This window comes from Bradyrhizobium sp. CCBAU 45321, from assembly GCF_028128975.1.
Classification (GTDB): Bacteria; Pseudomonadota; Alphaproteobacteria; order Rhizobiales; family Xanthobacteraceae; genus Bradyrhizobium; species Bradyrhizobium yuanmingense.
Genome location: NZ_LFKZ01000015.1, coordinates 1 through 57,377, shown reverse-complemented (window position 1 = coordinate 57,377; position 57,377 = coordinate 1). Strand labels below are relative to the sequence as shown.

Genomic DNA, 57,377 nt, shown 5'->3' with positions numbered 1-57,377 from the left:
TGACCAACCCAATCGCGCGTGCGTCCGCCGTGATGGCGGAATGCTCGCGCCTCGCCTCCGGGCAGATGCTGACCGCAGCGGAGTGAGCGTGATCTGATGGAATTCTTCGAAAGCGCATTCTGGACCGGGTTCCTCTGGCCGCTGATCATCATGGTCGCGCAGAGCGTTCTCGTGCTCGTCGTCCTGCTGGTCGCGATCGCCTACATCCTGCTCGCCGACCGCAAGATCTGGGCGGCGGTGCAGATCCGGCGCGGCCCGAACGTGGTCGGCCCGTGGGGCCTGCTGCAGTCCTTCGCCGACCTGCTGAAGTTCGTGCTGAAGGAGCCGATCATCCCGGCCGGCGCCAACAAGGGCGTGTTTCTTCTTGCTCCCTTGGTCTCATGCGTGCTCGCGCTCGCCGCCTGGGCCGTGATCCCGACCAATCTCGGCTGGGTGATCGCCGACATCAATGTCGGCGTCCTCTTCATCTTCGCGATCTCGTCGCTGTCGATCTACGGCATCATCATGGCCGGCTGGTCGTCGAACTCGAAATACCCCTTCCTCGCCGCGCTGCGCTCGGCCGCGCAGATGGTGTCCTACGAAGTCTCGATCGGCTTCGTCATCATCACCGTGCTGCTCTGCGCCGGCACGCTGAACCTGACGGCGGTGGTCGAGGCCCAGCACGCGCGTGGCCTCGCCAGCCTGATCGGGCTGCCGCAGCTGACGATCCTGAATTGGTACGTCTGGCCGCTGTTCCCGATGTTCGTGGTGTTCTACGTCTCGGCGCTGGCGGAAACCAACCGTCCGCCATTCGACCTCGTCGAAGCCGAATCCGAGCTCGTCGCCGGCTTCATGGTCGAGTACGGCTCGACGCCGTACCTCTTGTTCATGCTCGGCGAGTATGTCGCAATCGTCACGATGTGTGCGCTGGCGACCATCCTGTTCCTCGGAGGCTGGCTGCCGCCGGTGGACCTGCCGCCCTTCAACTGGGTGCCGGGGATCATCTGGTTCTCGCTGAAATTGTTCTTCATGTTCTTCCTGTTCGCGATGGCGAAGGCGATCGTGCCGCGCTACCGCTACGATCAATTGATGCGCCTCGGCTGGAAGGTGTTCCTGCCGCTGTCGCTGGCGATGGTGATCGTGGTGGCCGGCGTGCTGCATTTCGCCGGCATCGCGCCGAAGTGAGGGCCGTCATGGGTATCAACGTCAACGCCACTGCACGCTCGCTTCTGCTGTCGGAATTCGTCTCGGCGTTCTTCCTCGCCATGCGTTATTTCTTCCAGCCGAAGCCGACGCTGAACTATCCGTTCGAGAAGGGCCCGATCTCGCCCCGCTTCCGCGGCGAGCACGCGCTGCGGCGCTATCCGAACGGCGAAGAGCGCTGCATCGCCTGCAAGCTGTGCGAGGCGGTCTGCCCGGCGCAGGCCATCACCATCGAGGCCGGCCCGCGCCGCAACGACGGCACCCGCCGCACCGTGCGCTACGACATCGACATGGTGAAGTGCATCTATTGCGGCCTCTGCCAGGAGGCCTGTCCGGTCGATGCCATCGTCGAGGGCCCGAACTTCGAGTTCGCGACCGAGACCCGCGAGGAACTCTATTATGACAAGGCCAAGCTGCTCGCCAACGGCGACCGCTGGGAACGCGAGATCGCCAAGGCGATCGAGCTCGACGCGCCGTACCGGTGAGGTGAGGGCATGATCCTTCCCGCGCTGTTCTTTTATCTCTTCGCCGGCGTCTGCGTCGCCTCGGCCGTGATGGTGATTGTCTCGCGCAATCCCGTGCACTCCGTGCTGTACCTGATCCTGGCCTTCGTCAACGCCTCTGGCCTGTTCGTGCTGATGGGCGCCGAGTTCCTCGGCATGATGCTGATCGTCGTCTATGTCGGCGCGGTCGCGGTGCTGTTCCTGTTCGTGATCATGATGCTCGACGTCGACTTCCTCGAGCTGCGCGAGGGCTTCATCGAGTACCTGCCAGTCGGCCTCGTGATCGGCGGCATCTTCATGTTCGAGTTGCTGCTCACCGTCGGCTTCTGGGTCATCAATCCCGGCGTCTCCAAGACGATCACGGCGGCGATCCCGGCCAACGTCAGCAACACCGAGGCGCTCGGTCTCGTGCTCTATACGAAGTACATCCACTACTTCCAGCTCTCGGGCATGGTGCTCCTGGTCGCCATGATCGGCGCCATCGTGCTGACGCTGCGCCACAAGGAGAAGGTCAAGCGGCAGGACATCAACGTTCAGAACGCGCGCACGCCCGACATCGCGATGGCGGTGCGCAAGGTGGCGCCGGGGCAGGGGCTCTCGGACGCGGATGCGGCGGAGTGGGTGAAATGACGATCGGGCTCGGACATTATCTGGCGGTCGGCGCGATCCTGTTCACGCTCGGCATCCTCGGCATCTTCCTGAACCGCAAGAACATCATCGTCATCCTGATGTCGATCGAGCTGATCCTGCTCTCGGTCAACATCAACCTCGTGGCGTTCTCGAGCTTCCTCGGCGACATCGTCGGCCAGGTCTTCGCGCTGCTGGTGCTGACGGTCGCGGCTGCCGAAGCTGCGATCGGTCTCGCCATCCTGGTGGTCTATTTCCGCAACCGCGGCTCGATCGCGGTTGAGGACGTCAATCTGATGAAGGGCTGAGCGCATGATCCGGAAAAGTGGACGCCGGTTTTCCGATCAGATCATGCGGAAAGAGTAAGTCATGGTTCAGGCAATTGTCTTTCTGCCTCTGCTGGGCGCCATTCTGGCTGGCCTGATCGCGCTGTTCGGCGCGCATGCCCGCAACCCCTCGGGCGACGAGCTCGAGCATCACGGCGACCACGGCCATGGCGCTCATGCCCATGCGTCCGACAAGATCAACGAGGATGCCTCCGTCATCCACGAGAGCCATCACGACGACGCTCACGACGATCACGGCCATGCCCCGACCGAGCCGCCGGCAGCGGGCTCGCGCGCAGCCGAGCTGATCACCACCGGGCTGCTGTTCGTCTCGGCGGCCTTGTCCTGGATGACGCTGGTCGACGTCGGCTTCATGCATCACGACTACAGGATCCAGCTGCTGCCCTGGATCTTCTCCGGCGATCTCCAGGTCTGGTGGACGCTGCGCGTCGATACGCTCACGGCCGTGATGCTGGTAGTGGTGACGACCGTCTCCTCGCTCGTGCACCTCTATTCCATCGGCTACATGGACGAGGACCCGAACCGGCCGCGTTTCTTCGGCTATCTCTCGCTGTTCACCTTCGCCATGCTGATGCTGGTGACGGCGGACAATTTGGTGCAGCTGTTCTTCGGCTGGGAAGGCGTGGGTCTCGCCAGCTATCTCTTGATCGGCTTCTGGTACCAGAAGCCGTCGGCGAACGCCGCCGCCATCAAGGCCTTCGTGGTCAACCGCGTCGGCGACTTCGGCTTCGCGCTCGGCATCTTCGCGGTCTTCATGCTGGTCGGCTCGACCGACTTCGAGACCATCTTCCACGCCGCGCCCGGCCTCACCGGCAAGACCATCAACTTCCTCGGCTGGCACGCCGACGCGCTGACCCTGACCTGCCTGTTGCTGTTCATGGGCGCGATGGGCAAGTCCGCCCAGTTCCTGCTGCACACCTGGTTGCCGGACGCGATGGAAGGCCCGACCCCGGTGTCGGCGCTGATCCACGCCGCGACCATGGTTACCGCCGGCGTCTTCATGGTGGCGCGCCTGTCGCCGCTGTTCGAGCTCGCTCCGAATGCCCAGGCCGTCGTGATGTTCTTCGGCGCGACCACGGCGTTCTTTGCCGCGACCATCGGCCTCGTCCAGAACGACATCAAGCGCATCGTCGCCTATTCGACCTGTTCGCAGCTCGGCTACATGTTCGTGGCGATGGGGGCGGGGGCCTATTCGGTCGGCATGTTCCACCTGTTCACCCACGCCTTCTTCAAGGCGCTGCTGTTCCTAGGCTCCGGCTCGGTGATCTACGCGATGCACCACGAGCAGGACATCCGCAACATGGGCGGCCTCTGGAAGAAGATTCCCTACACCTATGCGGTGATGGTGGTCGGCACGCTGGCGCTGACCGGCTTCCCGCTCACCGCCGGCTACTTCTCCAAGGACGCGATCATCGAGTCCGCCTACGCCTCGCACAATCCGTTCGCGGTGTACGGCTTCCTGATGACGATCATCGCCGCCGGCCTGACCTCGTTCTACTCCTGGCGCCTGATCTTCAAGACCTTCCACGGCGAGCCGCATGACGAGCATCATTACGAGGCCGCGCATGAGGCTCCGCTCTGGATCCTGATCCCGATCGGCGTGCTCGCAGTCGGCTCGTTCGTCGCCGGCCTGCCGTTCAAGGAGCTGTTCGCCGGTCACGGGGTCGAGGAGTTCTTCCGCGAGTCCGTGAAGATGAACCCGCACATCATCGAGGAGATGCATCACATCCCGCAGACCATCGCCTTCCTGCCGACGGTGATGATGGTGCTGGGCTTCCTCGTCTCCTACCTGTTCTACATCCGCCGGCCCTATCTGCCGGTCGAGCTCGCGAACACCCAGCCGATGCTGTACCAGTTCCTGCTCAACAAATGGTACTTCGACGAGCTCTACGACATCATCTTCGTCCGTCCGGCGAAGTGGATCGGCTACCAGCTCTGGAAGAAGGGCGACGGCTTCATCATCGACGGCTTCGGCCCCGACGGCGTCTCGGCCCGCGTGCTGGACGTCACCCGCAACGTCGTCAAGATCCAGACCGGCTATCTCTATCACTATGCATTCGCCATGCTGATCGGCGCCGCCGGCCTGATCACCTGGTTCATGTTCGGCTTTGGAGGCCAGTAAATGACAACCTGGCCCATTCTTTCGGTCACGACGTTCCTGCCCCTGGTCGGCGCGCTGATCGTCTATCTGAGCCGCGGTGACGACGAGGCGGCGCGGCGCAATTCGCGCTGGATCGCGCTCTGGACCACGCTGATCACCTTCGCGGTGTCGGTGATCCTGGTCATGCGCTTCGACCCCAGCAACCCCGACTTCCAGTTCGTCGAGAAGGCGAACTGGCTCGCCACCGGCATCACCTACCACATGGGCGTCGACGGCATCTCGCTGCCGCTCGTGATCCTCACCACCGCCGTGATGCCGTTCTGCATCGTCGCGAGCTGGAAGGCGATCACCAACCGCGTCCGCGAATACATGATGGCGTTCCTGATCCTGGAAACGCTGATGATCGGCACCTTCTCGGCGCTCGATCTCGTGCTGTTCTACCTGTTCTTCGAGGGCGGCCTGATCCCGATGTTCCTGATCATCGGCGTCTGGGGCGGTCCGCGCCGGGTCTATGCCTCGTTCAAGTTCTTTCTCTACACGCTGCTCGGCTCGGTCCTGATGCTGCTCGCCATCATGGCGCTGTACTGGAACGGCGGCACCACTGATATCCCGACCCTGATGCACACCGCGGTGCCGCGGTCGTTGCAGACCTGGGCGTGGCTCGCCTTCTTCGCGTCCTTTGCGGTGAAGATGCCGATGTGGCCGGTGCACACCTGGCTTCCCGATGCGCACGTCGAAGCACCGACCGCAGGCTCCGTGGTCCTCGCCGCGATCCTCCTGAAGATGGGCGGCTACGGCTTCCTGCGCTTCTCGCTGCCGATGTTCCCGCTGGCCTCGCACGACTTCGCGCCGCTGGTCTTCACGCTTTCGGCCATCGCCATCATCTACACCTCGCTGGTCGCCCTGATGCAGGAGGACATGAAGAAGCTGATCGCGTACTCCTCGGTCGCGCATATGGGCTTTGTCACCATGGGCATCTTCGCCGGCACCATGCAGGGCGTCGCCGGCGGCGTGTTCCAGATGATCTCGCACGGCATCGTCTCCGGCGCGCTGTTCCTCTGCGTCGGCGTCGTCTACGACCGCCTGCACACCCGCGAGATCGCGGCCTATGGCGGCCTCGTCAACCGGATGCCGCTCTATGCGATGACCTTCATGGTGTTCACCATGGCCAATGTCGGTCTGCCCGGCACCAGCGGCTTCGTCGGCGAGTTCATGACGCTGCTCGGCACCTTCAAGGTCTCGATCCCGACCGCGTTCTTCGCCAGCTTCGGCGTGATCCTCTCGGCGGCCTACGCACTATGGCTCTATCGCAAGGTCGTGTTCGGGGCGCTGGTTAAGCCGCAGCTGGCGAGCATGAAGGATCTCACCTTGCGGGAGTGCGTCATTCTATTCCCGATGATCGCGCTGACGATCCTGTTCGGCGTCTATCCGAAGCCGGTGCTCGACATGTCGGCCGCCTCGGTCCAGCAACTCGTCAACAATTACAACACCGCCGTGACGGCCGTGAAGGCCGCCGCACTGCTCCAGTGATCGGGCAGGTCAGGATATCGCCATGAGCTTTTCGACTGCAGGTTATCAACTGGCGCCGGTGCTGCCCGAGCTCGTGCTCGCGGTCGGCGCGATGGCGCTTCTGATGCTCGGCGCCTATCGCGGGCAGGAGACGACCAGGACCGTGACGTCGCTGGCGGTGGTGCTCCTGATCGTGGTCGGCGCGCTCGTCTACATGCAGCCCGCGGGAAAGCAGGTAACATTCGGTGGCAGCTTCATCGTCGACGACTTCGCCCGCTTCATGAAGATCCTGGCCCTGATCGGCTCGGCCGTGACGCTCGTCCTGTCGACCGAGTTCCTGTCAGACCCGTCGCGCCGGATTTTCGAATACGCCATCCTCGTGCTGCTCTCGACGCTCGGCATGATGGTGCTGATCTCGGCCGGCGACCTGATCTCGCTCTATCTCGGCCTCGAATTGATGTCGCTGGCGCTCTATGTCGTCGCGGCCTCGAACCGCGACAACGCCAAGTCGACCGAAGCCGGCCTGAAGTACTTCGTGCTCGGCGCGCTGTCCTCGGGCATGCTGCTGTACGGGGCGTCGCTGGTCTATGGCTTCACCGGCACGGTGAGCTTCACCGGCATTGCCGCGGCCGCGACGGTCTCGAATGTCGGCCTCGTCTTCGGCCTGGTCTTCCTGCTCGTCGGCCTCTGCTTCAAGGTCTCGGCCGTGCCGTTCCACATGTGGACGCCTGACGTCTACGAGGGTGCGCCGACCCCGGTCACCGCCTTCTTCGCGTCCGCGCCGAAGGTCGCCGCGCTCGCCGTCTTCACCCGCGTGACGCTCACCGCATTCCCCGGCATCGTCTCGCAATGGCAGCAGATCCTGGTCTTCGTGTCGATCGCCTCGATGGCGCTCGGCTCCTTCGCCGCGATCGGCCAGAGCAACATCAAGCGCCTGATGGCCTATTCGTCGATCGGCCACATGGGCTTTGCGCTGGTCGGCCTTGCCTCCGGCACGGTGGAAGGCGCACAGGGCGTGTTGATGTACATCGTGATCTATGTCGCGATGACGCTCGGCTCGTTCTCGATCATTCTCGCCATGAAGCGCAACGGTCAGGCCGTGGAGCAGATCAGCGATTTCGCCGGCCTGTCGCGCACCAATCCGCTGCTCGCCTTCATGTTCGCGATGCTGCTGTTCTCGCTCGCCGGCATTCCGCCGCTCGCCGGCTTCTTCGCCAAATGGTACGTCTTCGTCGCCGCCATCAAGGCGAACCTGTTCACGCTTGCCGTCATCGGCGTGCTGACCAGCGTTGTCGGCGCCTACTATTATCTCGCGATCGTCAAGACGATGTATTTCGACGAGCCGGCGGGCCGGGTCGATCCGGTCCGCATCGAAGTGCGGACGGTGCTGGCGGTCGCTGGCCTGTTCAACCTGCTGTTTGCGCTGTTCGCGGGGCCCGTGGTGAGCGTCGCCTCCGCCGCGGCAAAGTCGTTGTTCTAGGATGGCCTTCGCGCTCGGTCCTCGCGCATCGGCTGCGGGCTACAGGCTCGCGGCGTTCGAACGGACCGGCTCGACCAATACCGAGGCGATCGAACACGCCAGGGCCGGCGAGCGCGGCCCGATGTGGTTCGTCACGTCCGAGCAGACCGCCGGCCGCGGCCGGCGCCAGCGCGCCTGGATCGCGCCGCGCGGCAATCTCGCTGCCAGCATCCTCGAAGTCATGGACGTTGCCCCCGCCGTCGCCGCCACGCTCGGCTTTGCCGCGGGGCTGGCCGAGGAGGCGGCGCTGGAGAAGGTGAGCCTCGAGGCCGCGCTCCGTCTCGGCGAAGGCCGGCCCCGCTACGCGCTGAAATGGCCGAATGACGTGCTCGCCGGCGGCAAGAAGCTGGTCGGCATTGGCCTCGAGGCCGAGGCCGTCGGTGGCGGCCTTGCCGTCGTGGTCGGTATCGGGACCAATGTGGTCGCCGCGCCCGAGGGCACCCCGACGCCCGCGGTGTCGCTGGCCGCCCTCGGCGTCCAGATCAGCGCCGAGGAGCTATTCATGGCGCTGTCGGATGCCTGGGTCGAGTTCCGCGGCATCTGGGACAATGGCCGCGGCTTTGCCGAGATCCGCAGGCTCTGGCTGGAGCGCGCCGCCGGCCTCGGCGAAAAGGTTGCCATCCACACGGGAACCATGACGCTGGAAGGTGTTTTTGACACGATCGACGACACCGGCTGCCTGATCGTCCGCACCGCGGAGGGCCGCCTCGTGCCGGTGGCGGCCGGCGAGGTGTTCTTCGGCCCCGTCGCCTCGGTGGGAGCAGCGTGATGGCAAGGCCGGACGAATTGGTGTTTGCGCCGCTCGGCGGCGTCGGCGAGATCGGCATGAACCTGTCGATCTACGGCCTCGGCAACCGTCACCAGCGCGCCTGGCTTGCAGTCGATCTCGGCGTCTCCTTCGGCGATGAGGAGCATCTGCCCGGCATCGATCTGATCATGCCCGACATCTCCTTCCTGGAGAAGGAGCGCAAGAACCTGATGGGCCTCGTGCTGACCCACGCCCATGAGGATCATTTCGGCGCCATCATCGACCTCTGGCCGAAGCTGAAATGCCCGATCTACGCCACCAGGTTCAGCGCCGCGCTGTTCGAGGCCAAATGCGCCGCCGAGCGCAACGCGCCCGAGATTCCGGTCACCGTGGTGCCCTCAGGCGGCCGTGTCGATATCGGTCCGTTCAACGTCGAGTTCATTCCGGTCGCGCATTCGATTCCGGAAGCGCATGCGCTGGCGATCCACACCGACGCCGGCATCGTGCTGCACACCGGCGACTGGAAGATCGACCCGACCCCGACGCTTGGAGCCGCGACCGACGAGAAGCGGCTGCGGGAATTGGGCGAGCAGGGCGTGCTCGCCTTGATCGGCGATTCCACCAATGCCGTGCGCGACGGCCGTTCGCCCTCCGAGGCCGAGGTCGCCCGAACCATCATCGACCTCGTCAAATCCGCCAAGGGCCGCGTCGCGGTGACGACGTTCGCCTCCAACGTCGCCCGCGTCAAAGCGGTGGCTGACGCCGCGAGGGCCGCGGACCGCGAGGTCGTCGTGGTCGGCCGCGCCATGGAGCGCGTGGTGCAGGTCGCGCGCGAGACCGGTTATCTCGAGGGCGTGCAGAATTTCCGCTCGCCCGAGGTCTATGGCCACCTGCCGCAGGACAAGGTGCTGGCGCTGTGCACGGGAAGCCAGGGCGAGCCGCGCGCCGCGCTGGCCCGCATCGCCAATGACGACCATCCTGAAATCACGCTGAACCGCGGCGACAGCGTCATCTTCTCCTCGCGCACCATTCCCGGCAACGAGAAGGCGGTCGGCTCGATCATCAACAATCTGGTGCTGCAGGGCGTCGAGGTCATCACCGACCGCGATGCGCTGGTCCACGTCTCCGGCCATCCCCGTCGCGACGAGCTGCGCGATATGATCTCCTGGGTGAAGCCGCAGATCCTGATCCCGGTCCACGGCGAGGCCCTGCACTTGCATGAGCACGCCAAGCTCGCCCGCGCCGCCGGCGTGCCGCGCGTGCTGGTCTGCCGCAACGGTGACCTCGTCAAGCTCGGCCCGGGCGATCCCGGCATCGTCGGCGAGGTGCCGTCGGGACGTCTGTACAAGGACGGCACGATCCTGGAAGACTCCAAGTCCCGTGCCGTCGTGGAGCGGCGCCGCATGGGCTTTTCTGGCTGCGCCTTCGTCGCCATCGCCATGAACGCGCAGGGTGAGCTCGCCGGTGATCCCGAGCTCGATTTGGTCGGCATCCCCGAGAAGAACAGGGCCGGCGAGACCTTCGACGACATCGTCTTCGATGCCGTGATGTCGACCATCGAAGGCCTGCCGAGGGCGCGCCGGCGCGATCCGGACGCCTTGGCCGAGTCGGTGCGACGCGCTGTCCGGGCCGTGATCAACGAACATTGGGGCAAAAAGCCCCCCTGTCTGGTACATGTACTGACGGTATAGGGAGGGGAACATGTTGGGCCGGCTCAACCATGTCGCGATCGCGACCAGGGACGCGGTCAAGGCCGCGAAGATCTACGGTGCGGCCTTCGGCGCCCAGATTTCCGAGGCCGTGCCGCTGCCCGAGCACGGCGTCACCACCGTGTTCGCGACCCTGCCCAACACCAAGATCGAGTTCATCGAGCCGCTCGGCGAGGCCTCGCCGATCGCAAAGTTCATCGAGCGCAATCCCGACGGTGGCATCCATCACGTCTGCTACGAGGTCGTCGACATCATCGCCTCGCGCGACACGTTGGTGAAGGAGGGCGCGAGGGTGCTCGGCGACGGCGTGCCGAAGATCGGCGCCCACGGCAAGCCGGTGCTGTTCCTGCACCCGAAGGATTTCTCCGGCGCCCTCGTCGAGATCGAGCAGGCATAGGGCCGCGTCATGGCCATCCAGATTTCAACCTGGCTCGCGATCTATTTCGTACTCTGGTGGGTCATGCTGTTCGTGACGCTGCCGTTCGGCGTGCGCAGCCAGCACGAGGACGGTGTTGGCGCGCCCGGCACCGATCCCGGTGCTCCCATCCTCACCCGTATGGGGCACAAGCTGATCTGGACCACGATCATCTCGGCAATCGTGTTCGGCATTGGCCTTGCGGCCTATCATGCCGGCTATCTCTCGATCGAGCGCCTGTCGAAGATGATGGGAATGCCATTTTAAGTTTTGATTGGCGTTGTTATGGGGTCAAAAATGACATTTCAGCGTATCGTCATTGCGCTTCTGGTGCTGATCGTCGCAGGGCTCGGTGCCATCGGCTATTTCGAATGGCGGATGGCGGTGCAGGTGCGCACCCTGAAGGCGTTCGTTGAGGGCTATGTCTTCAACGAGGCCGTGCTGGCCTGCGAGCAGGCCAAAAGCTCGACGCCGTTCAAATGGAACGGCGGCAAGAGCACCTCGGTGATCGGCCTGAACTCGGTCAAGACGGACAAATACACGGTTAGCGCCAGCTACACGCTGGTCGCGGACAGCGTCTATTGCGACTACGATCCGATCAAGAGAAAGGCCGACATCGGCTCCAGCTTCCTGGAGCGGGAGACTTTCTAGCTAGATCGCGCGGCGCTGCCGGCCGGCGAAGAGACCGTAAACAAACAGCACGATGATCGCGCCGACCACGGCACCGATCAGGCCCGCACCCTCGCCAGGGCGATACCAGCCCAGCGCTTGCCCAAGATACGAAGCGACGAAGGCGCCGACGATGCCGAGGATGGTCGTCAGGATGAACCCGGACGGTTCATTGTCGCCCGGCATGATGAACTTGGCGATCACGCCGGCGAGAAAGCCAATGATGATGGTCCAGAGAATGCTCATGAGTACACCTTTTCGAGTTGAGCCGCTGCTTCTATGCGTCGGGCAGGCGTCCATCCGGCGTGTATTTGTCGATGGCGGAAGGAAGCTCGCGGGTTAGCCGTGAGACGATCTCCTCCTGGGAAAGCCCGGTCTGCTGCGCGAGCTTCTCAAGGACGTCGCTGCCGATGGCTTGCTTGAGCTCCGGCGGGGAGATCTCCTTGTTGGGGCCTGGCTTCACCCATGAATCGGCGATCTCGCCCTGCCCATTCTGGTTGAACCTCTCCAGGAGCTCGCCAATCCCGCCATTGAGCAGGCCCCCGATTCCGCCAGCGCCGAGCATGCCGCCGAGATTGCCGAGCATGCCTCCGAGCGGCTGCTGGCCGCCCGTGGACGAGCCGGCGCCGGCGCCTTTCAGCAGCTCCGCCAGCTTGTCGCGATTTTGATACCCGGCGATGGCCAGCATCGCCAGCAGGGCAGTCATGGAAGGCATTCCGCGGCTCATCGCTAGCTCCTTTTAGAAGGTCAGAAACCCAAAACCGTCTCAGCCTGCTTGGGTTCCTCAATCGACCAATAGGAGCTCGCGACCAAGCGTCCCAGCTTGGCCGCCACCAAAGCAGCGGGTGGCAGACAGCGTACATTGTGGCTACGATCCGATGAAAAGAATGGCCGGATCGGCTCGAGCTTGCCAGCATCGGGAGTAGCGATCCGGCCCAGACATGGGATGGGATCGCAATGACCGGGGACCGGGCAGGGGACTATCGGATTTTGCACGAGGCGGACTTGCGGGACTATCTCGCAGGCTTGCCTGATATCTCCGCGCTCCTTGGCGGCGAACCGGCGTCTTGGGCGATCACCGAGGTGGGCGACGGCAACCTCAACCTCGTCTTCATCGTCAAGGGCGCACGCGGCGGCATCGCCGTGAAGCAGGCGCTGCCTTACGTCCGCCTCGTCGGCGAGAGCTGGCCCTTGCCGTTGTCGCGCGCCCATTACGAGTATCTGGCGCTGTCGCGCCAGGCCCAGCTCGCGCCTAGCCTGGTGCCGGCCGTGCTGCATCACAACGAGACCCTGGCGCTGACCGTGATGGAGCTGCTCGAGCCCCACATCATCATGCGCAAGGGCCTGGTCGCGGCAACGCGCTATCCACGCTTCGTGGACGACATCACCACCTTCATGGCGCGGACGCTGTTCTTCACCTCCGACCTCGCGCTGTCAGCGGCCGAGAAGAAGGAGGCCATCGCGGCCTTTGCCGGCAACCATGCGCTCTGCAAGATCACCGAGGACCTGATCTTCACCGATCCCTACCGCATCGCCGAGCAGAACCGCTGGACCGCGCCCCATCTCGACGGCCTCGCCGCGCGCTTGCGCGAGGACCTGGAGCTGCATGTCGCTGTCTCCCGGCTGAAGCTGAAATTCATGGCGGGTCCGGAAGCGCTGATCCATGGCGACCTCCACACCGGCTCGATCATGGTCACGGATAGCCAGACCCGCGTGATCGACCCGGAATTCGCGTTCTACGGTCCGATGGGCTTCGACGTCGGCGCGGTGCTGGCCAATCTCCTGATGGCCTATTTCGCTTCCGCCGGCCACGAGCGCGCGCCGGGCGAACGGGCGGCATTCGAGGCCTGGGTGCTGGAGACGGTCGAGCAGGTCTGGACCGAGTTTACCCGAAAGTTCCTCGATCTCTGGCGGGCGGGAGGCACCGGCGATGCCTATCCAGTCTCGCTTTTCGCCGGCGAACAGGGTGCCGCGCGGTTGGAAGCCGAGCGACAAAGCTACATGCAACGCTTGTTCGCCGACGCTGTCGGCTTCGCAGCCGCAAAAATCATCCGCCGCATCTTCGGCCTCGCCCACAACATCGATTTCGAGCTGATCGAGGACCCGCGCACGCGGGCGGTCAGCGAAGCCCGTGCCGTGCGGCTGGCGAGGGCGATGATGGTGGAGACGGCGTCGTTCCGGACCATCGCGGATGTGACGAATGCCGCGCGAAAACTGCGGGACTGGATGCCGGAATTGTCGGGCTGAACCAGCCACATGATGACGCGCCCGCCCCACGCTCCGTCATTACGAGATGAGAGATCGTCCCCGGAACGTTAGTAAAGCCGCATCGGCAGCAGGACGCCGTCCGCGCCGGCCAGCAAACCCCAGGTCTCGTTGGCCGCGACCTCGAACTCCCGGCTCACTGCCGCTCCGCCATCCACCTTGAGGGTGACCTTGTACCTGCCGGGCGGCAGATCGAGCTTCTGGCTGTCCGGCAATTTGCCTGCGGCACCGTCGGAGTTCGCCAGTTCTTCGCCGGCGTGCGCCGCCAGATGGACGGCCTGGTCGGCGACGGTGATCACCGCCGCTTCATCCGTCTTGTTGCCGAGCATCAGCCTCACTTGCCCCGGCTTCGGCAGCAGGCCGATGGTCGCCGGAGCGAATTTGCGCCTCGACAGCTCGGCAATTGTCTTGCCGTCCTGACGTGAGAGCCGGAGCAGGAGCGGTCCCTCTCTCGTCAGGAACGTGATCACGGCCCGGTCCGGCTCTTCGAGCGCACCGTCTTTCTCCGTCCAGCCACGCTTGCCGAGTGCGTCGCGATAGAAGCCGATCACAGAAGCGAAATCGCGCGGCGTCTCGGCGTAGATCGACTGGATCTGCGGCGAATCCTTCGCCGTCGTGAGGGCCCAGCCTTCGGGCAGCGGCAGGCCGGTATGCTCGGAGAGCTTGGCTTCGAAACGCGCTCCCGCACCGCGTGCCATCATCCCGACGGGGATGCTGAGCAGTCGCTCGACGAAATTGTCCAGAGTGTCACGACTCCGGACCGCCCACCAGGTCTGGTCGACATTGTCGTTCAAGCCGGAGGTGCTACTCCAGCCGAACTGGATAGTGTCTGTCGCGCTCTCGCCACCGAGGCTGGCCCCGACCGGGCGCACCAACACGGCCGTCGCGGCGACCAGACCGGTGGCGAGCAGGGCAGCTAGCGTTCGGCGTTTCATTTTTGCGCCATCCCTTGGGGCTCAGATAATGATTCTGAGCTTGGTCGCGTCGATCACGAAAAATGTTCACCGATCCCGGTGGCCGCATGACGCACCGCGTCAATGCCCCTGCGGACTGCCTCAGGAACCGGCATCATTTGCCGTCAAAACGAAGCTTGCTTTCGGCAGGCGACGAATGATCAAATCACTCATCGGAATACGCCTGCGTCGGGGGGACACATGATGTTCAAGACCATCGCGATCGTTGCCGGTTTGGGACTGGCGCTCGCCGCCACAGCCGAGGCGCAGACACCGCGCAAGGGCGGAACCATCCGCATGACGGCGCCCTACGGCTCGAGCTTCACCAGCCTCGACATTCACACCACGCAGCGGGCCCAGGACGAGATCTACGCCAAGGCCCTGCACCGTTCGCTCTACATCTGGAATTCGGCGGAGGGCAAGCCGGTGCTTGAGCTCGCCAAGGAGAGCGTGGTCTCGGGCGGAGGCCTCGTTCACACCTTCAAGCTGCGCGACGACGCCTATTTCCATAGCGGCCGCAAGATGACCGCCGACGACATCATCTGGTCCTACAACCGCATCATGGACGGCAGCAAAGCCTATCCCGGCGCGCGTTACGTTCGCGTCATCGAGGGCGCGGCCGCAGTCGAGAAGGGCCAGGCCAAGGAGATCTCCGGCCTGAAGAAGATCGACGACTTCACCATCGAGATGAAGCTGACCGAGAAGGTCGATCCGGGCTTCTACTTCTTCACCGCGCTGACCTCGATCTATCCCGCCGACGAGGCCGCCAAGGAAAGCTTCATCCAGAAGCCGATCGGACTGGGTCCGTTCAAGTTCGTCGAGCATGTGCCGGGATCGCGCATCGTCCTGGAACGCTGGGACCGGTTCTACAAGCCAGGCAAGCCCTATGCCGACAAGATCGTCGTGTCGGTCATGGGCGAGGCCGCGGCGCGCGACGTCGCCTTCCGCAACAAGGAGATCGACACCTCGGTGCTGGGACCTGCGCAGTACGTCGCCTACCAGTCCGACGCCGACCTCAAGGGCACCATCGTCGAGGTCGCCGAGGTGTTCACGCGCTACATGGGGATGAATCCCGCGGTCAAGCCGTTCTCCGACAAGCGCGTGAGGCAGGCGATCAATTACGCCATCGATACCGATTTGATCATCAACAAGCTGGTCAAGGGCAAGGCCTACCGCGCCACCAGCTGGCTGCCGCTGACCTCGCCGGCCTACGACAAGGCGATGAAGCCTTACCCCTTCGATCCCGCCAAGGCCAAGCAATTGCTCACCGAGGCGGGCTACGCATCCGGCTTCGAGTTCGAATGGACCACCAGCCAGAATGAAAGCTGGGGCCTGCCGATCGTCTCGGCCGTCATCCCGATGCTGGACAAGGTCGGGATCAAGGCCAAGGTCAAGCAGGTCGAAACCGCGGTGCTGGCGGAGGTGGTCCGCACCGGCGACTATCAGGCCTTCATCTATTCTCAGGCGAGCGGCCCCGATCCTCAGGCCGCGCTCAAATGCTTCCATTCGGCGACGCCGCAGGCGGCCTGCAACTACACGACCTACAAAAATCCCGACTTCGACAAGATCCTCGATGAAGCCGGACAGGCCGACGATCCCACAAAGCGCATCCAGCTGATGCAGAAGGCCAATGCGCTGCTCTACGAGGAGGCGCCGGTCTGGTTCTTCAACTACAACAAGGCTGTCATGGCGGTGCAGCCCTGGCTCAAGGGAATTCAGCTCAACGCGACGGAGCTGACCCACCAGAACGTCGAGGACCTCTGGGTCGACGAGACCTCGCCCGCGAAGTGACACGCGCGCTCCCTCCGGCGCGACCCGGCGAGGGAGGGAGCGGGGAAAAGTTGAGATGCTCGCGTTCCTGATCCGCCGCGTCCTGCAGACCATTCCGACCGTGCTCGCCGTGGTGCTGCTGGTGTTCGTGCTGTTCAGCGTCGTTCCCGGCAGCATCGTCTCGAGCATGAGCGACGACAGCGATCCGCAGGTCGAGCTGCGCATGAAGAAGCAGCTCGGCCTCGATCAGCCCGTCTATATGCGTTTCGGCACCTATATCGCCGGGCTCGCGACCGGCGATTTCGGAACCTCGTTCCGGACCCGTGAGCCTGTCACGACCATGATCGCCAAGCGGGCTTGGCCGACGCTGCAGCTGATCTTGGCGTCCATGGCGTTTGCGATTCTGCTCGGCGTGCCGCTCGGCTTCGTCGCGGCCTTGCGGCCGGGCAGCCTCGTCGACACCGTCTCGATGATGCTGGCGGTGTCGGGCCTGTCATTGGCCAAGTTCTGGCTCGGACTGCTCTTGATGTACCTGTTCGCGCTCAAGCTCGGCTGGCTGCCGAGTTTCGGCTATGGCGACGGCGGCCTCAAATATCTGATCCTGCCCGCCGTGACGCTCGGTGTCTCGCCGATGGCGCTGCTGGCGCGGACGACGCGCGCCGCGGTGCTCGAGATCATGACCGCGGATTTCGTCCGCACCGCGCGCTCGAAGGGCATGAGCGAGACCAGGGTCGTCAAGTGGCACGTCATGCGCAACGCGCTCGTCCTCATCCTCACGACCATGGGCCTGCAATTCGGCGCGCTGATGGGACAGGCGGTCGTGGTCGAGAAACTGTTCTCCTGGCCGGGCATCGGCTCGCTGCTGGTCGACAGCGTGCTCCAGCGCGACATTCCCGCCGTCCAGGGCTCCATCCTCGTCGTGGTGCTGTTCTTTCTCGCGATCAATCTGTTGATCGACATGCTCTACGGCGTGATCGATCCCAGGATCAGATACGCATGAAGCTGCGCGCCAATCTCGTCATCGGGGGAGCGTTGTTCGCGCTGGCGATTGTCGTCGGCCTGCTCGCGCCATGGCTGGCACATACCGATCCCGTGATGGACGCCAACCTCATGAATGCGGAGGAGCCCCCGAGCTGGACCTGGTGGTTCGGCACCGACGCGCAGGGCCGCGACATCTATTCCCGCGTCCTCTACGGTGCGCGCGTCTCGCTGACGGTCGGCATCGTCTCGCAGCTCATCAACAGCGTCATCGGCGTGGCGCTCGGCCTCAGCGCCGGCTATTTCGGCGGCTGGTGGGACGATGTCGTCAACGCGCTGACCAATCTCATGCTCGCGATCCCCTCGCTGATCTTCGCGCTCGCCATCATGGCGGTGCTCGGTCCCGGCCTGACCAGCCTTTTGATCGCGCTCGGGCTGACCAACTGGTCGTTCACCTGCCGCCTCGCACGGGCCTCGGCACTGTCGCTGCGGAGCCAGGGCTATGTGCAGGCGGCCACCGTGCTCGGCTACGGTGATGTGCGCATCATGATCACGCAGCTCCTGCCGAACATGCTGGGACCGATCGTCGTCATCGGCACGCTGGGCATGGGCAGCGCGGTCCTCTCGGAAGCCGCGTTGTCGTTCCTGGGCCTCGGCGTCCGCCCGCCCTTTCCGAGCTGGGGCAGCATGCTGTCGGAAGCGCGCGAGCAGATCACGACGGCGCCGTGGCTTTCGATTTTCCCGGGCCTTGCCATCTTCCTCACCGTGCTCGGCCTCAATCTGCTCGGCGACGGTCTGCGCGACATCCTCGATCCGCAATCGCGGAGCCGGCGCACATGACCGGCGCGCCGCTGCTCGAGGTCGAGGATCTCCGCATCGATCTCGATGACGGAGCGAGGCGCGTTGCGGCGGCCGAAGGCGTTTCATTCCGCATCGATCGCGGCGAGACGTTCGGCCTTGTCGGCGAGTCCGGTTGCGGCAAGAGCATCACCGCGCTCGCCTTGATCGGCCTGCTGCGGCCACCCTTGTCGATCGCCGGCGGCGTCATCCGGTTCCAGGGCCAGGAGATCCAGCACCTGTCCGCCGCCAGGCAACGGCAGCTGCGCGGCAATCGCATCGCCATGATCTTCCAGGAGCCGATGACCGCGCTGAACCCGGTCTCGCCGGTGGGGCGGCAGATCGCCGAGATGTTCGTGCTGCACAAGGGCAAGAGCTGGCGGGAGGCCAACCAGCTGGCTGTCGAGGCGCTCGCGAGCGTCCGCGTCCCCGCACCCGAGCGGCGCGTGAAGGACTATCCGCACCAGCTGTCCGGCGGCATGCGCCAGCGCGTAATGATCGCCATTGCGCTGGCCTGCGGTCCGGACCTGCTGATCGCGGACGAGCCGACGACGGCGCTCGACGTCACCGTGCAGGCGGAGATCATCGAGCTGATGCGCAATCTATGCGCCGAGCGCGGAACGGCGATCCTGATGATCAGTCACGATCTCGGCCTCGTCGCCAACGTCTGCCGCCGCGTCGCCGTCATGTATGCCGGCCGCATCGTCGAGGAGCGCGGCTCGGCCGACATCTTCCGCGCGCCCTCCCATCCCTATACCCAGGGCCTCGTCGACTCGCTGCCGCGGCTCGGCAGCCGCGCAGCGCTCGGCCGCAGCAGGCTGAAGGAGATCGCGGGCGTCGTGCCGGCGATTACGCGCTTCCCGGACGGCTGCCGGTTCAATCCGCGTTGCGCGCAGGCGACGGATATTTGCCGTACCAATGCGCCGCAGACGGATCGGCTGGAGGCGGGCGGCTTCGTCCGGTGCCACCACCATGCATGAACCGCAGGGGAGAGCGGATGACGATGTGATCCTCAGCGTCGAGGATCTCGCCGTGCATTTTCCGCTCGGCGGCGGCCTGCTGGGCCGCGGCCGTCGGCTGCTCCGCGCCGTCGACGGCGTCGACCTCAAACTGAAGCGCGGCGAATGCCTCGGCCTCGTCGGCGAATCCGGCTCCGGCAAGTCGACCGTCGCTTTGTCGATCCTCGGCTTACTCACGCCGACGCGCGGCCGCATCGTGCTGGACGGACAGGTCGTCACGAACCGGCAATCCGGCGACCGGAAGGCGCTGGCCCGCATCGTGCAGATCGTATTTCAGGATCCCTACGCCTCGCTCAATCCGCGCCAGACCGTTCGCCGCACGCTGGAGGATCCCCTGCGCGTGCACGGCGTGACCGCGAAAAGCGAGATCGAGGACCGCGTCGCGACGATGCTGAGGCATGTCGGCCTGCGCCCCGAGCAGGCCGACCGCTATCCGCATGAATTCTCCGGCGGCCAGCGCCAGCGCATCGGCATCGCGCGGGCGCTGATCCTCAACCCGAAGATCGTCATCTGCGACGAGCCGGTCTCGGCGCTCGACGTCTCGATCCGCGCCCAGATCATCAACCTGCTGCTGGAATTGAAGGACACGCTCGGCCTGTCCTACATCATGATCAGCCACGACCTCGGTGTGGTCGAGCACATGAGCGACCGCGTCGCCGTGATGTATCTCGGCCGCATCGTCGAGAACGGCGATTGGCGCGAGATTTTCGAACGTCCGGCGCACCCCTATACGCAGGCCCTGATCGCGGCCATCCCCGATCCCTTGCGCCACGCTCCGCTGGCAACGACCGGCGGCGACCTGCCCAACCCGCTCAACCCGCCGAACGGCTGCGCCTTCAGCCCGCGCTGCCGCTACGCGGAGGCGGTGTGCCGGAGCGAGCCGGGGCCAACGCTGGAAACGCGACCCGATGGGCATGTGGTGCGGTGCTGGCGGAGCGAGGAGATTGCGGGGCGGACGGCGCTAGCATCGACCGAGGGCTGATGCCCCGAAGTTGCGCCTCGGCAGTAGGTAGTCCGCTCGTTGAGCCAGAGCGAACCAGATTTGCTCAATCTGAGTTCTTCGCGTTTTAATTACGCAGCAGAAGTGGCGCGTCAGCAGGATGTCCGCTTGGCGCCATTACAGGCCGGGTGGGCCAGGTAGCACTTTGACTCCAAAGCATGCGAAAGCTCAGTCTTGTCCGGAACCTGATCGCACGGTTATGGCGGTAACTTCGTCACAAGTCTGTTAGCATCTTGCGGGCTTCCACGAGATCGAGCGTTTCTAAGCCTTCGCTGAACCAGCTGTAGATCGGCACAAGAACGTCGCGCGCCTCTCGCCGCATGCCGCGTGACGCTTGCAGCTTGGCGCGCGCAATGCTTGCGCGAAGCTCGGGCAACTTTGCTCCCTGGGCGGCGGCAATTTTGATCGCGGTCTCGAACTCCGCGTCCGCTTGATTTTCCGCCTGCTCCCCGCCTGTCAGCAACAGCAGTTCACCGCGCTCCCGGTGAAGCTCGACGGCGCACCAGCTCTCGAGACTTGCGTCCGCAATTGCGACCGCTTCGTCGATGATCCGAAGCCCGGTCATGGCGTTTCCGGCCTTGCGATGAAGCGCCGCGCGCAACCCAAGATGGTGCGGAATGCGTAGTCCCGCGCTGGTTCGCCGGAGATCCTCAAGCCCAGTATCAAAGTCCGCCAGACCTTCCTCAAGCCTGCCGGATTCAGCGATCGCCCAGGCGCGAACGAGGCTGGCCCATGCACGATAGTAGTCGAAGCGGTACTCGGTGCAGACGTCGCGCGACTCTGCCGCGGCTTTCAGTGCGGCATCGGGCTCTCGCCGGAATTGACAGAGCATGGCCAGATAATTGAGCGCGAGCGCGATGCTGAATGGATGTGAAATCTCGCGCGCGATGGCGAGCCCTTCCTCAGCAATCTTAAGGCTACGAATCGGATAACCGAGATGCCAGTCGCAATGACTCATGTAGGCGCGGCAGAATACGCTCATGTCGATTCCGTACACCTCGGAATAATAGCGGCCGCGGTATTCGCCGGCTTGCGCACTTCTCTCAAGCTGGTCGCGCGAGAATTGAAACTGGCCGAGGTGGAATGAGAGCACGCCCGCAAGATGATCGGCTTCGGCCTGGCGTACCGGATCACCGCTTCGTTTTGCTATCGCCTCCGTCTCCGCGACGATGCTCGCGGCTTCGCGCAATTTGGCGCGCACGTGGTAGACGTGGCCGAGCCCCTTCAGCGCGGCGGAGAGATCGGCCTCGCTCTGCAGCTCACGGCTGAGCTCCTGCGCCCGCTGGAATGCCGCTTCTGCCTCGCCTGAAGCAAACCCTTTTGTTGCAATCAGCGGTCCTCCAAGTCCGAGCTGTAAATCAAGCTCGAAGCGCGAGCGTGATGCTCCGGAAGGAAGTGTCTGGGCGCACTCTAGCCCCGATCTCAGATGGGCAATTGCTTCCATATTCGCGGATCGGGCGGCCGCAAGTCCCCCCGCCCTCAGCCAGTATGGAATGGCCTTCTCTGCCAAGCCCGCCTCGCCGAAGTGACGGGCGACCAGCTCCGGCTGCGCTTCGACAAGTTGCGGAAAGAGCGCTTCGATCGATGTGGCAATCCGTGCGTGCAGCTCCTGGCGGCGCCGCTTGAGAAGGCTTTCGTAGGCGGCGTCGCGCACAAGGGCGTGCTTGAAAACATAGGTGGCGGCAGGTGCGAGGCCCCGCCGGAAAACGAGCTCCGACGCTACCAAGCGATCAAGCGCCGCGGCGAGCTCCACCTCTGGCATCGATACGACCGCAGCAAGCAACTCGTGATCGAATTCGCGGCCGATACAGGCTCCGATCTGGGCGACCTCCTTGACTGGAGCAAGACGGTCAAGCCGCGCCATCAATGAATCGTGCAGCGTCGCGGGGATCGCCAACGACGGGAATACGCCCGCGAGGACGTAGCGAGCGCCGGTGTAGCGGAGGATCCCGGCTTCAAGAACAGCCTTCGTGAGCTCCTCTGTAAAGAGCGGCACTCCCTCCGTCCGCGCCAGAATCTGGTCGAGGACCTCGGCGGGAAGCGCTTTGCCTTCGGTGATCCGGTCGACGAGTACAACCACCTGCGCCTTTGGCAAGCGATTCAGCATGAGCAACGTGACGTGAGGAAAACCGGTCCATGGCGGCGGGAGTTCCGGGCGGAATGTAGCGACGAGCAGCACTGGCAGGTCCTGAATACGATCCACGATCTGGTCGAACAGCTCGCGCGAGGTCGGATCAAGCCAGTGCGCATCTTCAAGCACCATCATCACCGGGCCACGACCGGCAAGTCGATCGAGCCGGGCCACGAACGTGCGAAACAGGAGCGCCTTCCTTTGCTGCGGCGACATCTCTGGCTGGGTGCTCGGCCTCTCAGTTGGAATGCCGAGCAGATCGGCAAGGAGCTGGATTGCATCGCCAGATAGCCCCTCGCCGTTTTCGCCAAGGAGTAGTTCGAGGCGCTCGAGCCGTTTTTCCGCAGCATCCTCAGGTGCGAACCGCGCCTCCCGCTCGAGCTGCGAGATGAAGGGAAAGAGCGAGCTGTTCAGGTGATGCGGCGAACAGGCGTAGCTAACGAGCGTGATTTGTTCGGCCTGTAGCCGTTCGCGCAGCGCGCGCACCAATCGTGATTTTCCGATTCCCGGCTCGCCAAAAATAGGGACGGCCTGTCCAGCCCCTCCTTCTGCAAGCCGCCACCGTGACATCATCAAATCGAGTTCCTCGCCGCGCCCGACGAGTGGCGTGACGTGGGCGCCGTGCAACGCCTCGAACCTGCTCTCTGCCCTGCCTTCGCCGATGACCCGCCACGCTTGCACCGGCTCCGCAAAGCCCTTGAGCTGAAGGGACCCGAGCTCAACAAATTCGAAGAGATCGCCGACCAGCCGGCGCGTGCTGTCGGCGATAACGACCGTACCAGACTCCGCAACCTGCTGCAGACGGGCCGCGAGATTAGGGGTCTCTCCAGTGACCGCTTCCTCTTTCGCAGCACCTTCCCCGAGCAGATCACCTACCACGACCAGGCCGGTGGCGATGCCGACGCGTGCTGCCAGCAGACCTCCCGCGCCTGATGACATGCCGCTGACCGCTGTTGCGACCGCAAGTCCTGCCCGGACTGCTTGCTCTGCTGCATCTTCGCTTGCGCGCGGCCAGCCGAAATAGGCCTGCACACCGTCTCCCAGAAACTTCGCGACGTGGCCCTCCAGTCGCACAATCTCTGCCGCCACTGTGTTCGAGTAGGCTCGCATGACCTCGCGCAGCTCCTCGGGATCGAGTCGGCGGCTGAGGTCGGTCGAGCCGACGAGGTCGACGAACATGAGCGTGAGCCGACGGCGCTCCACCAACGCGGGCGGCCGCGCCGCCAGGTTCGCTGGTAGTAGACCGATTGCATCGAGAAGCTTCCTACGGTGGCCGACGGCCTGGACTCCAATCTCCTTGAGATCTTCAACCGTCAGTTGGGGCAGGATCTCGAGATCAATTCCGTTGTCGCGGAATGTCTGCTCATAGGATTGGAGGCCTAGGCTGCGCAGCCATTCTCCGATGTCCAACTTCGTCTCCGTAGCCCGTCAGGCGGCCGGTCGCTGTGCGGTGGACGGCCTGACGTTCTGGTTTAACCGGAACAGATTGCCGGGATCGTACTTGGCCTTCAGCGCGGCAAGACGAGCGTAATTGGCGCCGTAGGCGCCAGCGACGCGATCGGTCTCGTCCTCCGGCATGAAGTTAACGTAGACGCCGCCCGTTGCGTGAGGTGCGGTCTCGGTAAAGAGCCTGCGCGCCCAGGCGATCGAACGTTGCGCATCTGCCGGATCGCGCCATCGCGTGTGAACGTTCATGACAAAGTTCGCGTCGCGGTGGGGGAACGCCGTGGCGTCGACGGCCATGCGACTGGTGGCGCCACCAAGCTGACCAATGAAAATCTCGCACTCTCCGGTCGGCAGGCTGGTCGTATGGCTCTCCAGCGTATCGAGAAGGCCGTCGTTGAGCTCAACGAAATTGTGCGACTTCCAGTAATTGTAGGCGCCGGGCGTAAGCAGTGGGTCAAAGGCGGTCTGCCAAGCCGCGAAGGGCTGCATGCCGATCACGTCCGCGATCGGCTCTCCGAGCGCGCGCAGCGGCTCCAATGCGCGCTTGCCCTCGTTCTCCTCTCCCGTGTAGCAGACGGCGAACGCGACAATCTCCTTGCCGTGAACCTCGGCTGGCAAGAACGGCAGCGGCGGCGCCTGCCTCAGCACCACCCACACCGTCAGTTCGTCCGGCGCCTTGGCGGCGACGTCGCGATAGCCCGCGAGCAGCTCCTTCGCCCGCGCAAAGGGATGGACGATGAGTCCGGCCAGAACCATTGGGCCAACAGGATGCAGGCGGAACTCGAACGAACTCACCACCCCGAAATTGGCTCCGCCTCCGCGGAGCGCCCAGAACAGGTCGGTATTCTCGGCGATGCTCGCCCGGACAAGCTCGCCTTCGGCCGTCACCACGTTCGCCGAGATCAGATTGTCAGCGGCAAGCCCGAACTTGCGGCTGAGCCACCCAAAGCCGCCGCCCAGTGTCAATCCCGCAACGCCGGTCGTCGAGTTGATCCCGAGCGGGGTCGCAAGGCCGAAAGCCTGCGCCTCCGTGTCGAAGTCGCCAAGCGTCGCGCCCGGCTCTACTTGCGCGGTGCGGTGAAATGGATCAACCCTGACGGAGCGCATGAGGGAAAGATCAATTAAGAGCCCGCCGTCACAAACAGCATTGCCCGCGATGTTATGGCCGCCGCCGCGCACGGCGATCAAGAGGCCATGCGCACGGGCAAAGCGTACAGCACGAATGATGTCAGCGGCCCCTCTGCAGCGCACGACCGCGCCCGGGTAGCGATCGATCATTGCATTCCAGATCGTACGTGCTTCATCATAGCCCGGCTCCTCGGCCAGACAGACGTTGCCTCGCAAGGTTTGACGAAAGGCAGCAATTGCATCGCTTTCAAGCGTAATCGCCCCGCCCTGCAGCGAGGCCAGCCGGATCTCCGTCATGGTATCTCCTCCGTGACTAGTGGTCAGTATTGCGGCAGTCCACTTCACGCTCTTGGACAGATCGGCAAAGGGGCGACCACGCCCACGGCTCTTGCAACCTTGACGGCGCAGATCGCCCGTTGCATGCCGTTCGGCTTGCGAACGACAGATTTCCGCCTAGAGATTAGTCCTCCGGCAAATCGAATGGTTCTGCGACAGAATGTCTCGCGGATGAGAAGCGCCCACAAACCTCCGCATCAAGAAAATGCGGTCCGCAGAAGGAACTGCTGGGGTAGAGAAAGGATGGTCCCTTTGTCCTATTGCTGAAGCCAACTCGCCGGCCGATGTCCGTTTTACGTCAGCAGCTGCCACTTCTCGCAATTCAGCTCCTGGCCCTGCACAGCGGACCTCATCTAGGGCGCGGGTTTATGACGACGCGCCATAGACGGTCATCGCGATTTTCTCTTTACGGGTAGGGCGTTGAGTTGAAAGAAAGTCCGGGCCTCGACGCGCAACGTTGTGCCCCCTCAGCTCCCGACACCGCCAACCAGACGCGGGCGACGATTTGCGAGCGTTTTCGCCGCGGGCAGCGCGCGCAGCCATGCCCGAAAACGCACGATCTCCGGACAATCTGCCGTGCCTTCCGGCGCAACCAGCCAATCACCCGGGCCCGATCCCTCATTGATCCGCTCGCAGCGATAGCCTGGATGGTGGCTCACGCCGCGGGCGATCAAGAGGTCGACCTTGCCTTCGACGAGCTCGTGCAGGCCGGCGGGCTGCAGCACGCTCAAACCGATCTCTGCATGTGCGCTGCGAAACCCCGCAAGTTCGAGGCGGCGCAGGTCGTAACTGCCGTGGATCCCCACTTGCAGCAGCACCGTGCCTGCCGGCTTCAGCTGCGAGGTCGCCTCGGCAATGTGGCGGAAGCCTTCGGAGATCCCGGGCAGATAGGCCCGGCCGGCCTCGGTGAGGATGAGCTGCTTGTGCAGACGCTCGAACAGCTGCACGCCGAGGCGCGCCTCCAGCGCTTTCACCTGCTGACCAACGGCAGCGGGCGTGACGTGCAATTCGTGCGCGGCCAGCTTGAAGCTGAGGTGTCGGGCGGCGGCTTCGAAGGCGCGGAGCGCGTTGAGTGGGGGAAGAGCGTAGGTCATCGAGTGCACTTTGACACCGATAGGCCGCGGCCTTGCAATAGATTTTCTTGCGCTGAACCGCAGGAAGTATGCTTTGCGCAGCGCTGATGCCGCCGGCTAGGTTGGCGCGCAAATCCGGAGAAACGCCATGCCATCAGCTCACGTCGTCAGCCACAATCCCGCAACGGTTCATCCGCCCGCCGGCGGCTACTGCATGGGACTCGAGCTGCAGCAGCATCGCCGCCTGCTGTTCATCAGCGGACAGGTCCCTCAAAAGTCCGACGGCACCGTGCCTGACGGCTTCGAGGCGCAATGCGAGCAGGCCTGGCGCAATGTCAGGGAGGTGCTCGCCGCGGCAGGCCTTGGCGTCGAGCACCTGGTCAAGGTCACGACGTTCCTGACCGATCGCAGCCAAGTCGTCGCCAATCGCGCCATTCGCCGCGCGATGCTCGGGGAGCACCAGCCGGCACTGACCGTCGTGGTGGTCGAGACCGTCGACAGCAATTGGCTGCTGGAGATCGAGGCGATCGCCGCGGAATGAGGCGGCTCGTCGATGTTGCAATGAGCCAATCATATCAGGTGTCCAATGGCTGAGATCCATCCGTTCTACCAGACGCACCGCCACGCGATGGAGGCTGCCATGCGCGAGCGACTAGACCTTGCCGAAGCGATGCTCCGCGAGCGCACGGATCTCTCCGACATCCACGCAATCAGGCTGGAGGTGATGGACGAATTCGAGATCGTCCTCACCCAGATGCCCTATGTCGGCGGCGCGGCGAGCCGCATGAGCGATTTCTTCATGCGCCTGACCGGCTTCATGGCCATCAGTCGGGTGCTGCGGCGCCACGGCGTGCCGGTACCCGTGATCGGGGAGATCGAGCGGGAAATCTACAAGGCGCAGCTGCTGACGATTCCCGAAGCCGAGCGTCTCGCCGCAGGGCGTCAGTTCATGTCGCCGGAGAACCAGGCCTTGATGCGTGAGCAGGCGGCAAGGAGCGTCACAGAGGCTCACCAAGCGGAGTTTCCGGAAGATTTCGTCTACGATTTCGTCGAGCCGGGTCCCGAGGACACTTTCGAATTCGGCATCGACTACAAGGCCTGCGGCTTCTGCAAGCTCGCGGCGCGCCGTGGCGACACGGAGATCCTGCCGAACATCTGCGGCCTCGACTTTGTCGCCTACGCCACGCGAGGCATCCGCCTGGAGCGGACCCAGACGCTCGCGGGCGGCGCCAGCCACTGCAATTTTCGATTTTCGCGATTAGACCGCACCCGCTGACCGCGATATAGCTGATCCCGAATCCACGTCGTCATTGCGAGCGCAGCGAAGCAATCCAGAAATGCATCCGCGGAGAGAGTCCTGGATTGCTTCGCGGAGCCTGTCATCGGGCCGCGCTTCGCGCGGACCCGGTGGCTCGCAATGACGGGGGACGGGCGTGCACCGGCCTTTCAAAGCCGGCTGCCGATGATGCCACTATACCCCTGTTTTGCCCGACGGAGCAAATCGAATTCGTAAAATCCGCAATTTCACGACACCCGTCGGCAAGTCATTGATTCCGCTGGCCCCGGCTACTGTGCATGGGGTTGTTTTCGAACTTTTGTCTTGCCGGCCGTCTATTCCGCCGCTTTCTCCCTCAGCCGCTGCGCATAAACGTTGATGACCAGCGCCGCCAGCAGGATCAGGCCGCGGATCAGGATCTTCAGGAAGCTGTCGATGTTGACGTGGTCGAGGCCGTTGTTGAGCACGCCGAGCACGAAGAGGCCGACGATGGTGTTGCCGATGCCGCCGCGGCCGCCGAACAGGCTGGTGCCGCCGACCACGACCGCGGCGATGGAATCGAGCAGGTAGGTGTCGAACTCGTTCTGCTGCGCGCTGCCGAAATGGGCAACGCCGAGCATGCCGCCGAGGCCCGAGCACACCGCCGAGATCACCATGACCGCGCCGAGGATCAGCTTGACGTTGAGGCCCGAATATTCGGCCGCTTCGCGATTGCCGCCGACCATGTAGACGTAGCGGCCGAAGCGCGTGTAGGTCAGCACCAGATGGCCGCCGAGCAGCATGATGGCGGCCACGATGACGATCCAGGGGATGCCGCCGATCGAGCCGGAGCCCAGCGTCGTGATCAGGCTCGGCACCTTGTAGGCGATCTGGCCGCGCACCAGCAGCGCGGAGATGCCGGCGGCGATCTGCATCATTGCCAGCGTCATGATGAAGGAGGGGATGCCGATCACGGTCAGCCCCACCGCGTTGACGAGACCGAGCAGGGCGCAGAGCAGGAGCGACAGGATGATCGCGACCGCGCCGGGCAGGGGAATGTTGGCGATGTTGACGTAGGATTCCTGCAGCGTGAAGTAGGCGACCGCAATGCCGGTGACGTTGGCGATGCTGGCGACCGACAGGTCGATTTCGGCGCAGAGGATCACGAAGGTGAGGCCGACGGCGATGATGCCCGTCACCGACACCTGGGTCAGGATATTGCCGAGATTATCGAGCGTCGCGAAGGAGGGGCTGGCGAAGGCGAAGAAGGCGGTGAGGAAGATCAGCGTCAGGAACGGGGCGATGTTGCGCATCTGCGAGCGCAGGAAGGGCGCAAGGCCCCGTGCCCGTTGTCCTGTCGCCAAAGCCGTCTCGCTGCTCATGTGCTTCTCCGTCACGCCGCTTCCAGCAGGCGGTCCTTGCTGACCGGCTCGTTCTTGAATTCACGCACCAAGGCGCCGCGCTTGAGCACCAGGATGCGATCGGCCAGCGACAGCACCGTTTCCGGCTCGGTCGACAGCACGATGATCGCGAGCCCCTTTGTTCTGAGGTCTCGGACGATGTTGATGACGTCGTTCTTGGCGCCGACATCCATGCCGCGGGTCGGCTCGCACAGCACCAGCAGCTTGGGCGGGTAGGTCAGCCATTTCGCCAGCGCGACCTTCTGCTGGTTGCCGCCCGAGAGCATGCCGAGATCGAGGCCGACCACCGGCGGCCTGATCTGCAGCTGCTCGACCTGGCGCTTGGCGATGTCGCGCTCCTGCGCCGGCTTGAGCAGCAGCGAGGAGATGCGGTCGAGAATGCTGATCGAGATGTTCTTGTAGACCGGCTCCTGGTGGAACAGCATGTCGCGCCGGCTCTCCGGCACCAGCGCCACGCCGGCGCGCCGCGCCGCCGCCGTGCTGGCGAAAGTTTTCGGCACGCCTTCGACTGCAAGCGTGCCGCCGTCCGGCTTCAGCTTGCCGAACAGGATGCGCGACAGCTCCTGCTGGCCGCAGCCCATGAAGCCGTAGATACCGAGCACCTCGCCGGCACGGGCCTCGAACGAGACGTCCTGAAGGCTGCGGGACAGCGACAGCTCGTCGACCCTGAGAATGACCTTGCTGTCGCTCGGCTGCGGCAGCATCAGGTCGTCGGTATAGCTATGCTCGAGCGCCTCGCCGCCGCGGCCGATCATGGCCTCGATCAGCGCGCCCTTGCTGGTCGCGGCGCTCGCCGTCTCCGCAACCTTGCGGCCGTTGCGGAACACGGTCACCGTGTCGGACACCAGCAGGATGTCCTCGATGAAATGCGAGATGAAGACGATCGCCGTGCCTTCCTCGCGCAGCCGCCGGAGCGTTGCGAACAGGCGCTCGACCTCGGGCGGGGAGAGGGCGGAGGTCGGCTCGTCCAGGATGACGATGCGCGCGCCGGAGAACAGCACGCGCGCGATCTCGATCAGCTGCTGCAGCCCGATCGGAAGGTCGCCGAGCCGCGCCATCGGATCGACGTCGATGCCGAAGCGTGCAAGCTGCTCGCCCGCCTCGCGCGCCATCCGCCGCCATTGCACGAGGCCGAAGGCGTTGGTCGGCTGGTTGCCGAGGAAGACGTTCTCCGCGACCGTCAGGTCGGGCGCGACGCTGAGCTCCTGGTGCACCATGGCGATGCCGGCGGCGTGCGCATCGCGCGCCGAGCGAAAATGCATCTCCTGGCCGTCGACCAGGAAGCGGCCGGAGAACTCGGTGTGCACGCCGGCGATGATCTTCATCAGCGTGCTCTTGCCGGCGCCGTTCTCGCCGACGAGACCGTGGATTTCGCCGGGATAAAGCGCGAAGTCGACACCACGAAGCGCTTCGACGCCGCCGAAGCTCTTCGTGATGCCCTGCAGTTCCAGGATGGGCTGTTGTCCCACGCTCATGAAAAATCTGGAGGCTCAGATCAGGAAGTGATCCTGCATCCACTGCATTCCGGCGGCGTTGGCCTTGGTCACGACCGGACCGTCGGTGACGACGTTCTTCGGGATGCCCTGTCCGCTCTTCTCGCCACCGATCACGGCGGAGACGCCCGCGACGATCGCGCCGCCATGGATGCGGCAGGACGGATTGCGGACGGTCGCGAACATGCGGCCTTCGCTGACCGCCTGGATCGCCGGCGGCATGGCGTCGACCCCCCCGATCAGGATGTTGGTGCGATTGCGCGCCTTCATGATGTTGGCGGCGGCCAGCGCCATGTCGTCATTGTGGAAGAAGGCCGCATCGATCTGCGGGTATTTGGTCAGATAGGTCTCCCAGAGACGGGCGGTCTTCGACACGTCCCAATCGGCCGGCTGGGTGTCCAGCACTTCGATGCCCGGGAATTGCTTGACGACCGAGTTGAAGCCCTTGGCGCGGCCCTGCGCACCGGTGTGGCCGAGCGCGCCCTGCGTCATGATGATCTTGCCCTTGCCGCCCATGGCGTTGCACAGCGCCTGCGTCACCGAAGCGCCCATGAACTCGTTGTCGGGAGCGAGGAAGGAATGGACGTTGATCTGATCGAGCGGCGCGATCAGCGTGTCCATGTCGATCACGGGCGTGCCGGCGTCGATCATCTTCTGCACCGGCTGGGTGAGGGTGCCGATGCCGAAGGCCTGGATCGCGACGAAGTCCCATTTCTGCGAGGCCATATTGTCGATCGCCGCGCGCTGCTTCACCGCATCGAGCTGCCCGTCGAACCAGGTCACCTCGACATTGAACAGCTTGCCCCAGAATTCCGCCGCCTGCTTGCCTTGCGCGCACCAGGTGGCCTGGAGGCCGGCGTTGGAGAAGGCCGCCTTCAACGGCTTCTCGCTGCGTCCGACTGCGGCCAGTGCGGGGTTTATGCCCATGCTGCCGAGGATGGCAGCTCCGGCGCCGGCGGCCGCAGCCGCCTGAAGAAGATCGCGCCTGGTCGTCGAGAAATCTTTCGTCCCGGACATCGCTCGCTCCCATATATTTTGTCGTCGGCGCGTCATTGGTAGCGCTACCGATCTCCGAAAGTCTCTCACAAGAGTTGTTCGCACTCAATCTGCATTCAGCCGCAGCGTCGTCGCAGCCCGCGCGTTGGTGCAGCGCAAAGCGTCAGCTGGCCGCGGCGGCGAATGCGTCGATCTCGGCGAGCAATGTATCCCAGGCCCGCGCGATCTCGGGCGTCCATTCATCGCCGAGCAGATCGCGGAGCACGTCCCTGATGACGACGAAGAACGCGATGAACAGCTCGCGCGGCGTGCCATAGGCATCGTGCGAGGCGACCTCGCACGCGATCAGCCGGAAATGCCCGCGGCGCTCGCCGGCGAAGTCGAGAATCGCCTCGATCGTCAGCGCCAGCATCGACCCCTTCACGAGGTCACCGCTATCCGCGCGGAACATCGCCTGCGTTTCCGGATGGAGTTCGAACAGACGTCGATAGACGAGCGGCGTGAGGTCGGCGCAACGCGAGGCCGCACGTTCAAAGCTGTCGTGGATGGGATGAAAGGCCGCGTTCATCGACAGTTCAGTGCCGCGGGCAAAAAAAGAGCGGGGCCCTGGCCCCGCTCAAAAATTGTGTCGACCCTATTATCCCCGATCTTAAGATTTGATCTTGATTGACGGGGCGACGCTGCGTTTTGCGCGCCAGGGGCTCCTCCCGAGACTTGGACCACCAGGCCTCGACCTCGCGGTCAGCGCCTGAGCAAGAGGGATGCTAGATCAACTTTTCTCACTTGTCATCATTTTCGGCAACGAATGTTCAAAATAGGAGCAGCTGACGAAACGATCGGGTTTCTGCCTACCTAAACATATGACAGATATAAGAAATTTGTGGGTGGCCGGGCAGGTTTCCCTGCCTCAGATACCGGCCGGGCTCGGGCGTAGGGCGGTCCGGCCACAGCTTTCGAGCAATTTGCGCGGGACCAAGCGGGCGGCGGAACTGGCCTCGACTCGGCTGCGCCCGAGTGATTAGTTAGCGCACGAACGAATGGTCCGGCGGATGCGCGCACGCCTGCAAAAATTCCTGCCTCTGGTCCTGCTCGCCCTGGTGATGCAGGTGCTGGCGCCGATCGCCGCCTGTCTCGCGGCCGGCCAGGCTGCGGCCGATCCGTTCTCTGCAGGCCTCATCTGCCACAGCGCAAGTGAGCAGGGCGGTCCGGTCGACGAGACCGGGACACCGGCCGCAAAAGCTGGGGCATGTGCGCTTTGTTGCCTCGCGCACGCTGACGCCTCGCTTGACGCGCCGCCCCATGCGGCGTTCTCAACGCCCGTCCGCCCCATCGCCCGCATCGTCTGGCACGTGGCGAACGCGCCGGTCCTCGCCGCCATCGACGGTTCGAGCGCTTGGGCGCGCGCTCCCCCTCGCATTTCCTGATCCGCGAAACCTTCAGCTCCGCGCCGGCTTCCGCCGTGCCGGGATCGCAATGCGCCGGCTCTCTGCCGGCATCAGGAATGACCTCATGCCTCGTTCAGGCTTCTTTCGACTGCTTTCCGCACGTAAGATTCTGCTTGCCTCAGCTTCTGCCCTCGTCGTGCCGTCCAATGCAATCGCCGAGGAAAACCGACGCGAGCTTCCTCCCGTCACGGTCGACGCGCCGCGGGAGAAACGGGCCTCACCAGCCCGCGCACAGCGAACCGCCGCGCGATCAACGCGGGCCCGCGCGCCCGCAACTGCGCGTCCGCAACCGACGGCAGCTTCCGAAGGGGGCCCCGGCCCTGGTGCCCTGACGATTCTCACCGCCCAGCAGGCGCTGAGCGAGATCAACCAGACGCCGGGCGGCGTAGCGCTGGTCACAGCGGAGGCCTACCGGAACTCGACTCCCGCCAGCACGATCAAGGATGTCCTGGACTACGTGCCCGGCGTATTTGCGCAACCGAAATGGGGCGACGACACCCGGCTTTCGATCCGCGGATCCGGCCTGTCGCGCAATTTCCATCTGCGCGGCGTGCAGCTTTACATGGACGGCATCCCGATCAATACGGCGGACGGCTACGGCGATTTCCAGGAGATCGACCCGACCGCCTACAAATATGTCGAGGTGTACAAGGGCGCGAACGCGCTGCAGTTCGGAGCCAATTCGCTGGGAGGCGCCGTCAACTTCGTGACGCCATCGGGGCGCGACCGATTTCCGAATGGCGTCTCGCTCGACGTGGGAGCCTTCGGGTTCAGGCGACTGCAGGCCAATGCAGGAGGCGCCAACGGGCCGTGGGATGGTTTCGTCACCGCATCAACGCAGGCCACGGACGGCTTCCGCGATCACAGCTTCGGCTCGGGCAACCGCGTGAGCGGCAATGTTGGCTACCAGTTCTCGCCGGATTTCGAGACGCGATTCTATCTCAATGCCAACGAGGTGCGGCAACGCATTCCAGGAACCGTCACCAAGGCGTCTGCCTTGAGCAATCCGGAGGCCGCGGCTCCGGCGAACGTTGCGCTGGACCAGCAGCGCAACATCGACACGGTCAGGCTGGCAAACAAAACGACGATCCGATTCGACGACACCAGGTTCGAGTTCGGCGCCTTCGGCCTCGACCGGCACCTCATGCATCCGATCTTCCAGTGGCTCGATTATCGCTACAGGGATTACGGCGGCTTCGCGAAGGTCACGGACGACCGCATGATCGGCGGTTACCGCAACAGGCTGGTCGCGGGCGTCAACCTGTTGAATGGCAGCATCGACAACCAGCAATTCGCCAACATTGCCGGACAGAAGGGGGCATTGCTGTCGTCGTCGTTCGATCGCTCGGAGAACACCTCGGTTTACGTGGAGGACAGCTTCTATTTTCTGCCGAACGTCGCCGCGATTGCCGGCACGCAATTTCTGCATGCGACCCGCAATCGGCGGGACCGGTTTCTTAGCGACGGCGACCAGTCGGGAGCAACCCGCTTTGATCTTTGGTCGCCGAAGGCGGGCCTGCTGTGGCAGATCGACCCGACGTGGCAGGCCTTCGCCAATGTCTCGCGGAGCGCCGAAGTGCCGAGCTTCGGCGAGAGCGCGCGCGGTCCTGGCATTCCGACGATTCCGTTCACCAGCATCCGCCCGCAGATTGCGACGACCTACGAGATAGGGACCCGCATGCGACGGCCCGACTATTCGTGGGAGTTGACCGCCTATCGTGCCGATATCCGCGATGAGCTGCTGTGCCTGTACAGCGCGTTCGGCAATTGCAACGTGACCAATGCCGACCGAACCGTCCACCAGGGCGTCGAGGCGGGGGCAGGGGCAGCAATCTTCCGCGATATCTTCGTGACAGGAGGCGCGCCCGATAAGGTGTGGCTCAACCTCGCTTATACTTACAGCGATTTTCGCTTCGACAGCGACACGGCGTTCGGCAACAACCAGCTGCCCGGCGCGCCGCGTCACTATTTGCGCGCCGAATTGCTCTACAAGCATCCGACCGGATTCTACGCTGGTCCGAACGTCGAATGGGTGCCGCAGGCCTATTTTGTCGACAGTATGAACACGTTGACGACCGAGCCGTATGCACTGCTCGGATTGAAAGCGGGCTTCGACAATGGCGGGCCGTTCTCCGCCTATATCGAGGGTCGAAACCTCACCAACAGGACCTACATTGCAAGCGCCAGTATCATCGATCGCGCCACGGCGACGTCGGCCTTGTTCGAGCCAGGTGCCGGCCGGGCGGTCTACACCGGAATGAGGTATCGATGGTAAGCGCACTGAGGCTGCCGAGACCACCAAGACGGACCGTGGTCGATCAGATCAAAACCGAGGGAACAAAATGAACAGGATCAAGCTATCACTTCTCGCCGCCGCCATGATGCTTGGCACCAGCGCGGCGGTCGCAGCCGAGGACGTCAAGGCCGGCGATCTCGTGGTCTCGCAGGCCTGGAGCCGGGCGACGCCGGGTGGCGCCAAGGTCGCCGGCGGCTATCTGACGATCGAAAACAAGGGCAACGCGGCCGACAGGTTGGTCAGCGTGTCCGCCGATATCGCAGGCAAGGCCGAGATTCACGAGATGGCCATGGACAATGGCGTGATGAAGATGCGCGCGCTCGACAAGGGACTGGCGATCGAGCCCGGCAAGACCGTGAAGCTCGCGCCCGGCGGCAATCATTTGATGCTTCAGGAGCTGAAGGGGCCGTTCAAGCAGGGCGACAAGGTGCCGGTGACGCTTCAGTTCGAGAAGGCCGGGAAGGTCACTGTTGCGCTCGCCGTCCAGGGCGTCGGCGCGCAGGCGCCGGGCGATGGCGGACACTCGGGCCACATGGACATGAAGAAAATGCCGGATCATTCGGGAATGAAGATGAAATGAGACTGTTCTGGATTCTCGGGAGGCCGAATATGTCGAAGCGATCCTGTCTGATCCTGATTGCCGCGCTCGCCGCAACACCAGCGGCGGCGCATGTCTCGCTCGAGACCAAGCAAGCCACGATCGGCGCGTCCTACAAGGCGGTGTTCACCGTGCCGCATGGCTGCGCGGGCTCGCCGACGGTGAAGATCCGCGTGCAGATTCCGGAAGGGGTGATCGCGGTGAAGCCGATGCCGAAGGCCGGCTGGACCGTCGACGTCGTCGAGGGCAAATATGCGGGGGAATACGACTATCACGGCAACAAGCTCTCGTCCGGCGTCAAGGAGGTGGCGTGGTCCGGCGGCAAGCTGCCGGACAAGAACTATGACGAGTTCATCATGCAGACGGTGCTGACCGACAAGCTCAAGGCGAACACGACCTTGTACTTCCCAGTGGTTCAGGAATGCGAGACCGGCGTTCGTCGCTGGATCGAGATCCCAACCGACGGGTCAAGCCATTCGCATGAGGGCAAGTCGCCGGCGCCTGGCGTCAAGCTCCTGCCGAAACCCTGATGCGCCTCCTCGCCGCGCTCGCGACGCTGCTCTTCGCTGCGGGCTTCGCGAGCGGTGCGCTCGCGCATGCGGCGCTGATCTCGGTCGAGCCTGCGAATGGCAGCACGCTCGCGACCGCGCCGAAGGTGGTCGAGCTGCGGTTCAACGAACCGGTAACGCCGGGCGCGATCCGGCTGATCGACGGGACGGGCAGGGCGCGGGACGAGACGCGCGTCAGTGCGTCCGGCGACACGATTTCGATCCAGATACCAGCGGATCTGCCTGAGGGGACCGCGGTCGTCAGCTATCGCGTGGTCTCGCGGGATGGCCATCCGATCGTGGGATCGGTGATGTTTTCAGTCGGCATGCCGTCGGAAACGAAGCTGCCCGCGAGTACGGACCAATGGTTGGCCGCGCTGATCTGGCTGGCGCGCGTTGGCCTCTATCTCGGACTGTTCGTTGGCGTCGGCGGTGTGTGGTTTGCGCGCTGGATATCATGGTCTCTGGCCGGCATGACCGTGCCGCGCGTGGCGCTCGCGATCGGCCTTTCGAGCGCGGTGGTGTCCCTTGGTGCGCTAGGCCTCGATCTCCTCGGCCTGCCGCCGGCGGCGCTCGCGACGGCCGCGCCTTGGAAGGTCGCGGTGGCAACCAGCGCCGGCCGCGCGTTTCTAGTTGCTGCCGCCGCGATGCTGTTCGCTCTGCTGGCGCTGCGCAGCGCATGGTCCTCGCGGGCTCTTGCGATCATTGCCATGGCCGGCGTGGGCCTGTCGCTCGCCATGAGCGGGCATGCCGCAACGGCGCCGCCTCGAATGATGATGCGCCCGGCGATGTTTCTTCACGGCCTCTGCGTTGCGCTGTGGATCGGCGCTCTTGCTCCGCTCGCGGCTTTGCTGTCGAAGCCGACGCCGGCAACACTCGCCGTCGTGAAGCGCTTCTCGGGCATCGCCATGCCGGCGGTCGGCGTGCTGGCATTGACGGGTCTCGCCCTTGCGATTGTTCAGCTCGAAAAAGTTTCGGCGCTGGTCGAGACCCGCTATGGCCTCATCCTCTCGATCAAGCTCGGCCTGGTTCTCATGCTGCTCACACTTGCGGCGCTCAACCGCTTCCGCCTCACTCCGGCACTCGCCCGCGATCGTGGAGCCCAAGCCATCCTCAAGCGCTCGATCCTCCTCGAATGCGTGATCGCCCTCGCCATCTTCGCCGTCGTCGCCGGCTGGCGCTTCACGCCGCCGCCGCGAACGATCATTCCGGAGATCCCTTTGGCGATCCACATCCACGGCGACAAGGCGATGTTCCAGGTGCTGGTGTCGCCCGGAAAGGTCGGCAAGGACGATTTCGTGCTCCAGCTCATGACCGGCGATGGGACGCCCTTGGCGGCCAAAGAGGTGACGTTGACGCTCAGCCTGCCCGAGCGCGGCATCGAGCCGATGGAACGGGACGCCTTGCTCGGGCCGGATGGCTACTGGCACGTGCGCAAGGTCGAGCTGCCCTTCGCCGGCCGCTGGCGTGTGCGCATCGAGGCGCTCGTGAGCGATTTCGAGAAGATCACGCTGGCGGATGAACTCGAGGTGCCACCGCCCTAGGCTCACCGGCTTTGCTGAGCACGGTGCTCCTGAAGTCAAACCTGAAGGCAACGGAAAGATGACAGGTATTTCGCCGCGTTAGCGGCTTTTCCTCATTCCCGTCTTGTGTTTTCGCTCCCAATCCGGTTTCACTGCAGGCGATCACTGATTCCCAGAGTATTACCATGCGGTTGTCGCGGTTCTTTCTGCCCATCCTGAAGGAAAATCCGAAAGAGGCGGAGATCGTCTCGCATCGGCTGATGCTGCGTGCCGGCATGATCCGGCAGGAGGCGGCGGGCATCTATGCCTGGCTGCCGCTCGGCTTTCGCGTGCTGAAGAAGATCGAGCAGATCGTGCGCGAGGAGCAGAATCGCTCCGGCGCGATCGAGGTCTTGATGCCGACGCTCCAGCTCGCCGACCTCTGGCGCGAGAGCGGCCGCTACGACGCCTACGGCCCGGAGATGCTGCGCATCGCCGACCGCCACAAGCGCGAACTGCTGTACGGACCGACCAACGAGGAAATGATCACCGAGATCTTCCGCGCCTATGTGAAGTCCTACAAGAACCTGCCGTTGAATCTCTATCATATCCAATGGAAATTCCGCGACGAGCAGCGTCCGCGCTTCGGCGTGATGCGCGGCCGCGAGTTCCTGATGAAGGACGCCTATTCCTTCGATCTCAACGAGGCCGCGGCGCGCGTCGCCTACAACAAGATGTTCGTCGCGTACTTGCGCACCTTCGCGCGGATGGGGCTGAAGGCGATCCCGATGCGTGCCGAGACCGGGCCGATCGGCGGCGATCTCAGCCACGAGTTCATCGTGCTCGCCGAGACCGGCGAATCCGGCGTGTTCATCAATCGCGACGTGCTGGACCTGCCGGTGCCGGGCGAGGACGTGGATTATGAGAGCGATCTGACGCCGATCATCAAGCAATGGACCTCGCTCTATGCGGCGACCGAAGACGTCCACGATGCCGCGCGGTTCGAGCAGGAGGTGCCCGTGGACAAGCGGGTGAACACCCGCGGCATCGAGGTCGGCCAGATCTTCTATTTCGGCACCAAATATTCCGAGCCGATGAAGGCGCTCGTGGCGGGGCCTGATGGTGTCGACGTGCCGATCCATGGCGGCTCGTACGGCGTCGGTGTCTCGCGCCTGCTAGGTGCCATCATCGAGGCTTGCCATGACGATGCCGGCATCAAATGGCCGGAGGCGGTGGCGCCGTTCCGTGTCTCGATCCTCAACCTCAAGCAGGGTGACGCCGCGGTCGATGCGGCCTGCGAGAAGCTTTATGCCGATCTTACGGCCAGGGGTGTCGACGTGCTCTATGACGACACCGACCAGCGCGCCGGTGCCAAATTCGCCGCCGCCGACCTGATCGGAATCCCCTGGCAGATCATGATCGGGCCGAAGGGCCTTGCCGACGGCAAGGTCGAGATCAAGCGGCGCAGCGACGGCGCGCGCGAGACCATGTCGCCTGCCGACGCGGTCGCAAGACTTGTGGGCTGATGAGGCCGGTCGGCTGAATATTGTTCATCGCGCGATATCGCGGCCGCCAATCCGGCCACAATTGACCCCGAATCATGGGATTATCGAGCGATGGATGAGACCATGACCGAAACCGTGCAAACCGCGCCTTTCGCGCCCTTCGAGTGGATGCTGTCGGCGCGCTATTTGCGGGCGCGCCGGAAGGAAGGATTCATCTCGGTCATCGCCGGGTTCTCCTTTCTCGGCATCATGCTCGGCGTCGCGACGCTGATCATCGTCATGGCCGTGATGAACGGCTTCCGCAAGGAGCTGCTCGACAAGATCCTGGGCCTCAACGGCCACATCCTGGTCCAGCCACTGGAATCGCCGCTGACCGACTGGAAGGACGTTGCCGACCGTCTCAGCCAGGTCCAGGGCATCCGGCTCGCGGCGCCGGTGGTAGACGGTCAGGCGCTGGCGTCATCGCCATGGAACGCCTCGGGCGTCCTCGTGCGCGGCATCCGCTCCGACGATCTCAACAACCTCACCTCGATCGCCAAGAACATCAAGCAGGGCTCGCTCGAGGGGTTTGACGAAGGGCAGGGCGTTGCGATCGGCCGGCGCCTCGCCGATCAGCTTTCGCTGCATGCCGGCGACAGCATCACTCTGGTGGCGCCGAAGGGCGCAGTGACGCCCATGGGAACGACGCCGCGCATAAAGCCGTACAAGATCGTCGCGGTGTTCGAGATCGGCATGTCCGAATACGATCTCGGCTTCGTGTTCATGCCGCTTGCCGAAGCGCAGGCCTACTTCAACCGCAGCAACGACGTCACCTCGATCGAGGTGTTCACGACCAACCCCGACAGGATCGACGCCTTCCGCAAGGCGGTGACGGAGGCGGCGGGCCGTCCGATCTTCCTGGTCGATTGGCGGCAGCGCAACTCGACCTTCTTCAACGCGCTCCAGGTCGAGCGCAACGTGATGTTCCTGATCCTGACCATGATCGTGCTGGTCGCCGCGCTCAACATCGTCTCCGGCCTGATCATGCTGGTGAAGGACAAGGGCAGCGACATCGCGATCCTGCGCACCATGGGCGCCTCGCAGGGCTCGATCATGCGGATCTTCCTGATCACGGGCGCTTCGATCGGCGTCGTCGGCACGCTGGTCGGCTTCTGCGTCGGCCTCGTGATCTGCGTCAACATCGAATCGATCCGGCAATTTCTGTCCTGGCTGACCTCGACCGAGCTGTTCTCGCCGGAGCTCTACTTCCTGTCGAAACTGCCCGCCGAGATCGACGTCGGCGAGACCACGGCCGTCGTCATCATGGCGCTGACGCTGTCGTTCCTGGCGACGCTCTATCCGTCGTGGCGCGCCGCGCGCCTCGATCCCGTCGAAGCGCTCCGGTACGAGTGAGGGACTGATGGAGCAGCAGCAGGGGGCAGAAGATGTGCCGGTCATTTATCTCCACGAGATAAAGCGGCAGTACTTGCAGGGCGAGGTGCCGCTGACGATCCTCGACGGCGCCAAGCTGGCGCTGTGGGCCGGCCAGTCCGTCGCCCTGGTGGCGCCGTCTGGCTCCGGCAAGTCGACGCTGCTGCACATCGCAGGGCTGCTGGAAGCCCCCGATTCCGGCGAGGTCTATGTCTCGGGCGCGCCGACCTCGCAGCTGCCCGACATCGAGCGCACGCAGCTGCGCCGCACTGATATCGGCTTCGTCTACCAGTCGCACCGGCTGCTGCCGGAATTCTCGGCGCTCGAGAACGTCATGCTGCCGCAGATGATCCGCGGCCTGAAGAAGTCCGAGACCGTCAAGCGTGCCAAGGAGATCCTGGGCTATCTCGGCCTCGGCGACCGCATCACCCACCGCCCCGCCGAGCTGTCGGGCGGCGAGCAGCAGCGTGTCGCCATCGCCCGTGCAGTGGCCAACGCGCCGCGCGTGCTCTTTGCGGACGAGCCAACCGGCAATCTCGACCCCGGCACCGCCGAGCACGTGTTCCAGGCGCTGATGCAGCTGGTCAAGGCGACGCATGTGTCGATGCTGATCGCGACCCACAACATGGAGCTCGCCGGCCGCATGGACCGGCGGGTCTCCCTGTCGCACGGTCAGGTGGTCGAGCTCGATTAGCTAACCGAAGCCAGTCGCAGGCGCGTTCACCTCTCCGGAGGGAGAGGTGCAGTCCCGACGCGGCGTGCGTTCAACGTCAAAATAACAACTGCGAAAACAACCCCATGCACAGTAGCCAAGTGCTTGGTGGGACTTCCGAAAAAATCGGCGACGGCGCTGCGCCGCGCGCCTCGGGACTCAGGGCCTGATTACCGTCGATTTGAACGGCCCGCCATTGGCCGCGGCGTGCTCCACGGCGGCATTGGCGTGATCGAGGTCGAAGGCTGTCGTCTCATACTCCTCCAGCTTGAGCAGTCCCGCGCGTACCAGCGCGACCAGGCGAGCCGCGGCATCGCGCGGGTACATCCAGACGCCATGGATTGTGATGCATTCGCGCATGATCCAGTTGTAGGGCAGCTCCAGCCCTGGACCGCCCTGCATGTTGACGCCGCCCATCAGCACGATGCGGCCGTTGGGCCGCACCGTCATGATCGCGGCGCGCACCACCGTCGTGGCGACGGAGGGCGGCATGATATCGAACGCGCAATCGATCGGGCCAGGCGCTGCGCGCTTCATCAGTTCGCGGTCGTCATTCTCGTTGCCCGTCAGCTTCACCGGCCTGACGCGCGTGCCATGGCGACGCACGAGTTCGGCCAGCATCTTCTCGTTTCGGCCCGGCGCCACGACACAGGCCGCGCCCATCGCGAGCGCCACGGCCACGGCGGCACTGCCGAAATTGCCGGTCGCGCCGCTCACGAGCACGGTCTCGCCGGCCTGCAGCTTTGCTGTAAGGAAGCCGCCATAGGGCACGAGCATGGTGCCGAGCACGCTCCATTGCGTGGCTTCTGCTTCGCTGAGTTCGCCGAGCCGCGTGAGGTTCTCCGTCGGTACCATCATCCGCTCGGCGAAGGAGCCGTGGTGGAAATGTTTTTGTAGCCGCATGCCGCCTTCGCCGCGCGCGCTCACACCCTGCAGGTGAATGTCGGGAGCGACCGCGTCATCGCGCGAGCGCACCGTGGGATCGCAGAGCACCCAGTCACCCACGGACAGTTTCGTTGCGTCCGGGCCGACCGCGCGTACCCGGCCGACCCCGCCGGCTCCGGGAATGACGGGCAAGTCCAACGCGTACTTGCGTTCACCGCTGAACACTTCCTTGGAATAGGACAGCACGCGGGTGGCGACGACATCGACGATCACCTCGCCGGTGCCCAGCACCGGTTCGGGGACGTCCTCGATGACCAGCGGGGATCCGAAAGATTTGAGTACGGCAGCCTTCATGATGTTGACCTTCGTTCGCACCTCATTGTGAGGTGCACGGAATATGCAAGGGCTGTCGGCGGGCAGGAAGGCCTGGTATTATCCTAGTATTGTCTTGTCCCTCCCTACGGGAGCACGTCATGGCCGACCCCCGCCGCGTCGAATTCGGCGACTTTCTGCGGTCCCGCCGCGAGAAGCTCACGCCAAAAGCGGTCGGACTTCCCCTGACCTCCAGGCGGCGTACCGCGGGGCTGCGTCGCGAGGAGGTGGCTCAACTCGCCGGGATCGGTGTCGATTGGTACATCCGGCTCGAGCAGGGCCGAACGGTCAGCCCGTCGGTCGCCACCATCGATGCGCTCGCCCGTGCGCTGCGGCTCAGCAAGACCGAGCATGCGCATCTGAAAGCGTTGGCCCGTGACGGTGCGAGAAACGCGTTCACCCGCGAGATCGTGCCGCCGCCCATCCGGCGGATGATCGAGAGCCTAGAGCAGCCAGCCTACATCACCGGGCGTCGCTGGGACGTGCTGGCCTGGAACGCGGCGGCCGAGGAGGTCTTTGGCTTCGGTCAGTTCCCCGAGGAGGATCGTAACACGCTGCTTCTGGTGTTGACGAACAAGCAGACGCGAAAATTCTACGGCGCGAGCTGGACCGACGTTGCCAAGCGCATGGTGGCGATGTTTCGCGCCACCCACGACGTCTGGGCCGGCGATCCCGCCTTCACGGAGCTGCTGATGCGGCTGCGCGAGGGCAGTCCGGAGTTCGTCAAATGGTGGGGGGCCCACGACATCCGCAGCACCATCTCGGGCCGCAAGACCATGAACCATCCGAGCAAGGGCGTGCTGCAGTTCGAGCACACCAGCTTCCAGGCCAACGACGATCCCGCGCTGAAGCTCGTGATCTATACGCCGGTCTAAGCCCGCTTCAGAGCGCGCTTCCGCCGTATCACGCCACGTCCGCTCTGCAGGACCGCGAGGTGCTCCCTTAGCCGGGGAACCTAAGGGCCATCCTACGGTTACCGTTTCATCATTATGCAGGTGGAGCGAGGGACGTGTTCGGGGTTGACCGATGACGAGAGCGACCGAGGGGGCCTCGGCCGATCGCAACGCCGTCTTGGCTACCCTCGGCGATCATATTCGAGAGATCGGCAGCCCCGACGATCTCGCCTATGCGGCGGCGGAGCTGCTGGGCCGCAGTCTCAATGTCAGCCGGGCAGGTTACGGCACCGTCGACACCTCAGCAGAGACCATTACGATCGCGCGCGACTGGAATGCGCCTGGGATCTCGAGCCTGGCCGGTGTGCTGCGCTTTCGCGACTATGGCAGCTATATCGAAGACTTGAAGCGGGGTGAGACGGTCGTCTGCGCCGATGCTGAAAAGGACCCTCGCGTCGGCGACCGCGCCCGAGCTCTCGAGGCGATCTCGGCGCGCGCATTCGTCAACATGCCGATCTCCGAGCCCGACGGGGTTGTGGCGCTGTTGTACCTGAACAATGCCACGCTCCGCGAATGGAGCCCAGCCGAGCTGGAGCTCATCCGCGAGGTTGCCGAACGCACCCGCACCGCGGTCGAACGTCGGCGCGCTGAGAGCGCGGTGCGCGAGAACGAAGCACGGCTCCTCTTCCTAGACGCTCTCAACAAGCAAACGGCCAAGACGCGCGATGCGGACGGCGTCATGGCGGTGACGACGAGAATGGTCGGTGAGTATCTCGGCGTCTCCAGCTGCGCCTATGCCGACATGGATCCTGATCAGGACGGCTTCACCATCCGCGGGGATTGGGCGGCCCCCGGTGCGATGCACATATTGGGGCACTACAGCCTTGCCGACTTCGGCGAGAAGGCGGTGCGAGAGCTGGGCGCCGGGCGGCCCCTCATCATCAACGACAATCTGAAGGAAATCGCTCCCGAGGAAGCCGCCACTTTCCAGCGCATCGGGATCGGTTCGACGATCTGCATGCCCTTGGTGAAGGAGGGGCGCCTGACCGCCTTGATGGCCATTCATCATCGCGGCCCCCATCTGTGGACGCCGCGCGAACTTGCCTTGCTCACCGAAGTGACGGAGCGATCATGGGCCCACATCGAGCGCGTACGATCGGAGCAGGCGGCGCGCGAAGCTGCCGAACGGCTGGTCCTCGCCAACAAGGCCGCAGGGATCGGCACCTGGGACTACGATCCGGTCAACGATATCCTTCGATGGGACGCCCGCTGCAAGGAGGTGTTCGGTCTCTCACAGGACGCCGAGGTCAGCTATGAGGGCTCATTCCTGAAAGGCATTCATCCCGACGACAGGCAGCGCGCTCATGAGGCCGTCTCGAACGCGCTACAGCCCAATTCTCCGGGAAGCTACAACATCGAATACCGGACCGTCGGCATCGAGGATGGCGTCGAGCGCTGGATCGCCGCAACGGGCCACACGATCTTTTCCAATGGTCAGGCCACGCGATTCATCGGGACTGTGCTCGATATCTCCGTCCAAAAGAAGACCGAACGTCATCTGCGAATCCTCAACGATACGGGAGCATCGGTCGCCCGCGAACGCGATCTCGACAAGATCGTCCAGATCGTGACCGATGCCGGCGTCGAGCTGACGAGTGCCCAGTTCGGAGCGTTCTTTTATAACGTCCTGTCGACGGACGGCGGCAGCTACATGCTGTATTCGCTGTCCGGCGTGCCGCGATCCGCTTTCGAAAACTTCCCGATGCCGCGCGCCACCGCCGTGTTCGAGCCGACGTTCAAAGGCACGGGCGTGGTGAGGTCGGACGACATCCTGCAAGACCCGCGCTATGGCAAGAATGCGCCGCGGAAAGGCATGCCCGAGGGCCATCTCCCGGTCCGGTCATACCTGGCGGTCCCCGTGGTCTCGCGCAGCGGCGAAGTGCTCGGTGGGCTTTTCTTCGGTCATGCGGAGGTCGGTCGATTCCACGAAGAGCACGAGGCCGCATTGCTCGGCATTGCCGGCCACGCCGCGACCGCGATCGACAACGCCCGGCTGCTGACCAGGCTCGAAGCGCTCAATGCCGAGCTGGAGCAACGTGTCGCCGACGAGATCGCCGAGCGCATGAAGGCCGAGGAGCAATTGCGGCAATCGCAGAAGATGGAAGCCGTCGGGCAATTGACCGGAGGGATCGCCCACGACTTCAACAACATGCTGGCCGTCATCCTCGGCAGCTTGAATCTCGCCAAACGGCGGCTCGGCAAGGGCGAGCTCGACATTGACCGCTTCCTCGAGAGCGCCATGGATGGTGCGAACCGCGCCGCCACCTTGACGCAAAGGTTGCTGGCGTTCTCGCGACAGCAGCCTCTTGCGCCCGAGGTCGTGGACATCAACAAGATGGTCGGTGAAATGAGTGAACTGCTCGAGCGCTCGCTCGGCGAGCTCGTCCGTCTCGAGACGGTGTTGGCGGCCGGCCTATGGCGCGTCAAGGCAGACCCCGCGCAGCTCGAAAGCGCTCTCGTCAATCTTGCTGTCAATGCACGCGATGCCATGCCGAACGGGGGCAGGCTGACGATCGAAACCGCCAACGCCTCGATAGACCCAAAATATGCCCGCGAATACGCGCTGCAGCCCGGGCAGTACGTTCTCGTTGCGGTGACGGACAACGGCACGGGCATTGCGGCGGACGTGCTGGGAAAGGTCTTCGATCCGTTCTTCACGACCAAGATCGTCGGCAAGGGGACTGGCCTTGGCCTCAGCCAGGTCTACGGCTTCGTGCGGCAGTCCGGCGGCCATGTCAAAATCTATTCAGAGGTGGATGTCGGTACGACCGTGAAGATCTATCTTCCACGCTTCGCGGGCGAGGAGCCTGTCTCAACTCCGTCGCACGGCGTACCACATCCCGGTGCAAGTCTGCAGAGCGAGACCATCCTCGTCGTCGAGGACGACGAGCGGGTCCGCGGCATCTCCTCCGAAAGCCTGCGCGAGCTTGGTTATACCGTCGTCGAGGCCGCCAGCGCCCGGGAGGCGATCGGCAAAATCGAAGGCGGTTTCGTTCCGGATCTGCTGTTCACGGACGTCGTCATGCCCGACATGACCGGTGCCGAACTCGCGGCCGAACTGTCGAGACGATACCCGGATCTGAAAGTGCTGTTCACCACCGGCTACACGCGCAACGCGATCGTCCACAATGGCGTGCTCGATGCCGGCAAGCATTTGCTGTCCAAGCCCTTTGCGATCGAAGACCTGGCCGCCAAGGTCCGCTCGCTGCTCGACGAGGGGTGAATGAATGTTGCGCGTTGAATCGCCCCGCGGGGCGATGTCCGACGTCATTTCAAGGCGACGGAGCGGGCCGAGGGTTTGTGCTGACGGTCAGTTGGGGGGCGGGCGTCCAAGGGCTCTCGGGCCAATGAGCTGCCTGCCAGGGAGCCGCTTTCCCAGGCGTCGTCGGCCAGGAGCTTGTCGGGCCCGGCGTCGGCAATGCGCAGGATGCCTTGAGCCGAGCCCATTGTGACGGCAGGCCCGCCAGGTCGAGCTCGAATGTCATGACGTCCGTCTTGTCGTCCGCGATCGGCGTGCTTTCGCGGACATGCAGGGAGCGGGAGGCCAGTATCGCCTTGATCATGTCGGCATCGATGTTGCCGCGCCAGACCTCGTACTTGCCGGTCCGCAGCGGAGCTCCTCCGGCGGTCTTCTCTTTGTCGGCATCCGCCGCGATCAGGATCGTGCTCTTGCGGCCGCTTCGTCGACCTCGGCCACAAATGTCAGCGGCGCGCCCTTGCTGCTTTCGCAAGACAGCCGCAGCTCCATCGTTCGGAACGCGGAGCCGTTCGCCTTCTTTGCGGTCGCGATCTTGCGGACGAACGGCCGGGCCTCCTTCTCCAGCGACCAGTTCGTCTCAGCGAGCGGTCGCGTGTCAATGCCGAAACCGTACAGCTCGGATCGCGTCAGCACGTGCAGGCTTTCGAACTTCACCGTCCGGACGAGGGAGTCGAGCTCGCGGCTAATTCCCATCGCCGCGATGAACGCGGCGCGATCGCGATCGGCCGCCAGGAGCCGGCGACGCCTGTATTCTGCGACCGCCGCCGGATCGGGCCGTCCGTCGAAGGCGAGCACCAGCCTGGAATTATGGACCGCCATTGTGGCGTCGGGGGCGACCTCGCGCGATGCCGCCCCGAGAAACAGGTATGCGCAGGCCGAGTTGCACATGGCACGGTTCGTGGCGAGTTCGGCCTCGACCTCGCCGCTCGCGTTCTTGAGCTTCAGGCAAGCGGCGTCTCCCTGCGTGCCCGCGGCGCAGGCGGTCGCGACCGTCCGGCCAACCCTGGCAACCGCCTTGCGGCTGCGCAGCAACCGCGCGATCGCGTAAGACTGCTCGACGTTGCCGCCTGGCGAATGGAGATAGATCGGACGCTGCAGGTCCTTGACGGCGGCGAGGAAGCGGCGAATGCGCAGCGCAGCCTCCCGATCGATCTCGCCCTCGATGGCGATCCAGCGATCGCAGCCCGGGCCGCATGCGTCGGCTGGCCCCTTGGCGAGATAGATCGTCAGCCTGGAGGTAAATCCGGTTTTCTCGGCCGGCGCTGCTTCGGCATGCAAAGTGCCGGGAAGCAAGAGCGAGGCAAGGAGCAGGATGCGGGCGAGCATGGATCGACTGCGCGAAAGGAAAGTTTGACCGGACGCTATACGATGACTGGCGCGGTCACAACTTGCGCTCGCCATGCGCATTTACTCGGACAGCCGGCCGGCAATGCTGCGCCGAGAACGCTCCGGCGCCTCGGTTCGCACCTCGCTGCAGCCAACTCGATCACCCGGAACTGGCGGCGGCGCGGCCCGGGCGGCGAGGGGCGGGGACGTTCGGTCGGATCAGAGGTTCGCGCGTGAAGCTCCGCTCGTCGGGAGAATGCCGGTGGGGGCGAGCATGAGCGAGGCGCGGTGCTCTCAGCGAGGCAGCAGAAGGGGTGATCGTTCGAACGTGCGCGGGCGAGCTTGCGAGTGGTGACGAATGTGATGAAAGTGAGCGAAAACATGGCGACAATTTGGATACGGAACTCGAGCGTGTCTTTCGATTCTCCCATCACGCGAATGTGCGCGCGACGATGTTGCGCGCGCATGCAGTTTGTCTCGCCTCGGCGACATTGAAAGTGCTGAAGACCCTTGTTTCAAAGGGTTTCCGCGCACGTGCCGATAAACATTTGTTAGTGAGCAAGGTCCTTTCGATCGCACCTGTTGCCTCGTGGTTACAGCAATTCCGTCGATCGCTGTTATGACGACACCACGGCCGGGGGGCCCACTGAAGAAACTGGAACGGGAATCAAATGAAGAAGAATTTGTTGCTTGCAGCTGTCAGCCTCGTCGCGCTCAGCGCGGCTGCGCCGGCACTTGCGGCAGATCTCGCGGCACGGCCCTACACCAAAGCACCGCCGGCGGCGATCGCTGCGGTGTACGACTGGAGCGGCTTCTACATCGGTATCAACGGCGGCGGCGGTTCGGCTGACACGTCGTGGGATCTGGTCGGCTTCGGTCCGGAAGGCTCCCACAACTCGACCGGCGGCACCGTCGGTGGCCAGATCGGTTACCGCTTTCAGTCCGGCCAGTTCGTGTTCGGTCTCGAGGGCCAGGGCAACTGGGCCGACTTCTCGGGTGACAACATCAGCGGCCTCACCGGACTCCGGAATCGTACGCGGGTCGACGCGTTCGGTCTGATCACGGGTCAGGTTGGCTACGCCTGGAACAACGTCCTGCTCTACGCGAAGGGCGGTGCGGCGGTCGTCAGCAACAAGTACGACGTCTACAGCGTCGTGACGGGTGCGAATCTCGACCGGGCCGACGAGACCCGCTGGGGTGCCACGGTTGGCGCGGGCCTCGAGTTTGGTTTTGCTCCGAACTGGACGGTCGGCGTCGAGTACAACCACATCTTCCTCGGCGACCACAACGTCACCTTCGCCAGTGGCGCTGTCGAACGCATCGGGCAGGACATCGACATGGGTCTCGTCCGCCTGAACTACAAGTTCGGCGGCCCGATGATCGGCCGTTACTGAGACTGACCGCTCCACGTGAGCGGCTGACGAAAGCCCCGGCCTCGGCCGGGGCTTTTTTGCTGTTTGTCTTCAGCGAGTTAACCATCTCCTTTCGGCGGCTTCCGGATCGCTTGACTCCATAGAACGAAATGAGAACAATGTTCTTCATACGTTCCAACAAGGGAGCAGGCCATGTTCAGGGTTTTCGTGGAAGAAGCCGCCGCACTGGCGTCCATCACGCTGTTCGTCGGGATGATCGCGATCTGGGCCCAGGTCATTCCGCAGCTCTAGGCCGGCTTTCTCCGACCTCTTGGGGAAAAGCGGGACGACGCGCCCAAGCGGCCGCTCCGGCGTGGACTCTCAAGCTGTGAGACCCCACCATTGAGAGGCGAGTCGGCCGCGAGTGCATGATGCCTTGAGGCGCCGACGACCGCTCCATCTCATCTGCAAGAGGCCGTCACGCGACCATGCCGAGCGCCGGATTTGTCCACCTTCACGTTCACTCGGCCTATTCGCTGCTCAAGGGCTCGATCAAGATCGCCAAGCTCGCCGAGCTTGCCAAGAAAGACCACCAGCCGGCGCTGGCGCTGACCGACACCGACAATCTGTTCGGCGCGCTGGAGTTCTCCGACAAGATGGCGGGCTCCGGCATCCAGCCGATCGTCGGCTGCGAGCTCGCCATCGATTTCGGCGATCAGGATCCCAACGCGCGCAACGCGATGGGGCCGTCGCGCGTGGTGCTGCTCGCCGCGCAGGAACGCGGTTATCGCAGCCTGATGCGGCTGAACTCGCGCGCGTTTCTGGAATCTCCGGACAGCCATGCTCCGTTCATCAAGTTTGACTGGCTCGAAGGCGAGACCGAGGGCCTGATCGCGCTGACGGGCGGGCCGGACGGGCCGATCTCGCTGGCGCTCGCCGGCGGCATGGCCGAACTCGCCGGCGCGCGGTGCGAGCGTCTGGCTGCTCTGTTCGGCGACCGTCTCTACATCGAATTGCAGCGCCACAACGCCGAGAAGGAGCGGCGCGTCGAAGGCGGCCTGATCGACATCGCCTACGCCAAGGGACTGCCGCTGGTTGCGACCAACGAGCCGTATTTCGCGACCACTGACGATTACGAAGCGCATGATGCGCTGCTCTGCATCGCCGGCGGCCGGCTGATCGCCGAGACCGACCGTGTGCAGCTGACACCGGATCATCGCTTCAAGACGCGCGCCGAGATGGCGGTGCTGTTCGCCGACATTCCGGAGGCGCTGGCCTCGACGGTGGAGATCGCCGAGCGCTGCTCGTTCCGGCCGATGACGCGCAAGCCGATCCTGCCGTTCTTCACCGTCGGCGCCGCGGCGAGCTCGGACGCCGCCGCGGTCGAGGCGGCCGAGCTGAAGCGGCAGGCGGAGGAGGGGCTCGCCAACCGTCTGCGCGTGCACGGCCTCTCTCAGGGCACGACGGAAGAAGACTATAACAAGCGCCTGGCGTTCGAGCTCGACGTCATCATGCGCATGAAGTACGCGGGCTACTTCCTGATCGTGTCCGACTTCATCAAATGGGCCAAGGCTCACGGCATTCCGGTCGGGCCGGGCCGCGGCTCCGGTGCGGGCTCGCTGGTGGCGTGGGCGCTCACCATCACCGACCTCGACCCGATCAGGTTCGGCCTGCTGTTCGAGCGCTTCCTCAATCCGGAACGCGTCTCGATGCCGGACTTCGACATCGACTTCTGCCAGGACCGCCGCGGCGAGGTGATCAGTTACGTGCAGCAGCGCTACGGCCGCGACCAGGTCGCGCAGATCATCACCTTCGGTACGCTGCAGGCGCGCGGCGTGCTGCGCGACGTCGGCCGCGTGCTGCAGATGCCCTATGGCCAGGTCGACAAGCTGACCAAGCTGGTGCCGCAGAATCCGGCGGCGCCGGTGACGCTGGCGGCCGCGATCGAGAGCGAGCCGAAGCTGCAGGCGTTCCGCGACGAGGATCCCGTGGTGGCGCGCGCCTTCGACATCGCCCAGCGTCTCGAAGGCCTGACCCGCCACGCCTCGACCCACGCGGCCGGCATCGTGATCGGCGATCGCCCCTTGAGCGAGCTCGTGCCGCTCTACCGCGATCCCAAATCCGACATGCCGGTGACCCAGTTCAACATGAAATGGGTCGAGCCGGCGGGCCTCGTCAAGTTCGACTTCCTCGGCCTGAAGACGCTCACCGTGCTCGACGTCGCCTGCAAGCTGCTCAAGCCGCGCGGCATCGATATCGATCTCGCCACGCTGCCGATCGACGACGCCGAGAGCTACCAGATGCTGGCGCGGGGCGAGGTGGTCGGCGTGTTCCAGGTTGAAAGCCAGGGCATGCGGCGGGCGCTGATCGACATGCGCCCCGACCGTTTCGAGGACATCATCGCGCTGGTCGCGCTCTATCGGCCGGGCCCGATGGCGAACATCCCGACCTATTGCGCGCGCAAGCACGGCGACGAGGAGCCGGAATATCTGCATCCCGTGCTGGAGCCGATCCTGAAGGAGACCTTCGGCGTCATCATCTACCAGGAGCAGGTGATGCAGATCGCGCAGGTGATGTCGGGCTATTCGCTCGGCGACGCCGACCTGTTGCGCCGCGCCATGGGCAAGAAGATCCGCGCCGAGATGGACAAGCAGCGCGACATCTTCGTCGCGGGCGCGGTGAAGAACGGCGTGCCGAAGGGGCAGGCCGAGACCATCTTCGAGCTGCTCGCGAAATTCGCCGACTACGGCTTCAACAAGAGCCACGCGGCGGCTTACGCGCTGGTGTCCTACCACACCGCCTACATGAAGGCGCATTATCCAGTGGAGTTCATCGCCGCGTCCATGACGCTCGATCTGAACAACACCGACAAGCTCTCCGAATTCCGCTCGGAGGCGCAGCGGCTCGGCATCAAGGTCGAGCCGCCGAACATCAACCGATCGGGCGCGACCTTCGAGGCCGGCGAGAACACGATCTACTACGCGCTCGCCGCGCTCAAGGGCGTCGGCATCCAGGCGATCGAGCAGATCATCGCGGAGCGCACCCGGGGCGGCCTGTTCACCTCGCTTGCCGATTTCGCCGCGCGCGTCTCGCCGCGCGCGATCAACAAGCGCATCATCGAAAGTCTCGCCGCCGCCGGCGCCTTCGATACGCTCGAGCCGAACCGGGCGCGCGTCTTTGCCGGTGCGGACGCGATCCTCGCCGCCTGCCAGCGCGCGCATGAAGCTGCGACCATCGGCCAGAACGACATGTTCGGCATGTCGGCGGATGCGCCGACCATCATGCTGCCGCAGGTCGAGCCGTGGCTGCCGGCCGAGCGGCTGCGCCGCGAATACGACGCGATCGGCTTCTTCCTGTCGGGGCATCCGCTCGACGATTACGCGACCGTGCTGAAGCGGCTGCGGGTGCAGAGCTGGGCCGAGTTCTCGCGCGCGGTGAAGACCGGCGCCACCGCTGGCAAGGTCGCCGCGACCGTGGTCTCGCGCATGGAGCGGCGTACCAAGACCGGCAACAAGATGGGCATCATGGGGCTGTCCGATCCCACCGGCCATTTCGAGGCGGTGCTGTTCTCGGAAGGCCTTGCGCAATATCGCGACGTGCTGGAGCCGGGCGCGGCCGTGCTGCTGCAATTAGGGGCCGAACTTCAGGGCGAGGACGTCCGCGCCCGGGTGCTGCATGCCGAGCCGCTCGATGACGCCGCGGCGAAGACGCAGAAGGGCCTGCGCATCTTCCTGCGCGACACCAAGCCGCTGGACTCGATCGCCAAGCGTCTCGCCGGGCCCGAGATGGCAGCTTCGAACGGCGGCGCGCCGAAGGTCGGCAGTCCCGGCATCGCACCGCGCGGAAACGGCGACGGCGAGGTCTCGCTGGTGCTCATGCTCGACCTCGAGACCGAGGTGGAGATGAAACTGCCCGGCCGCTTCAAGGTCTCGCCGCAGATCGCCGGCGCGATCAAGGCGGTGGCGGGCGTGGTCGACGTGCAGCAGCTCTGACATTGCGCGCATCGCTGCAAACCAAAGCTTAACTATTTGGCCCGCACTTGGTTTCAAAGTTGCGCCAGCGCAGCTATCAGTTGTCGTCTCGGCAATCTCGTTCGGACCGGAAACCACGGGAGAAAAACACCATGTGCGACCAATGTTCTGACGACCTGCATCAGCCGGTTACTCCCTCCCGGCGCGCCATGATGCTGTTGGCCGGTTCAGCATTTGCGTCCGCGGCCATTGGCGGCTCCGCGTTGGCCAAGGAGGCGAAGGCGCCGCCGAAGCCGCAGAACGTGTTGTCGCCCGATGCGGCGCTGAAGCGGCTGATGGAAGGCAATGCGCGCTATGTCTCGGGCGTGTCGCGCCGCCACGACTTCAAGCACGAGCGCGAGGCGCTGGTCGGCGGTCAGAATCCGTACGCGGCGGTGTTGAGCTGCGCCGATTCCCGCATCGCGCCCGAATATGCCTTCGACAGCGGACGCGGCGACCTGTTCGTGTGCCGCGTCGCCGGAAATTTCGCTGGCGACGAGACCGTTGCGAGCATGGAGTACACTGTCGCGGTGCTCGGCACGCCCCTGATCCTGGTGCTCGGCCACGACAATTGCGGCGCGGTCGATGCGACGATCAAGTCGCTGAAGGACGACAAGCCGCTGCCGGGACACATCCCCTCGCTGGTCGCTGCGATCGCGCCGGCGGTGAAGGCGGCGGCGCAGCAGAGCGGCAATGCGCTCGACAACGCCATCCGCCAGAACGTCGTCGACAATGTCGCCAAGCTGAAATCGGCCGCCCCGATCCTCAACGCGGCAGTCGAGCAGGGCAAGCTCAAGGTGGTCGGCGGCATCTATCGGCTGAGCACCGGGACCGTCGAGTTGCTCGCCCAGGGCTGAGAGCATCGGGCGTGGGATGGTCGCGCCTCTTCCAGGGAGAGGCCGGCCGGCGGATTATCCCGTTGACGCTCCACACAGTGGTCGCCGGATGCTGTTGCAACCAAGTGGTGTTTCCCACTAGGATGCTTCCGGGGAATTTCTGGGGGCGTGATGTTGCTGCGTGGACTGGTACTGTTCGTGGCCGCCTTGTTGCTGTGCGGCTGCGAAACCGCAAGGAGCGGGCTCGACTATGCGGCAGCAGAGCGAAAGATCGGCCCACCAAAAGCAGGGCAAGCACGTGTGGTCGTCCTGCGCGAAAAGGGCTTCGGCGGGATTGGCGATTCCGACTGGGCATTCAGCATCGATGGAATACCGGTCAAAGGTCTGAAGACCGGGACATACGTCTATGTCGATCGGCCCGCAGGCCAGCATCAGTTCGTGGCGGAAGAGGCGGCGCTCGGTGTCACGCGCGTTGACTTCACCGCGCGATCGGGCCAGACCTTGTTCTTCGTTGCGCGCTACAGCGAGCGAAAAAACGCGATGATCGCAAATTCGAGTACGGGATTGCTCGGCTGGGGCCTCACGCTCGCGATCACCTCTGGGTACAAAAATCAGGGGCCGCTGGATTTCATGCCGCTGGAGGAGCAGGCTGCGCGGACGACGGTTGCAGAGCTCCGACTGGCCGAATAGGCGAGCGGGAGGCGTTTGTTGGTTTCGGCATCGCGGCATGGCGTGAATTGAGGGCCAAAGGCGGGAAGCCCACCTCGTCTTGCATCTTACGCTGGGCTCGCGCAGGCAGCGGCGCGGCCATGTCGTCGCCTCAATCCGGTCATCTCGTTCAAGTGCCATTCAGCTCGCCGCGCGCCTGATACGCGGTGGCCACCTCAACGACAAAAGCGGGCACAGCCATGCGCGGGACGCTCAAAGTCTTTCTCTGCCTTCTCCTGCCGATGGTGGCCCTTGCCGCGGGCACGCCGCATCAGGCCCGCGCCCAGCAGCAGGAGAAGCGCATCGCGCTCGTGGTCGGCAACGGCGCCTATGCCAAATCGCCGCTGGCGACCACGGCGAACGATGCCGGCTTGATCGCGCAGACGCTCCAGGCCGCCGGCTTCGACGTGGTCGGCGCGCGCGATCTCGACGGCGACACGCTGCGCAAGAGCCTGCGCGATTTCATCCAGAAGGCCCAGGCGTCCGGACCCGGCACCGTGGCGATGATCTATCTTGCCGGTTATGGCGTGCAGCTCGCCGGTGAGAACTATTTCATCCCGGTCGATTCCAACATCAGCCGCGACACCGACATACCGACCGAGGCCCTGCGCATCAGCGACTATGCGCGCCAGCTCGCATCGATTCCGCTCAAGGCCAATATCGTCGTGCTCGACGCAGCCCGTGCGCAGCCCTTCATCGAGGGCGGTCAGCCGATCGCGAGCGGTCTGGCGCTGGTCGAGCCCGAGGCGAACATGCTGATCGCCTTCAATGCCGCGCCCGGCACGGTGGCGCCGGAGGAGCCGGGGCCCTACGGCATCTACGCGCAGTCGCTCGCCGAGATGATCCGCACCGGCGGCTTGCCGCTGCCCGAGGTGTTCGAGCGCGTCCGCCTGCGCGTCAACGAGGCCTCCAAGGGTGCGCAGGTGCCCTGGAACGAGCAGAAGATCTCGGCGCCATTCTCGTTCTTCGAGCGCGCGCCCGATGCGCCGCCGGCGGCTGCGCCCGACCAGGTCGCCGCGATCCGGAGCAAGCCGATCCGCGATCTCGGCGTGCAGGACGCCTATGCCGCCGCGCTCGAGCGCGACACGCTGGCGGCCTATGAGGAGTTTCTCGCGGCCTATCCGAATGATCCGCTTGCCAAGCGCGTGATGGCGATCGTTGCCGCGCGCCGCGAAGCCATCACCTGGCGGCGGACTTACCGGACGGACACGCCGGAGGCCTATTGGTCGTATCTGCGCCGCTATCCGCGCGGGCCGCATGCGGCGGATGCGCGGCGCCGCCTTGCGATCCTCACCGCGCCGCCCGAGCCGCCGCCGACCTTCGCGATGATCGACTACGACGTGCCGCCACCGCCGCCGGAGGAGGTGGTCTATGTCGATCGCCCGGTGCTGTATTTCAGCGATCCCGATTTCGGTTTCGCGCCGCCACCGCCACCACCGGTCTATTATCTGCCGCCGCCGCCGCCTGATTTCGTCGTGTTGCCGCCGCCGCTGCCGGTGGTCGGCCTGTTCGTGCTGCCGCAGCCGGTGTTCGTGCCGATCCCGGTGTTCGTGAGGCCGCCGGTCTATGTCGCGCCGCCACCGAACAACATCATCTACCAGAACATCCACAACACCACGGTCATCAACACCGTCATCAACCGCCCACCGGCGCCGCCGCCGGCCACGGGGCCGGCGCTCGGATCTGGGATCGGACCTGGCAATCTGGCGCCGGCCGTTGCCGGCCGCGCCACGCCGGCAGGACCGGCCGTGCCGCAGGCGGTCGTTCAGCGCGCCGCCCTGATCCAGCAGGGCAAGGCGCCGATGCCGCCGAGCGCAACCATCCAGCCGACGGCGAGGCCCGGTATCGCGACACCAGCTCCTGCCAATGTCGCCCCTGGCACGACAGCGCCGCCGCCCGCCGGCGCCAAGCTGCCGCAGGCCAATACCGTGCCGCCGGGAGCTCCCGGCAGCCCGCCAGCCGGAGCGGCGTCGCCCGGAGTTGGGACGCCGGGAGGCACACCCAGTCCGACCGCAAATGCTCCCGCCGGCAGCGCCGCTACAACCCCGCAAGCGCTGGCCCCGACCAAGCCGCCGCCGGCCAATACGCTGCCGGTGCCGGGATCTCCGGGCAGCCCGCCGGCCGGAGCGCCGCCCGCGACGGGGACGCCCGGCGGCACGCCCAGTCCGAGCGCGAACGCTCCCGCCGGCAACGCCGCAGCAACCCCGCAAGCGCTGGCCCCGACCAAGCT

Annotated in this window: 49 protein-coding genes (1 of these 49 running past the window's edge); 37 read left to right on the top strand and 12 right to left on the bottom strand. The window is 64.6% G+C overall.

Annotation, left to right across the window (positions count from 1 at the left end; translation table 11 throughout):
• The 13 genes from nuoG to ACM43_RS03010 form a co-directional block, all read left to right on the top strand.
• Positions 1-86 carry the 3' end of an NADH-quinone oxidoreductase subunit NuoG gene (gene nuoG, locus ACM43_RS03070; RefSeq protein WP_271538018.1) on the top strand. It extends 1,990 nt beyond the left edge of the window, so the window shows 86 of its 2,076 coding nt (coding positions 1,991-2,076); the start codon falls outside the window, past its left edge; the stop codon is at positions 84-86.
• Between the two features lie 10 nt (positions 87-96).
• Positions 97-1,164 carry an NADH-quinone oxidoreductase subunit NuoH gene (nuoH, locus tag ACM43_RS03065; protein WP_085969087.1) on the top strand — a complete coding sequence of 356 codons (1,068 nt, stop codon included), beginning with the start codon at positions 97-99 and terminating at the stop codon, positions 1,162-1,164.
• Between the two features lie 8 nt (positions 1,165-1,172).
• A complete protein-coding gene (gene nuoI, locus ACM43_RS03060) occupies positions 1,173-1,667 on the top strand; it encodes an NADH-quinone oxidoreductase subunit NuoI (RefSeq protein ID WP_157283556.1) in 495 nt (164 codons plus the stop codon).
• 9 nt (positions 1,668-1,676) lie between these two features.
• Positions 1,677-2,315, top strand: a complete 639-nt coding sequence (locus ACM43_RS03055; protein ID WP_036010173.1) for an NADH-quinone oxidoreductase subunit J — start codon at positions 1,677-1,679, stop codon at positions 2,313-2,315.
• Positions 2,312-2,620, top strand: coding sequence for an NADH-quinone oxidoreductase subunit NuoK (gene nuoK / locus ACM43_RS03050; protein ID WP_036010170.1), 309 nt, complete (start codon positions 2,312-2,314; stop codon positions 2,618-2,620). The genes ACM43_RS03055 and nuoK overlap by 4 nt, the downstream gene beginning before the upstream one ends.
• A 61-nt stretch (positions 2,621-2,681) precedes the next feature.
• Positions 2,682-4,781 carry an NADH-quinone oxidoreductase subunit L gene (nuoL, locus tag ACM43_RS03045; protein WP_271538017.1) on the top strand — a complete coding sequence of 700 codons (2,100 nt, stop codon included), beginning with the start codon at positions 2,682-2,684 and terminating at the stop codon, positions 4,779-4,781.
• Positions 4,782-6,290, top strand: coding sequence for an NADH-quinone oxidoreductase subunit M (locus tag ACM43_RS03040; protein WP_036025336.1), 1,509 nt, complete (start codon positions 4,782-4,784; stop codon positions 6,288-6,290).
• 22 nt (positions 6,291-6,312) lie between these two features.
• Positions 6,313-7,749 (top strand): NADH-quinone oxidoreductase subunit NuoN, encoded by a 1,437-nt coding sequence (nuoN, locus tag ACM43_RS03035; protein WP_225113103.1) that lies wholly within the window; start codon positions 6,313-6,315, stop codon positions 7,747-7,749.
• A gap of 1 nt (position 7,750) precedes the next feature.
• Positions 7,751-8,557 carry a biotin--[acetyl-CoA-carboxylase] ligase gene (locus ACM43_RS03030; RefSeq protein ID WP_036039011.1) on the top strand — a complete coding sequence of 269 codons (807 nt, stop codon included), beginning with the start codon at positions 7,751-7,753 and terminating at the stop codon, positions 8,555-8,557.
• The gene (locus ACM43_RS03025; RefSeq protein ID WP_271538016.1) at positions 8,557-10,227 is read left to right on the top strand and encodes a ribonuclease J; all 1,671 of its coding nucleotides are present in this window, start codon (positions 8,557-8,559) and stop codon (positions 10,225-10,227) included. Before ACM43_RS03030 ends, ACM43_RS03025 begins: the two co-directional genes overlap by 1 nt.
• Positions 10,228-10,237: 10 nt before the next feature.
• Positions 10,238-10,642, top strand: coding sequence for a methylmalonyl-CoA epimerase (mce, locus tag ACM43_RS03020; RefSeq protein ID WP_157283560.1), 405 nt, complete (start codon positions 10,238-10,240; stop codon positions 10,640-10,642).
• A gap of 9 nt (positions 10,643-10,651) precedes the next feature.
• On the top strand, positions 10,652-10,927 hold the full coding sequence (locus ACM43_RS03015) for a DUF1467 family protein (protein ID WP_025036606.1): 276 nt from the start codon (positions 10,652-10,654) through the stop codon (positions 10,925-10,927).
• Positions 10,928-10,957: 30 nt separating this feature from the next.
• Positions 10,958-11,311, top strand: coding sequence for a hypothetical protein (locus tag ACM43_RS03010; protein ID WP_036025327.1), 354 nt, complete (start codon positions 10,958-10,960; stop codon positions 11,309-11,311).
• Here ACM43_RS03010 and ACM43_RS03005 read toward each other — a convergent pair whose 3' ends face one another.
• Together ACM43_RS03005 and ACM43_RS03000 are read right to left on the bottom strand one after the other, a co-directional pair.
• Complete coding sequence (locus tag ACM43_RS03005) at positions 11,312-11,575, bottom strand: GlsB/YeaQ/YmgE family stress response membrane protein (RefSeq protein WP_024341246.1); 264 nt, start codon at positions 11,573-11,575, stop codon at positions 11,312-11,314.
• Between the two features lie 31 nt (positions 11,576-11,606).
• Positions 11,607-12,056 (bottom strand): YidB family protein, encoded by a 450-nt coding sequence (locus ACM43_RS03000; protein ID WP_036025325.1) that lies wholly within the window; start codon positions 12,054-12,056, stop codon positions 11,607-11,609.
• A gap of 230 nt (positions 12,057-12,286) precedes the next feature.
• On the opposite strand from ACM43_RS03000, the gene mtnK reads away from it, so the two are divergent.
• Positions 12,287-13,576 (top strand): S-methyl-5-thioribose kinase, encoded by a 1,290-nt coding sequence (gene mtnK / locus ACM43_RS02995; RefSeq protein WP_271538015.1) that lies wholly within the window; start codon positions 12,287-12,289, stop codon positions 13,574-13,576.
• A 68-nt stretch (positions 13,577-13,644) separates the two neighbouring features.
• Here the strand turns inward: mtnK and ACM43_RS02990 are convergent, their stop codons facing one another.
• Positions 13,645-14,529: a hypothetical protein gene (locus ACM43_RS02990; protein ID WP_271538014.1), complete on the bottom strand. Its 885-nt coding sequence runs from the start codon at positions 14,527-14,529 to the stop codon at positions 13,645-13,647.
• 219 nt (positions 14,530-14,748) lie between these two features.
• On the opposite strand from ACM43_RS02990, the gene ACM43_RS02985 reads away from it, so the two are divergent.
• The 5 genes from ACM43_RS02985 to ACM43_RS02965 are packed head-to-tail and all read left to right on the top strand — an operon-like array spanning position 14,749 to position 20,133.
• Positions 14,749-16,338, top strand: a complete 1,590-nt coding sequence (locus ACM43_RS02985) for an ABC transporter substrate-binding protein (protein WP_404540857.1) — start codon at positions 14,749-14,751, stop codon at positions 16,336-16,338.
• A gap of 55 nt (positions 16,339-16,393) precedes the next feature.
• Positions 16,394-17,317: an ABC transporter permease gene (locus ACM43_RS02980; RefSeq protein WP_271538013.1), complete on the top strand. Its 924-nt coding sequence runs from the start codon at positions 16,394-16,396 to the stop codon at positions 17,315-17,317.
• Positions 17,314-18,135 (top strand): ABC transporter permease, encoded by an 822-nt coding sequence (locus ACM43_RS02975; RefSeq protein ID WP_036025317.1) that lies wholly within the window; start codon positions 17,314-17,316, stop codon positions 18,133-18,135. Before ACM43_RS02980 ends, ACM43_RS02975 begins: the two co-directional genes overlap by 4 nt.
• Positions 18,132-19,112, top strand: coding sequence for an ABC transporter ATP-binding protein (locus ACM43_RS02970; protein WP_271538012.1), 981 nt, complete (start codon positions 18,132-18,134; stop codon positions 19,110-19,112). Before ACM43_RS02975 ends, ACM43_RS02970 begins: the two co-directional genes overlap by 4 nt.
• Positions 19,105-20,133 carry an ABC transporter ATP-binding protein gene (locus ACM43_RS02965; protein ID WP_271538011.1) on the top strand — a complete coding sequence of 343 codons (1,029 nt, stop codon included), beginning with the start codon at positions 19,105-19,107 and terminating at the stop codon, positions 20,131-20,133. The genes ACM43_RS02970 and ACM43_RS02965 overlap by 8 nt, the downstream gene beginning before the upstream one ends.
• A gap of 232 nt (positions 20,134-20,365) precedes the next feature.
• On the opposite strand, the gene ACM43_RS02960 is transcribed toward ACM43_RS02965, so the two are convergent.
• The 3 genes from ACM43_RS02960 to ACM43_RS02950 all read right to left on the bottom strand — a co-directional run bounded on the left by ACM43_RS02960 (position 20,366) and on the right by ACM43_RS02950 (position 26,286).
• A complete protein-coding gene (locus tag ACM43_RS02960; protein WP_271538010.1) occupies positions 20,366-23,692 on the bottom strand; it encodes an adenylate/guanylate cyclase domain-containing protein in 3,327 nt (1,108 codons plus the stop codon).
• A gap of 18 nt (positions 23,693-23,710) precedes the next feature.
• A complete protein-coding gene (locus ACM43_RS02955; RefSeq protein ID WP_271538009.1) occupies positions 23,711-25,153 on the bottom strand; it encodes an FAD-binding oxidoreductase in 1,443 nt (480 codons plus the stop codon).
• A 506-nt stretch (positions 25,154-25,659) separates the two neighbouring features.
• Complete coding sequence (locus ACM43_RS02950; RefSeq protein ID WP_271538236.1) at positions 25,660-26,286, bottom strand: LysR family transcriptional regulator; 627 nt, start codon at positions 26,284-26,286, stop codon at positions 25,660-25,662.
• 127 nt (positions 26,287-26,413) lie between these two features.
• Here ACM43_RS02950 and ACM43_RS02945 point away from each other — a divergent pair, with 127 nt between their 5' ends.
• Positions 26,414-26,806, top strand: coding sequence for a RidA family protein (locus ACM43_RS02945; RefSeq protein ID WP_157283570.1), 393 nt, complete (start codon positions 26,414-26,416; stop codon positions 26,804-26,806).
• 45 nt (positions 26,807-26,851) lie between these two features.
• Complete coding sequence (locus ACM43_RS02940) at positions 26,852-27,541, top strand: L-2-amino-thiazoline-4-carboxylic acid hydrolase (RefSeq protein WP_271538008.1); 690 nt, start codon at positions 26,852-26,854, stop codon at positions 27,539-27,541.
• 335 nt (positions 27,542-27,876) lie between these two features.
• On the opposite strand, the gene ACM43_RS02935 is transcribed toward ACM43_RS02940, so the two are convergent.
• The 4 genes from ACM43_RS02935 to ACM43_RS02920 all read right to left on the bottom strand — a co-directional run bounded on the left by ACM43_RS02935 (position 27,877) and on the right by ACM43_RS02920 (position 31,998).
• Positions 27,877-28,902, bottom strand: a complete 1,026-nt coding sequence (locus ACM43_RS02935; RefSeq protein WP_225125179.1) for an ABC transporter permease — start codon at positions 28,900-28,902, stop codon at positions 27,877-27,879.
• An 11-nt stretch (positions 28,903-28,913) separates the two neighbouring features.
• Positions 28,914-30,416 (bottom strand): sugar ABC transporter ATP-binding protein, encoded by a 1,503-nt coding sequence (locus ACM43_RS02930; RefSeq protein WP_271538007.1) that lies wholly within the window; start codon positions 30,414-30,416, stop codon positions 28,914-28,916.
• 15 nt (positions 30,417-30,431) lie between these two features.
• Positions 30,432-31,451, bottom strand: a complete 1,020-nt coding sequence (locus ACM43_RS02925) for a sugar ABC transporter substrate-binding protein (RefSeq protein WP_036038951.1) — start codon at positions 31,449-31,451, stop codon at positions 30,432-30,434.
• 142 nt (positions 31,452-31,593) lie between these two features.
• Positions 31,594-31,998, bottom strand: a complete 405-nt coding sequence (locus tag ACM43_RS02920; RefSeq protein ID WP_271538006.1) for a globin — start codon at positions 31,996-31,998, stop codon at positions 31,594-31,596.
• Positions 31,999-32,479: 481 nt separating this feature from the next.
• Here ACM43_RS02920 and ACM43_RS02915 point away from each other — a divergent pair, with 481 nt between their 5' ends.
• From ACM43_RS02915 to ACM43_RS02880, 8 genes are all read left to right on the top strand, one after another.
• Positions 32,480-32,854 (top strand): DUF2946 family protein, encoded by a 375-nt coding sequence (locus ACM43_RS02915; protein ID WP_271538005.1) that lies wholly within the window; start codon positions 32,480-32,482, stop codon positions 32,852-32,854.
• An 85-nt stretch (positions 32,855-32,939) separates the two neighbouring features.
• Entirely contained in the window at positions 32,940-35,150 is a 2,211-nt protein-coding gene (locus ACM43_RS02910; RefSeq protein ID WP_271538004.1) for a TonB-dependent receptor family protein, read from the top strand.
• 67 nt (positions 35,151-35,217) lie between these two features.
• A complete protein-coding gene (locus ACM43_RS02905) occupies positions 35,218-35,751 on the top strand; it encodes a copper chaperone PCu(A)C (RefSeq protein WP_157283577.1) in 534 nt (177 codons plus the stop codon).
• 29 nt (positions 35,752-35,780) lie between these two features.
• Positions 35,781-36,299 carry a YcnI family copper-binding membrane protein gene (locus ACM43_RS02900; RefSeq protein WP_157283578.1) on the top strand — a complete coding sequence of 173 codons (519 nt, stop codon included), beginning with the start codon at positions 35,781-35,783 and terminating at the stop codon, positions 36,297-36,299.
• Positions 36,299-37,861: a copper resistance CopC/CopD family protein gene (locus ACM43_RS02895; RefSeq protein WP_271538003.1), complete on the top strand. Its 1,563-nt coding sequence runs from the start codon at positions 36,299-36,301 to the stop codon at positions 37,859-37,861. The genes ACM43_RS02900 and ACM43_RS02895 overlap by 1 nt, the downstream gene beginning before the upstream one ends.
• Before the next feature lie 164 nt (positions 37,862-38,025).
• Entirely contained in the window at positions 38,026-39,345 is a 1,320-nt protein-coding gene (proS, locus tag ACM43_RS02890; RefSeq protein ID WP_271538002.1) for a proline--tRNA ligase, read from the top strand.
• A 90-nt stretch (positions 39,346-39,435) separates the two neighbouring features.
• On the top strand, positions 39,436-40,716 hold the full coding sequence (locus ACM43_RS02885; protein WP_157283581.1) for a lipoprotein-releasing ABC transporter permease subunit: 1,281 nt from the start codon (positions 39,436-39,438) through the stop codon (positions 40,714-40,716).
• Positions 40,717-40,723: 7 nt separating this feature from the next.
• Positions 40,724-41,428: an ABC transporter ATP-binding protein gene (locus ACM43_RS02880; protein ID WP_036025279.1), complete on the top strand. Its 705-nt coding sequence runs from the start codon at positions 40,724-40,726 to the stop codon at positions 41,426-41,428.
• Between the two features lie 177 nt (positions 41,429-41,605).
• Here ACM43_RS02880 and ACM43_RS02875 read toward each other — a convergent pair whose 3' ends face one another.
• Positions 41,606-42,685 (bottom strand): quinone oxidoreductase family protein, encoded by a 1,080-nt coding sequence (locus ACM43_RS02875; protein WP_271538001.1) that lies wholly within the window; start codon positions 42,683-42,685, stop codon positions 41,606-41,608.
• A 119-nt stretch (positions 42,686-42,804) separates the two neighbouring features.
• Here ACM43_RS02875 and ACM43_RS02870 point away from each other — a divergent pair, with 119 nt between their 5' ends.
• The gene (locus ACM43_RS02870) at positions 42,805-43,578 is read left to right on the top strand and encodes a helix-turn-helix transcriptional regulator (protein ID WP_271538000.1); all 774 of its coding nucleotides are present in this window, start codon (positions 42,805-42,807) and stop codon (positions 43,576-43,578) included.
• A 151-nt stretch (positions 43,579-43,729) separates the two neighbouring features.
• Positions 43,730-46,879, top strand: a complete 3,150-nt coding sequence (locus tag ACM43_RS02865; protein WP_271537999.1) for a GAF domain-containing protein — start codon at positions 43,730-43,732, stop codon at positions 46,877-46,879.
• Between the two features lie 432 nt (positions 46,880-47,311).
• On the opposite strand, the gene ACM43_RS02860 is transcribed toward ACM43_RS02865, so the two are convergent.
• Positions 47,312-48,241, bottom strand: coding sequence for a hypothetical protein (locus ACM43_RS02860; protein WP_271537998.1), 930 nt, complete (start codon positions 48,239-48,241; stop codon positions 47,312-47,314).
• 314 nt (positions 48,242-48,555) lie between these two features.
• On the opposite strand from ACM43_RS02860, the gene ACM43_RS02855 reads away from it, so the two are divergent.
• From ACM43_RS02855 to ACM43_RS02830, 6 genes are all read left to right on the top strand, one after another.
• The gene (locus ACM43_RS02855; RefSeq protein ID WP_271537997.1) at positions 48,556-48,864 is read left to right on the top strand and encodes a hypothetical protein; all 309 of its coding nucleotides are present in this window, start codon (positions 48,556-48,558) and stop codon (positions 48,862-48,864) included.
• A 48-nt stretch (positions 48,865-48,912) separates the two neighbouring features.
• Positions 48,913-49,635: an outer membrane protein gene (locus ACM43_RS02850; protein ID WP_271537996.1), complete on the top strand. Its 723-nt coding sequence runs from the start codon at positions 48,913-48,915 to the stop codon at positions 49,633-49,635.
• Positions 49,636-50,081: 446 nt separating this feature from the next.
• Positions 50,082-53,585 carry a DNA polymerase III subunit alpha gene (gene dnaE / locus ACM43_RS02845; RefSeq protein WP_271537995.1) on the top strand — a complete coding sequence of 1,168 codons (3,504 nt, stop codon included), beginning with the start codon at positions 50,082-50,084 and terminating at the stop codon, positions 53,583-53,585.
• Positions 53,586-53,716: 131 nt separating this feature from the next.
• Positions 53,717-54,460 carry a carbonic anhydrase gene (locus tag ACM43_RS02840; RefSeq protein WP_271537994.1) on the top strand — a complete coding sequence of 248 codons (744 nt, stop codon included), beginning with the start codon at positions 53,717-53,719 and terminating at the stop codon, positions 54,458-54,460.
• 150 nt (positions 54,461-54,610) lie between these two features.
• Positions 54,611-55,129: a hypothetical protein gene (locus ACM43_RS02835; RefSeq protein ID WP_157283589.1), complete on the top strand. Its 519-nt coding sequence runs from the start codon at positions 54,611-54,613 to the stop codon at positions 55,127-55,129.
• A 218-nt stretch (positions 55,130-55,347) separates the two neighbouring features.
• A partial coding sequence (locus tag ACM43_RS02830; protein ID WP_271537993.1) for a caspase family protein occupies positions 55,348-57,377 on the top strand: 2,030 nt, incomplete at its 3' end.

Bases quoted from the DNA above. Each gene is read 5' to 3' on its own strand.
- nuoH (WP_085969087.1), top strand. From the start codon at position 97: ATGGAATTCTTCGAAAGCGCATTCTGGACCGGGTTCCTCTGGCCGCTG.
- nuoI (WP_157283556.1), top strand. From the start codon at position 1,173: ATGGGTATCAACGTCAACGCCACTGCACGCTCGCTTCTGCTGTCGGAA.
- ACM43_RS03055 (WP_036010173.1), top strand. From the start codon at position 1,677: ATGATCCTTCCCGCGCTGTTCTTTTATCTCTTCGCCGGCGTCTGCGTC.
- nuoK (WP_036010170.1), top strand. From the start codon at position 2,312: ATGACGATCGGGCTCGGACATTATCTGGCGGTCGGCGCGATCCTGTTC.
- nuoL (WP_271538017.1), top strand. From the start codon at position 2,682: ATGGTTCAGGCAATTGTCTTTCTGCCTCTGCTGGGCGCCATTCTGGCT.
- ACM43_RS03040 (WP_036025336.1), top strand. From the start codon at position 4,782: ATGACAACCTGGCCCATTCTTTCGGTCACGACGTTCCTGCCCCTGGTC.
- nuoN (WP_225113103.1), top strand. From the start codon at position 6,313: ATGAGCTTTTCGACTGCAGGTTATCAACTGGCGCCGGTGCTGCCCGAG.
- ACM43_RS03030 (WP_036039011.1), top strand. From the start codon at position 7,751: ATGGCCTTCGCGCTCGGTCCTCGCGCATCGGCTGCGGGCTACAGGCTC.
- ACM43_RS03025 (WP_271538016.1), top strand. From the start codon at position 8,557: ATGGCAAGGCCGGACGAATTGGTGTTTGCGCCGCTCGGCGGCGTCGGC.
- mce (WP_157283560.1), top strand. From the start codon at position 10,238: ATGTTGGGCCGGCTCAACCATGTCGCGATCGCGACCAGGGACGCGGTC.
- ACM43_RS03015 (WP_025036606.1), top strand. From the start codon at position 10,652: ATGGCCATCCAGATTTCAACCTGGCTCGCGATCTATTTCGTACTCTGG.
- ACM43_RS03010 (WP_036025327.1), top strand. From the start codon at position 10,958: ATGACATTTCAGCGTATCGTCATTGCGCTTCTGGTGCTGATCGTCGCA.
- ACM43_RS03005 (WP_024341246.1), bottom strand. From the start codon at position 11,575: ATGAGCATTCTCTGGACCATCATCATTGGCTTTCTCGCCGGCGTGATC.
- ACM43_RS03000 (WP_036025325.1), bottom strand. From the start codon at position 12,056: ATGAGCCGCGGAATGCCTTCCATGACTGCCCTGCTGGCGATGCTGGCC.
- mtnK (WP_271538015.1), top strand. From the start codon at position 12,287: ATGACCGGGGACCGGGCAGGGGACTATCGGATTTTGCACGAGGCGGAC.
- ACM43_RS02990 (WP_271538014.1), bottom strand. From the start codon at position 14,529: ATGAAACGCCGAACGCTAGCTGCCCTGCTCGCCACCGGTCTGGTCGCC.
- ACM43_RS02985 (WP_404540857.1), top strand. From the start codon at position 14,749: ATGATGTTCAAGACCATCGCGATCGTTGCCGGTTTGGGACTGGCGCTC.
- ACM43_RS02980 (WP_271538013.1), top strand. From the start codon at position 16,394: ATGCTCGCGTTCCTGATCCGCCGCGTCCTGCAGACCATTCCGACCGTG.
- ACM43_RS02975 (WP_036025317.1), top strand. From the start codon at position 17,314: ATGAAGCTGCGCGCCAATCTCGTCATCGGGGGAGCGTTGTTCGCGCTG.
- ACM43_RS02970 (WP_271538012.1), top strand. From the start codon at position 18,132: ATGACCGGCGCGCCGCTGCTCGAGGTCGAGGATCTCCGCATCGATCTC.
- ACM43_RS02965 (WP_271538011.1), top strand. From the start codon at position 19,105: ATGCATGAACCGCAGGGGAGAGCGGATGACGATGTGATCCTCAGCGTC.
- ACM43_RS02955 (WP_271538009.1), bottom strand. From the start codon at position 25,153: ATGACGGAGATCCGGCTGGCCTCGCTGCAGGGCGGGGCGATTACGCTT.
- ACM43_RS02950 (WP_271538236.1), bottom strand. From the start codon at position 26,286: ATGACCTACGCTCTTCCCCCACTCAACGCGCTCCGCGCCTTCGAAGCC.
- ACM43_RS02945 (WP_157283570.1), top strand. From the start codon at position 26,414: ATGCCATCAGCTCACGTCGTCAGCCACAATCCCGCAACGGTTCATCCG.
- ACM43_RS02940 (WP_271538008.1), top strand. From the start codon at position 26,852: ATGGCTGAGATCCATCCGTTCTACCAGACGCACCGCCACGCGATGGAG.
- ACM43_RS02935 (WP_225125179.1), bottom strand. From the start codon at position 28,902: ATGAGCAGCGAGACGGCTTTGGCGACAGGACAACGGGCACGGGGCCTT.
- ACM43_RS02930 (WP_271538007.1), bottom strand. From the start codon at position 30,416: ATGAGCGTGGGACAACAGCCCATCCTGGAACTGCAGGGCATCACGAAG.
- ACM43_RS02925 (WP_036038951.1), bottom strand. From the start codon at position 31,451: ATGTCCGGGACGAAAGATTTCTCGACGACCAGGCGCGATCTTCTTCAG.
- ACM43_RS02920 (WP_271538006.1), bottom strand. From the start codon at position 31,998: ATGAACGCGGCCTTTCATCCCATCCACGACAGCTTTGAACGTGCGGCC.
- ACM43_RS02915 (WP_271538005.1), top strand. From the start codon at position 32,480: ATGCGCGCACGCCTGCAAAAATTCCTGCCTCTGGTCCTGCTCGCCCTG.
- ACM43_RS02910 (WP_271538004.1), top strand. From the start codon at position 32,940: ATGCCTCGTTCAGGCTTCTTTCGACTGCTTTCCGCACGTAAGATTCTG.
- ACM43_RS02905 (WP_157283577.1), top strand. From the start codon at position 35,218: ATGAACAGGATCAAGCTATCACTTCTCGCCGCCGCCATGATGCTTGGC.
- ACM43_RS02900 (WP_157283578.1), top strand. From the start codon at position 35,781: ATGTCGAAGCGATCCTGTCTGATCCTGATTGCCGCGCTCGCCGCAACA.
- ACM43_RS02895 (WP_271538003.1), top strand. From the start codon at position 36,299: ATGCGCCTCCTCGCCGCGCTCGCGACGCTGCTCTTCGCTGCGGGCTTC.
- proS (WP_271538002.1), top strand. From the start codon at position 38,026: ATGCGGTTGTCGCGGTTCTTTCTGCCCATCCTGAAGGAAAATCCGAAA.
- ACM43_RS02885 (WP_157283581.1), top strand. From the start codon at position 39,436: ATGGATGAGACCATGACCGAAACCGTGCAAACCGCGCCTTTCGCGCCC.
- ACM43_RS02880 (WP_036025279.1), top strand. From the start codon at position 40,724: ATGGAGCAGCAGCAGGGGGCAGAAGATGTGCCGGTCATTTATCTCCAC.
- ACM43_RS02875 (WP_271538001.1), bottom strand. From the start codon at position 42,685: ATGAAGGCTGCCGTACTCAAATCTTTCGGATCCCCGCTGGTCATCGAG.
- ACM43_RS02870 (WP_271538000.1), top strand. From the start codon at position 42,805: ATGGCCGACCCCCGCCGCGTCGAATTCGGCGACTTTCTGCGGTCCCGC.
- ACM43_RS02865 (WP_271537999.1), top strand. From the start codon at position 43,730: ATGACGAGAGCGACCGAGGGGGCCTCGGCCGATCGCAACGCCGTCTTG.
- ACM43_RS02860 (WP_271537998.1), bottom strand. From the start codon at position 48,241: ATGCTCGCCCGCATCCTGCTCCTTGCCTCGCTCTTGCTTCCCGGCACT.
- ACM43_RS02850 (WP_271537996.1), top strand. From the start codon at position 48,913: ATGAAGAAGAATTTGTTGCTTGCAGCTGTCAGCCTCGTCGCGCTCAGC.
- dnaE (WP_271537995.1), top strand. From the start codon at position 50,082: ATGCCGAGCGCCGGATTTGTCCACCTTCACGTTCACTCGGCCTATTCG.
- ACM43_RS02840 (WP_271537994.1), top strand. From the start codon at position 53,717: ATGTGCGACCAATGTTCTGACGACCTGCATCAGCCGGTTACTCCCTCC.
- ACM43_RS02835 (WP_157283589.1), top strand. From the start codon at position 54,611: ATGTTGCTGCGTGGACTGGTACTGTTCGTGGCCGCCTTGTTGCTGTGC.